Source organism: Bartonella sp. AC535YNZD (genome assembly GCF_042196625.1).
GTDB lineage: Bacteria > Pseudomonadota > Alphaproteobacteria > Rhizobiales > Rhizobiaceae > Bartonella.
On the sequence record NZ_JBHIQP010000012.1, the window covers coordinates 1 to 46046 of the forward strand.

29 protein-coding genes, 1 tRNA gene and 5 pseudogenes are annotated in these 46046 nt (G+C 38.6%); 18 read left to right on the forward strand and 17 right to left on the reverse strand.

Annotated elements, in window-relative coordinates; genetic code table 11:
• Window positions 1-29 precede the first annotated feature (29 nt).
• Window positions 30-215: pseudogene (locus ACFIM8_RS07235) on the forward strand (helix-turn-helix transcriptional regulator).
• Window positions 216-318: 103 nt separating this feature from the next.
• Here ACFIM8_RS07235 and ACFIM8_RS07240 read toward each other — a convergent pair.
• From ACFIM8_RS07240 to rpmH, 8 genes are all read right to left on the reverse strand, one after another.
• Window positions 319-403, reverse strand: a tRNA-Leu gene (locus ACFIM8_RS07240).
• Window positions 404-517: 114 nt separating this feature from the next.
• Entirely contained in the window at window positions 518-1138 is a 621-nt protein-coding gene (locus ACFIM8_RS07245) for a 2,3-bisphosphoglycerate-dependent phosphoglycerate mutase (protein WP_375607302.1), read from the reverse strand.
• Window positions 1139-1166: 28 nt separating this feature from the next.
• Complete coding sequence (gene dapB / locus ACFIM8_RS07250) at window positions 1167-1979, reverse strand: 4-hydroxy-tetrahydrodipicolinate reductase (protein ID WP_375607301.1); 813 nt, start codon at window positions 1977-1979, stop codon at window positions 1167-1169.
• A 1115-nt stretch (window positions 1980-3094) separates the two neighbouring features.
• A complete protein-coding gene (locus ACFIM8_RS07255; protein ID WP_375607300.1) occupies window positions 3095-3787 on the reverse strand; it encodes a glutathione S-transferase family protein in 693 nt (230 codons plus the stop codon).
• 139 nt (window positions 3788-3926) lie between these two features.
• Window positions 3927-4571, reverse strand: a complete 645-nt coding sequence (gene yihA / locus ACFIM8_RS07260) for a ribosome biogenesis GTP-binding protein YihA/YsxC (RefSeq protein WP_375607299.1) — start codon at window positions 4569-4571, stop codon at window positions 3927-3929.
• A complete protein-coding gene (yidC, locus tag ACFIM8_RS07265) occupies window positions 4571-6406 on the reverse strand; it encodes a membrane protein insertase YidC (protein ID WP_375614725.1) in 1836 nt (611 codons plus the stop codon). The genes yihA and yidC overlap by 1 nt, the downstream gene beginning before the upstream one ends.
• On the reverse strand, window positions 6396-6785 hold the full coding sequence (rnpA, locus tag ACFIM8_RS07270; protein WP_375607297.1) for a ribonuclease P protein component: 390 nt from the start codon (window positions 6783-6785) through the stop codon (window positions 6396-6398). Before rnpA ends, yidC begins: the two co-directional genes overlap by 11 nt.
• Before the next feature lie 117 nt (window positions 6786-6902).
• On the reverse strand, window positions 6903-7037 hold the full coding sequence (rpmH, locus tag ACFIM8_RS07275) for a 50S ribosomal protein L34 (RefSeq protein WP_005864709.1): 135 nt from the start codon (window positions 7035-7037) through the stop codon (window positions 6903-6905).
• A gap of 584 nt (window positions 7038-7621) precedes the next feature.
• On the opposite strand from rpmH, the gene ACFIM8_RS07280 reads away from it, so the two are divergent.
• The gene (locus ACFIM8_RS07280; protein WP_375608506.1) at window positions 7622-8683 is read left to right on the forward strand and encodes an Mrp/NBP35 family ATP-binding protein; all 1062 of its coding nucleotides are present in this window, start codon (window positions 7622-7624) and stop codon (window positions 8681-8683) included.
• 481 nt (window positions 8684-9164) lie between these two features.
• On the opposite strand, the gene ACFIM8_RS07285 is transcribed toward ACFIM8_RS07280, so the two are convergent.
• From ACFIM8_RS07285 to ACFIM8_RS07315, 7 genes are all read right to left on the reverse strand, one after another.
• A complete protein-coding gene (locus ACFIM8_RS07285) occupies window positions 9165-9956 on the reverse strand; it encodes a pyrroline-5-carboxylate reductase (RefSeq protein WP_375607295.1) in 792 nt (263 codons plus the stop codon).
• Between the two features lie 55 nt (window positions 9957-10011).
• Window positions 10012-10257 carry a hypothetical protein gene (locus tag ACFIM8_RS07290; RefSeq protein WP_375607294.1) on the reverse strand — a complete coding sequence of 82 codons (246 nt, stop codon included), beginning with the start codon at window positions 10255-10257 and terminating at the stop codon, window positions 10012-10014.
• Between the two features lie 103 nt (window positions 10258-10360).
• Window positions 10361-10729 carry a YraN family protein gene (locus tag ACFIM8_RS07295; protein ID WP_375607304.1) on the reverse strand — a complete coding sequence of 123 codons (369 nt, stop codon included), beginning with the start codon at window positions 10727-10729 and terminating at the stop codon, window positions 10361-10363.
• A gap of 10 nt (window positions 10730-10739) precedes the next feature.
• Window positions 10740-11627 (reverse strand): 16S rRNA (cytidine(1402)-2'-O)-methyltransferase, encoded by an 888-nt coding sequence (gene rsmI, locus ACFIM8_RS07300; protein WP_375607293.1) that lies wholly within the window; start codon window positions 11625-11627, stop codon window positions 10740-10742.
• 2093 nt (window positions 11628-13720) lie between these two features.
• Window positions 13721-15382 carry a 4Fe-4S dicluster domain-containing protein gene (locus tag ACFIM8_RS07305; protein ID WP_375614726.1) on the reverse strand — a complete coding sequence of 554 codons (1662 nt, stop codon included), beginning with the start codon at window positions 15380-15382 and terminating at the stop codon, window positions 13721-13723.
• Window positions 15383-15385: 3 nt separating this feature from the next.
• Window positions 15386-16306: an electron transfer flavoprotein subunit alpha/FixB family protein gene (locus ACFIM8_RS07310; RefSeq protein WP_375607291.1), complete on the reverse strand. Its 921-nt coding sequence runs from the start codon at window positions 16304-16306 to the stop codon at window positions 15386-15388.
• 51 nt (window positions 16307-16357) lie between these two features.
• Window positions 16358-17104: an electron transfer flavoprotein subunit beta/FixA family protein gene (locus ACFIM8_RS07315; protein ID WP_375607290.1), complete on the reverse strand. Its 747-nt coding sequence runs from the start codon at window positions 17102-17104 to the stop codon at window positions 16358-16360.
• Window positions 17105-17617: 513 nt separating this feature from the next.
• Between ACFIM8_RS07315 and ACFIM8_RS07320 the strand changes: the two genes are divergently transcribed.
• The 3 genes from ACFIM8_RS07320 to ACFIM8_RS07330 all read left to right on the forward strand — a co-directional run bounded on the left by ACFIM8_RS07320 (window position 17618) and on the right by ACFIM8_RS07330 (window position 20348).
• A complete protein-coding gene (locus ACFIM8_RS07320) occupies window positions 17618-18433 on the forward strand; it encodes a hypothetical protein (RefSeq protein ID WP_375614727.1) in 816 nt (271 codons plus the stop codon).
• Window positions 18434-18615: 182 nt separating this feature from the next.
• Window positions 18616-19536, forward strand: a complete 921-nt coding sequence (locus ACFIM8_RS07325; protein WP_375607288.1) for a sulfite exporter TauE/SafE family protein — start codon at window positions 18616-18618, stop codon at window positions 19534-19536.
• A gap of 2 nt (window positions 19537-19538) precedes the next feature.
• Entirely contained in the window at window positions 19539-20348 is an 810-nt protein-coding gene (locus tag ACFIM8_RS07330) for a TIGR02186 family protein (protein WP_375607287.1), read from the forward strand.
• Window positions 20349-20370: 22 nt separating this feature from the next.
• Here the strand turns inward: ACFIM8_RS07330 and ACFIM8_RS07335 are convergent, their stop codons facing one another.
• Window positions 20371-20655: a DUF6460 domain-containing protein gene (locus ACFIM8_RS07335; RefSeq protein WP_375607286.1), complete on the reverse strand. Its 285-nt coding sequence runs from the start codon at window positions 20653-20655 to the stop codon at window positions 20371-20373.
• A 1094-nt stretch (window positions 20656-21749) separates the two neighbouring features.
• On the opposite strand from ACFIM8_RS07335, the gene ACFIM8_RS07340 reads away from it, so the two are divergent.
• The 11 genes and pseudogenes from ACFIM8_RS07340 (at window position 21750) to ACFIM8_RS07390 (ending at window position 37795) form a co-directional block, all read left to right on the forward strand.
• Complete coding sequence (locus tag ACFIM8_RS07340) at window positions 21750-23375, forward strand: ABC transporter substrate-binding protein (RefSeq protein ID WP_375614728.1); 1626 nt, start codon at window positions 21750-21752, stop codon at window positions 23373-23375.
• 891 nt (window positions 23376-24266) lie between these two features.
• Window positions 24267-25898, forward strand: a complete 1632-nt coding sequence (locus ACFIM8_RS07345; protein WP_375607284.1) for an ABC transporter substrate-binding protein — start codon at window positions 24267-24269, stop codon at window positions 25896-25898.
• Between the two features lie 462 nt (window positions 25899-26360).
• Window positions 26361-27791 (forward strand): exodeoxyribonuclease VII large subunit, encoded by a 1431-nt coding sequence (xseA, locus tag ACFIM8_RS07350; RefSeq protein WP_375614729.1) that lies wholly within the window; start codon window positions 26361-26363, stop codon window positions 27789-27791.
• Window positions 27792-27969: 178 nt separating this feature from the next.
• Window positions 27970-28199 (forward strand): annotated as a pseudogene (locus ACFIM8_RS07355) (integrase arm-type DNA-binding domain-containing protein); the annotation flags it as partial.
• An 8-nt stretch (window positions 28200-28207) separates the two neighbouring features.
• Window positions 28208-28798 (forward strand): DNA-3-methyladenine glycosylase I, encoded by a 591-nt coding sequence (locus ACFIM8_RS07360; protein ID WP_375609564.1) that lies wholly within the window; start codon window positions 28208-28210, stop codon window positions 28796-28798.
• 1621 nt (window positions 28799-30419) lie between these two features.
• A complete protein-coding gene (locus ACFIM8_RS07365) occupies window positions 30420-32045 on the forward strand; it encodes an ABC transporter substrate-binding protein (RefSeq protein WP_375614730.1) in 1626 nt (541 codons plus the stop codon).
• A gap of 371 nt (window positions 32046-32416) precedes the next feature.
• Complete coding sequence (locus tag ACFIM8_RS07370) at window positions 32417-34033, forward strand: ABC transporter substrate-binding protein (protein ID WP_375614731.1); 1617 nt, start codon at window positions 32417-32419, stop codon at window positions 34031-34033.
• 110 nt (window positions 34034-34143) lie between these two features.
• On the forward strand, window positions 34144-35217 hold the full coding sequence (locus tag ACFIM8_RS07375) for an ABC transporter permease (protein WP_375607280.1): 1074 nt from the start codon (window positions 34144-34146) through the stop codon (window positions 35215-35217).
• A gap of 2 nt (window positions 35218-35219) precedes the next feature.
• Entirely contained in the window at window positions 35220-36149 is a 930-nt protein-coding gene (locus tag ACFIM8_RS07380; RefSeq protein ID WP_273790732.1) for an ABC transporter permease, read from the forward strand.
• Window positions 36142-37026 carry an ABC transporter ATP-binding protein gene (locus ACFIM8_RS07385; protein WP_273790733.1) on the forward strand — a complete coding sequence of 295 codons (885 nt, stop codon included), beginning with the start codon at window positions 36142-36144 and terminating at the stop codon, window positions 37024-37026. Before ACFIM8_RS07380 ends, ACFIM8_RS07385 begins: the two co-directional genes overlap by 8 nt.
• The gene (locus ACFIM8_RS07390) at window positions 37013-37795 is read left to right on the forward strand and encodes an ABC transporter ATP-binding protein (protein WP_273790734.1); all 783 of its coding nucleotides are present in this window, start codon (window positions 37013-37015) and stop codon (window positions 37793-37795) included. The genes ACFIM8_RS07385 and ACFIM8_RS07390 overlap by 14 nt, the downstream gene beginning before the upstream one ends.
• Window positions 37796-38333: 538 nt before the next feature.
• Here the strand turns inward: ACFIM8_RS07390 and ACFIM8_RS07395 are convergent.
• A pseudogene (locus tag ACFIM8_RS07395) lies at window positions 38334-40276 on the reverse strand (autotransporter outer membrane beta-barrel domain-containing protein); the annotation flags it as partial.
• Here ACFIM8_RS07395 and ACFIM8_RS07400 point away from each other — a divergent pair.
• Together ACFIM8_RS07400 and ACFIM8_RS07405 are read left to right on the forward strand one after the other, a co-directional pair.
• Window positions 40273-40455 (forward strand): annotated as a pseudogene (locus ACFIM8_RS07400) (hypothetical protein); the annotation flags it as partial. The pseudogenes ACFIM8_RS07395 and ACFIM8_RS07400 overlap by 4 nt on opposite strands.
• Window positions 40446-46046: pseudogene (locus ACFIM8_RS07405) on the forward strand (filamentous hemagglutinin N-terminal domain-containing protein); the annotation flags it as partial. The pseudogenes ACFIM8_RS07400 and ACFIM8_RS07405, both read left to right, overlap by 10 nt.

Sequence of the window (46046 nt, forward strand, 5' to 3'; positions counted from 1 at the left end):
ATTAATATAAAAAAGAGAAAGGTAATGAGATGATATTTGATGATGGAGATAGATATGTAACGACACGTGAGTGTGCAAAGTTTTTTAGTGTATCCACAACCACGATTCGTAATTAGGTGCTTCAAGGGGGGCCAGAGCTATATAAGCTAGAGAGAACAGTGAGATGGAGAAAGAAAGAGATCTTATCCTTCACTCCAAAGAAAAATAAGGAATAAATTAGCTAAAGTTATATAAACCGTAGAAGGTGGTCTAAAAGTTGGTCTTAAAATAGCTCTTTAAAGAAAAAATTTATATATTTAATATGTTAAAGATACAAAATGGTGCCCAAAAGAGGACTCGAACCTCCACGCCTTACGGCACAGGTACCTGAAACCTGCGCATCTACCAATTCCGCCATCTGGGCTTATAAAATTCATCTAAGTGCATGAAGTAACTCTGTCAATAAAATTATAGAATTTATTTTTTCAGCTTAAAACGATAGCATTGAACTTTTGAGGGAGATCATGATTTTAGAAGTTTAAGGTGTGAGGACTGTCTTTGATAAAATTGTTGAATCCGGATTAAATGTGTAAATAATAGGAATGCCGGTCGCTAATTCTTGAGATATAATTTCCTCACTGGAGAGACCTTCAAGCGCCATAATAAGAGCACGAAGAGAATTTCCATGTGCTGCGATCAAAACAGTTTGGGAGCGCAAAATATAAGGCTGGATATGGTAAAGATAATAAGGCCAGATGCGCGCACCGGTATCGCGTAGGCTTTCTCCATTCGGTGGCGCAATCGTATAGGAGCGGCGCCACATTTGCACTTGCTCCTGCCCCCATTGTTGGCGTACTTCATCTTTATTTAAACCAGAAAGATCACCATAATTACGTTCATTTAATGCTGGATTTTTTATCACTTCTAAATCTGATTGTCCCATTTGCTCTAAAATGTGCTGAGCGGTTTTTTGAGCTCGCTGTAAGGCAGATGTATAAGCGATATCAAACCTCAAACCATATTCTTTCAGTTTTTTTCCTGCTGCTATCGCTTCTGCATGACCTTTTTCTGTTAAATCGGGATCTTTCCAACCGGTAAAAAGGTTTTTGAGATTCCATTCACTTTGTCCATGACGAATTAGTGTAAGTATGCGTCCCATTATAAATTGCCTCTATTCTATTGATTGTTTAAAATTCATCGTTCAATCCCAAAACATCGAACATTGAATAAAGACCGCTTTCATGATTTTGTGCCCATAAAGCTGCTTTTAATGCGCCATTGGCAAAGATAGAGCGTTCTTGCGCTGTGTGTGAAAGAACAATGCGCTCATTGGAACCAGCAAAAATGACACTGTGTTCTCCAACAACTGTCCCACCACGTGAACAGGAAAAGCCAATGGTGCCTTTTTTGCGTTTACCTATATGACCATTACGTTCGTTGACACACACATTTTTAAGCATAACATTGCGTCCTTCAGCTGCTGCTTGGCCAAGAAGAAGGGCTGTTCCAGAAGGAGCATCAACTTTGTTAGCGTGATGCATTTCATAAACTTCGATATCAAAATCATCGGCTTCTAATGCTTTAGCGGCTTTCTTTACAAGGTTGGCTAAAAGATTTATTCCAAGGCTCATATTCCCGGATTTGACAATAGTTGTATATTTCGCAAAATCTGCAATTTTTTCTTCTTCTTTTTTGCTAAATCCTGTGGTGCCAATAATATGGACAAGGCTTTTTTGAGCAGCGTAGTTAGCATAAAGAATGCTGGCTTCTGGTTGTGAAAAATCTAAAATACCTTCTGTATTAGAAAAGGCATTTTCGGGATCATCAGTGATACTAATCCCAAGAGAATCTGAACCAATTAATGCACTGGCATCTTTTCCTACAAACGGTGAACCTTTACGTACAAGAACAGCACAAAGCTCTACATCTTTCCTCTGCTGGATTGCTGTAATGAGTTCACGTCCCATTCTTCCATTTGCACCAACAACTGTAAGGCGCATTTTTATCTCCTTATGATACTTTACTGTGCAGTATAGGCAAATTCTTGTCTTCTTTCCAATGGTTCTTTTTCTTTATAGAAAATTTTTTTCCTGCTTTAATTTATCTTGTTGTGCTGTAAAACACTGTTGTTTAGAGCAAGTGATATAAGATCTACAAATTTAAATAGAGATGTTTTTCGTTAGAGTGTGTGATGAATATTCTTAAGTAAGGTTTGCTTATGAAATCTAATGAAGATTGTGTATTACTTTACGCTTTTGTTTCTTTCGTTCTTTAAAGGGGAGCGTTCTTCATGCAAAATAAGATCTTCCAAACAAAATAGACCTATGTTGTCAATTCATACGCTTTTCTTAAAGAATATATTTATCAATTCTTCTAAACTTATTTTATGATAGTGCTCGTGAGTGGTATCACGAGAGAGTATCCATGAATAATATAAAATCTATTCTGCGCCATTATCTTTATGCTACATAAATAGAGCAAATCAGCATTATCATCCGTTTTGTTAGCCTTTAATGTTTTAACTTAGTCATTTTCACTCATCAATTCCATTTGTGACGCATAAGAAAACGATTATTTATCATTGTATATAAATACGTTATCCATAAATAAAATTACGTAAAAAGGGGTAAAAACAAGGGGCTAACAAGAAGTTGGATTGTTTACATACAAGAGTTGGGCGGATTCTTCATCTTTTAGGAAAGTCAGTTGAAAAAATTGTTATGTTGTAAAAACGCATGATGAGGCTTTGTTTATTATAGAGAAAATAGGACATATATTATGCAATGCGTTTTTTCATATATTGGGAAGAATGGAGTATAGCATGCGTTAAGTATTGTTATTTTATTTGCCTAGCTTCCAATGATGCTACAGTTCTTGTATTTAAAGAGAGTCTTTAAAATCCTTTCTTAAGTGTTTTTTATCCCTGTGCTGATCTTTTTTGTGACACGATAAGAAAGTGATTTTTGTGATTCAATTATAATGGGTTTTATTCTCTGTTTAATACGATCATAAATCAATGTATTATTATATTGTTTATACGCATGCATAAAAATTCATAAACCTATAAATATCCTTTAGATAGAATATCACTTTTATTTTTGTTTGTGAGAGAAGGCTAGAAATCAAGATCTGCATAGTGAGCACTTGCAACAATTCCGCGGACGCGATCTGTTAAAAGAGAACGAAAAGAAGGGCGTGATTTAATTCTCATATACCAGTCTTTGGCAGCAGGAGATTGTTCCCAGTCAATTTCCCCTAGAAAGTCAAGTACAGAAATAGAGGCTGCGGCTGCTAGGTCTGCATAGGACAAGGTAGAACCCACTAAGCTATCGCGAGAGGCACAAAGCCAATTGAGATAGTTCATATGGGGTAAAATATTGGCACGCGCATTGCGTAAAATTTGTGAATTAGGAGCACCACCGCCAATGGCAAGTGGCATTTCACGTTTGTGGATTCGTTCTCGTACGATATGGCGCGTTGCTTCATTTTCGAATTTATTTAAGAACCAATCATTGAGACGGCGTACTTCCGCACGCTCTAAAGGATTTTCCGGAAAGAGCTTATTTTCTTGTCGTAAACTTCCATGTGTTTCGTCTAAATATTCGCAGATAACAAGAGGACCTGATAATGGAACCTCGTGTTCATCGAGAAAAACAGGAACATGACCAGCGGGATTGAGGGCTAGAAATTCGTGTCTTCTTGCCCATTCATGTTCTTCAATCAGCTGAGTGGTTACACCATATTCTCCAAGAATGAGGCGTATGAAGCGCGAGGCAGCGGATAGGGGAGAGTGAAAAAGTGTCAGCATAATTTACACTATCAAATAGAGTTGAAGAGAATTCTTTCAAGTAATCATTTTTATAAAGATGCTTGACTAGAAGTACAAGATCATTAGTAGCTGCTAGTAATTATAATTAATAAATTGTTAATGACTAGGAACTGTTCTCTTATGCGATGGTTTGCAAAATGGCAGCACGTAATTCTTCTAAACCGAGAGCTTTTTCTGAAGAGGTTACAAGAAGCTCAGGGTAAGCTGCTGGGCGCTTGAGAAGCTTTGTTTGTGTGATCATAATTAATTTTTCTAAGGCTTTTGATTTGATTTTATCGCTTTTTGTCAAAACAATTTGATAAGAAACAGCGGCTTTATCAAGAAGAGTAAGAACCTCTTCATCATTATTTTTAATTCCGTGGCGTGAATCAATCAGGATATACACACGTTTTAGCGTTGTGCGTCCCCGTAAATAGTTAAAAATCAAATTTGTCCACGCATCAACCAGATTTTTAGGAGCAGCAGCGAAGCCATAGCCAGGCATATCTACTAATGCTAGAGGGGGAAGATCTCCTAGCTGCCCACTGAAGCCATCGGGTACAAAATAATTAAGCTCTTGAGTCCGTCCTGGTGTGTTTGAGGTACGTGCTAAGCTTTTTTGTTGGACGAGCGCGTTGATTAAAGATGATTTTCCAACATTGGAACGTCCTGCAAATGCAATTTCTGGTGGTCCTTCAGGGGGAAGAAAGTGTATTGCTGGTACACCACGAATAAAAATCCAATTGCGAGAAAAAATTCCAGAAAGGGAAGAATCTCTTGTCATTAATGCACTTCTTTTTTGGGTGATTTTCTCCACATGGATTTCAGATTATCAAAAAGTTCAATTTTGACACCTTGGCGTGTCATCATGATACTTTGCTGGATTATTGATAGTATATTGTTCCATGCCCAATAGATGACAAGACCAACAGGAAAAGAGGCGAGCATAAAAGTAAAGATGACAGGCATCCATGTGAAGATTATCGCTTGAGTTTGGTCTTGAGGAGCGGGATTCATACGCATTTGTAAAAACATCGTTATTCCCATAATCAAAGGCCATGCACCAATCATAAGAAATGTTGGCGTTGTGTATGGCAAGAGACCAAACAAGTTAAAAAGAGATGTTGGATCAGGTGCCGCTAAATCTTGAATCCAGCCAAAGAAAGGTGCATGGCGCATTTCAATGGTGATATAGAGAACTTTATAAAGAGCAAAGAATATTGGAAATTGAACCAACATTGGCCAACAACCGGCAAGAGGATTAATTTTTTCAGTTTTATACAGATCTATTATTGCCTGTTGCTGCTTGGTTCGGTCATCGGGATATTTTTCTTTTATTTCTAACAACCGCGGTTGTATAAGTTTCATACGCGCCATAGATTTATAAGATTTATTGGCTAGAGGGAAAAGAAGTGTTTTTAAGAGCACTGTGACAAGAAGGATGGCGATACCAAAATTTCCTGTTTGCTTATAAAGAATATCAATGAGGGCAAACATTGGTTTGGTGATGAAATCAAACCAGCCCCAATCAATTAAAAGAGCAAACTTTTTAATTTTTAGGTCATTTTGATAATTATTAATAATTTCAACTTGTTTTGCACCAGCAAAAAGACGATTTGTAACAGTTTTTGTTTCATTTGGGGCAATCGTTAAAAGCGACCCTAGCAAGTCAGACTGATAATGCGTTTGCAAACGATCAAAATAAATAAAACGGCTTGTATATTCTTTATTTTGCGGGGGAATAACTGCTACAGCCCAATATTTATCGGTAATACCAATCCAACCTCCTGTTACTTTGGAAAAAGTCATGCTTTTTTGCCCATTATCAGGATTTGGGTCAAGCTCTGCTAAGGTTTTATATTTTTCAGTTTTGAGCGAATCTCCTGCAATACCTATCATACCTTCATGAAGTAAATAGGTTGCATTTGTATGTTCTGGTGGTGCTGCACGTGCAACGCGGGCATAGGACGAGAGATGTATTGGTTGATCACTTTCATTGCTGATAGAATCCTCAATGGTAAACATGAAATGATTATCAACAGAAAGGGTCCGCCGGAAGATTTGTCCCTGCCCATTATTATAAATTAAAGTGATGGGTGTTGAAGGGGTCAGGGTTGTGTTGTTTCCCTCTATTTTCCATTGTGTATCAGATTGTGGCAAAGCCTTTGCTGGCAAAGATGCGCTGGTAAAACCAAACTCAGCAAGATAGGTTGTTTTGAAGCCTTTAGGATTTAGCAAATCGATTTCCGGTGATTTTTTGTCGACTGTTAAACGATATTTTTTGAGGTGAAGATCATCAAATTGTGCACCAACAAGATTAATAGAGCCTTCCAATTCATTGGTTTTGATCGTAATACGCTCTGTTTTGTCCAATACAGCTTTCCGGATTTCAGGAGTCATTGGTTGATCAATGATCGATGTTGCTTCGTGTGTTGAGGTATCGTTAGAAAAATTTGTCGTATCAGTAGAGAGTGCTGATTGTTGTTTTGACAATTGCTGTGCGATGATTTGTTGTTTTTGTAACTTTGCTTGTTTGGGAGCAACATGAAGAAATTGCCATGCGATGAGCACTACGAAAGATAAGCCAATAGCGATAAAGAAATTGCGGTTATATTCCATCCGTACACCCTTGTTGTTGCTGATGTTTTATTTTTGGTTTTATTCGCCGATTTAATTCATTAATCAAGGATGTAAAAGGTGCATGTAACACATCACGGTACGCTACAATGACATAGTCTGTTCCTGCTTCCATGTGGTTTGTTACACCAACTCTCACGGCCTCACGCAAGCGCCTTTTAATACGATTACGTTTCACAGCATTACCGTTTTTACGAGTAACAGTGAAGCCTACACGTGCAAAAAGAGAATCTTTTCTTTCTGTTGTTTGTTCACGAGATTTAACTTCGAGCAAAAATAAAGGACCACGTCGTTTTTCTCCTGTACGGACAGCCAAAAAGTCTGCTCTTTTGCGAATACGGCAGGGATGTTTTTTCTTCATAAAAGAATATTTCGCAATTTCATTAAATGCCTGCAAGCAGACATTGTAGGTTCATAATAAAAGTTTCACAACGAAGAAACGATGAGCAATCCTCAACGGTTGTGAAAATTTAAATGGTTAAGCAGAAAGCCGTTTACGTCCACGAGCACGTCTTGCAGCAATAACTTTACGTCCTCCAGCTGTGGCCATGCGTGCACGAAACCCATGGCGGCGTTTACGGACAAGTTTAGAGGGTTGGTAAGTACGTTTCATTTATTTAAATACCGCGGAGTGCGGCCCTTCTTAATCTTCGTTTTATGAGTAGTTATGCGCGAGATAAACAATTTTATCCTATCATACGGCTGTTAACCCATAAGGAAAAATATAAAAAAAGTCAATCTTAGATTGTTTTTCTCTCTCTTGAAAGAATACAAAACACCTTATAACTATTTGTAACGCTTTTTTACAATACTGTAGGAGTGTTAGAAAATAACGATTGAATCTACAGAACATAAATGGCTAGGGCCTTAAAGAATTAAAGAAGGTGTGACTGATTACTGTATGCTCAATTTAAAATATCCTTTAAGATTAAGAGTTTTTTTCAGTTTTTGTTTTTACAAAATTTTTATCAGAATATTCATTAAAGTGGTTGTAGCACAAATGTGATTGATAGGATTTTATAGCAGATTTTATGTTTGAGCTTCTTTATTTTAAGGATGGTTTCATATTTTTAAAGAGATAAGAGATGTATACTTTATAATGCTGAGTAAAGTAGAAAATTATCAGGTGATGAACCTTGTAAGTATTTTTCGTTCTTATGCTTATATTTGCTGGTATTTTTATAGAGAGGAAAGAACATGGATCTTATCACAAGTGAGGCTGTCCGCAACGTATTACGTACAGTCAAAGGACCAGATCTTGAAAGCGATATTGTGTCGTTGGGTCTTCTTTCAGAAATATTGATTGCTGATGGTAAGGTTTTCTTTTCCATTACAGTTCCTGATGGAGGTGTGCAAAAATGGGAATCATTGCGTCGTTCTGCTGAAAAGGTGGTATGTGCTTTGGAGGGAGTGAAATCTGCTGTTGTTACACTTACAGCAGAAAAAATAACAAAGACAGCACCTAGTCGGAGAGCAAATCTCTTACCGATCAAAATGCCCATAGAAGGTGTGAGGCATGTGATTGCTGTTGCTTCTGGAAAAGGAGGGGTCGGGAAATCTACGATGGCAATAAATATCGCCTTAGCTTTACAAGATTCTGGTTTCAAGACGGGGGTGATGGATGCTGATATTTATGGTCCTTCGTTGCCACGTTTGACAGGACTTGTTAATCAAAAACCACAGCTTATTGGAGAAAAAAAGATTCAACCTCTTGAAAAATTTGGACTTAAATTGATGTCGATGGGATTTTTGGTGGAGGAAGAAAAGCCGGTGGTATGGCGTGGTCCTATGGTTATGGCAGCTGTAACGCAATTGTTACGAGATGTTGTATGGGGGCCTTTGGACGTTTTAGTCGTTGATATGCCGCCAGGTACAGGGGATGCACAATTAACGCTTGCGCAACAGGTACAATTAACGGGTGCGTTGGTTGTTTCTACACCTCAGGATCTTGCTTTAGTTGATGCGCGTAAAGCGATAGAAATGTTCATGAAAGTCAATGTTCCTATTTTAGGACTCATTGAGAATATGAGTTGTTTTATCGCTCCTGATACAGGAAAACGCTACGATATTTTTGGCTATGGTGGTGCACGGGCAGAAGCAGAACGTCGAGAGGTCCCTTTCTTAGCAGAAATACCGCTTGATCCAGCTTTACGATTGTCTTCAGATGAGGGCGTCCCTATTTTTGTTGCTAAGTCTAGTGAAGAGCTTGCTAAACTGTATCGTACAATTGTTGATCAAATAAAAAATCAACTCTTTTGAATATATGTTTATTTAAAAGAATTTGTAAAATGCAATCACGAAAGACAGAAAAATGTTGCTTTTTTGTAAGGAAAAGAGGGAACCTTAATGCTTGAGTGGAGTACGAGAGGTGAAACAAACAAAAAATGAGCCATGCACTTGGGTAATCTGAAGGGGAACTCAATCGGAGCGGCTGGAGCAGTGAGGTGGAAAAATATTGGCATTGGTGCGAAAAGAAGAAGATAGAAAATAAAAATAATTTAGGGAAATGGTAAAAGGTTGTAAAAAATATTTAACAATCACTTTTTTGCGATAAAAGCATCTTGAAGATTAATCGGAAAATTTATCCCTATCTACTTAAATTAAAGGGATGGGTGTTTAAAAAGCCCATTTATCTTGCTCTTGAAATATGTATAGCAGGTAATGTTATCAAACCATATTCAAGAAAAACTCAATGAAAATATCAATAACTTTCTCTTATTGAGAGGATAAAAAATGCTGGTCAAGCCTTTTTAGAAGCATTTATTTTTTGAAAAGTAGCTTCAATAGCTGTTGTTAAAGCACGTCTTCCCCCTTGATGAGAAAAACAATTTGACAAAAATTCATTTGTTCCCCCCTTTGTTGAAAACTCTTTTTCAAGGAGTACAAAATCGAGAGATGTAGCACAATCCGTTGCTATAATTTTACGCATTTCATCTGTAAGATTACCAAACATCATGGTAAGAAATTCTGCTGATTGCTGTTGTTTTAACCCCTGTGTTATAAACCATTGATGGGCTGTTTCTATAAAATTAAAATATATGCCCATAAGTGAACCAGCAGTCATAAAAAGATTAAACTGCTCTTCCTTATCCAGCACCAATGTACCCCCCAATGCATCAAATAGAGCGCGTAAAAAGGGATGATCGGGATAAATTGGTGTCAAATTTTTACACTCTGCAACAAAAGGTAGAGGAACAGCACGATAAACTTTATGGTTGATCCATTCTTCTACTTCTGCTGCTTTTGCCATAGCAAGTACGGAAATAACCAGCTGTTCTGGACGAAAGCGAAGAGAACGCAAAACGTTTTCTGCAATTTGGTTAGGCAAGCAAAGAAAAACGTAATCACTCACATCGAGCAACATTTGGTTATTTTCAGCAATCATAACCTTATCATATGTGCGTGAAAGATGCTCTGCTGTTTGTGCATTGCGAGGTGAAACAATAATGGAAGAAACGTCAAAGGTGCTTGTCATGAGGCCATTGACCATTGAAGCACTGATTGTGCCCGTTCCCAAAAAGCCAAGTTTCATTTCTCTTCCTCATTTTTATATTTTAAAAGGAATCTCAATTAACAGTTTATGTGTTTTAACTAACATAGATGCTAATTGAGGAAGCAACACATAAAATAGCAAGAATAATCAAGCCCAAATAGACTTTTGGTTTGTCAAATAGAACAGCAAAAGCAGAAAACCAACCAACAATAGCTGCGGCTAATGCAAATAAAAAACCTGGTTTATTCATAAGAACAATATGCATTGCCATTAAACCACCAATAATTAGCGCTCCAAAAACAATGAGCAAACCTGTTGCAAACTTTTCATAATCATCCATATTTCGCTCCTTATAGTGCTCAAATTGTTACACACTTTTTAACGCATATGCATATAAAAACGAAACGTTTTTTATTGGGTATGGTTAAAATTGGCGCCTCCTCTTATTTATTAGATGTAAAAAATGCGGGGATATGCTGTGGCCAACGCCAAGGTAAAACTGCAATCAAATCAAAACGTACAGACAAAAAGGCATAATCCTTTTGCCGTGCTAGCCAAATATCGGCTGCTGCCTCAATTCGCTTTTCATTTATTCGAGAAACTGCTTCCATTGCTTCGGCTAATGTTGAACGCGCTTTGACTTCAACGATTAAAACCAAATTTCCACGTCGTGCAATTAAATCAATTTCACCACATTTTGTTTTAAAACGCATTTCGGCAATGTGAAACCCTTTGCAACGCAACCACCATGCTGCCAATTTTTCTGCACGAACTCCTCGATAAAAAGACTTTTGTCTCTGTTTTTTTTGTATAGTCTTAATTTTATGCATTTTTTAAAAAATTTAACCGCTGAAAAAGTTCCTGCTTTTTAAAACCGGTCTTTTTTGCAACCAAAGCTGCTGCCTGAGCAGCAGAATGTGTCCGCGAGAGTTCTAATAACATTTCATCAACTTCTTGATCACTCATTACGTTTAAAGAAGATGATGATTCTCCAACAAGTACAACAATTTCTCCACGAATATGTGATTGTTTTTTGTAAGATTCCAACAAATTCCCCAAATTGGAAGCATCCACTGTTTCAAATTTTTTTGTTAATTCACGACAAATTGCGGCAGGTCGATCAGCCGAAAAAAGCGTGACCATATCCTGTAAAGTTTCAACAAGACGATGCGGTGATTCATAAAAAATCAAAGTCGCTGGAATCTCTTTTAATTGTTCCAATCGTTTTTGACGCTGTCGCTTGCGTGCACTCAAAAAACCTGCAAAGAAAAAGCTATCCGTAGGAAGCCCTGTCGGTATAAGAGCGGCTAAAAGAGCTGATGCTCCAGGGATCGGAATAATTTTATGACCAGCTTTACGTGCCTTTTCTACCAATCGAAATCCGGGATCAGAAATAAGTGGCGTTCCCGCATCGGAAACAAGCGCTACCGTTTTGTTTTCTGCCAAAGCGGCTAAGAGCTTCGGACCCGCTTTTTGCGCATTGTGTTCATGATAGAGAAAAGTTTTTTTCTGAATACCATAACGTTGCAACAAAACACGTGTTACTCGCGTATCTTCACACGCTAAAATATCAATTCCTGCAAGCACTTGCAAAGCACGAAGCGTAATATCTGCAAGATTTCCGATAGGCGTTGCTACAAGATAAAGCCCTGGTTCTATAACGGGGGCAGAATAAGCATGCGCACCTATAAAATATGCTCTTTCACACATGCTCTTTTCTTTTCATCAAATTCCCCTCACACAAGATTTTTATTCATACTCATAAGCTTTATAAGCCATTTTTGTTCATTTTTTACCAGTACATTTTTTATCATTACAAAGGCTTACTTTGCTCGAATAGTTGATACTCCCACAATACAATAGTTTTACCTTCATATTCACTAACATTATCATCTGTTTTTCAGCATGATCTTTTTCAAAAAAACAGATTCCAGATGTAGCCAATATCTTATCAGCTCTATAATTTTCTATAAAGTTTTTCCTTCGAGAACAAAAAACAATTTTACCTGTGCCTATATTTCACGCTTGGTTGTGCTCTTTTACAAGCTAAACTTTCTCGATTATTTCCATAACGCCCATCTTTCAAATACTCCATTGATATTCAAACTGTTCTTCTGAGTAAACGTAAGCAGATCCTTTTAAAACACAAACAACTCGCTATATCGTTATTGATCAAATATAAGCCTTTCTTAGAAAAATATTTCATTTTGTCCTATTCTCTTCCCCCTTAACAGATATAAAGAATATCTTAAAAACTTTTAAGATTTATTTTTATCTTAATTATTTGATTTATAATGGATAATTTATTATTTTTTGCCTATAGAGTAGGCGCCTTAAATATCGTAAAATTATCTCATTTTAACGCCTTTTATCATCAATGAATCAAAATCATTTATGTGCATCACAAGGAGGATTTGTGTGTCGTTAAAGACGAGTAAAAAAGGAGTAAAATGCCTTTTTGAGCTCTCTTAAAGCAAAGGCTATCGCAACATTGGAGTTAGCAAAGAAAGTGATGCTGCCAGTTTATACTTTTTATTGCGTTATGGAACTATTCATTGACGAGAATACGTGATATTTTTCTCAAGATTTGTCACGAAAGAATTGTTCGATATGTCTTGAGAGCTATCTTTTAAAAATAAATCCATAAATAAACAACACAAGTCTGTTTTAATTTTAGGCGTTTTATTTTTTTGAAGGATATACCCCCATAAAAAATGCAGGTCATAAAAGCAGGGACAATATGTGATCTCTCTTTTTTAAAAGATAGTGTAATGTTTTTGAAAGTCGTAAAACCGCATGACAAAGATGGAAACGGATTTCTTCCTTTCAGACTTCATATTCTTACTCAATGAAGCAGTCTTTTCGTTTCAGGAATTACTCAAATAGAATATGCAAGATTTTTGCTCAGGATACAAAAGCTGGAATGACTCGCTTTCATTCACCTTTATCTTTCTTAACATATATGCCGCTTGTGTTCGATTTGGATGTTGATTTACAAGTTACAGCGAAAGTACAAGCTTTATAAAGAAAATACGCTATAAAACGCGTAATAGAATGGTCATGAATTGGAAAGACATTTGGGCTTTGTCAGATATTATTTCCAATAATGATAGCGCTTATGGCTTTTTATTCTTATGGTGTTTTTACACATTCTTTGCATTACATCTGTAAAGGTTAGATGCAAGACAATGTATAGCCCCCCCTTGATTTGAGCGTAAAAAGTTGATGTGATACTCAGATTTTGGGTTGTCTTTATCAGTAGAAACATATTGAGATTGATTAAATAAGCATGCTCTGTGTATGCAATATTTTATTTTTTCTACATTCATCCGTGGTCTTCTTTAGTGAAAATTGTTTGGCAAAGGATAGGAGATAAAACAAACTCGAAGCATATCTCCATGGGTTTTATTCTTGGCTTTTTGAAACGATTGAGTTTTCTTATGAGGAGGCTAAAAACATTTTGAATCATGGGGGAGGGAGCAAAGTGGAGCTACAGCTTTGTCTTTGTACAGACTGTTGAGAGTAGAGTCTGTATTTTTATAGCAGAATGGTTAAGATATCTTCATTCTTGTTTTGTTATTAAGATAAAAAATTTTTTATAAAAATATGTTATGTTTTTCTATTGAAAAAAGTTATACGGTGGAGAGAGTCTTTTATATTGAGAATAGAGTTCTTTTTACATTGTGAAAGAACGTATGCAGGAAGGTAATTGATAGATTTCTGATCTGAGGGAAATATTTTTATCCATTGCGTTTTGTATATTTCAATTTTAGGAGAATGAACAATGATTATACATTGGGAAATTACATATTGGGATAGAAGGGGCCTTCATTGCCTTGCGGACAGATCCAAGTGATATTTTGGTTCGGATCTTTGATGTCGCATGTTTTACAATGTATGCAATTTGAAGCGTTTATCATATAAGTCAGATGATCATTATGTTCTAGCCATTCGTAGACAGCGGCGGGGCAATAGTTTGTGGAAGGTCCTCCGTAGATTGCATATTCAGAGTCCTTTTGTTTTTTTAATGAGGCTATTTTTAAATGGCAAGGTTGATTTTCTTCATGGTGTGTATTGGAAAGGGCAACACTTGAAAGGCGATCAAAGGTTACAACACCATCTGGTTTTGGGTAAGCAATGGGTTGAAATTTTTCTGCTGGTTCAAGGCATGCATAATCTTCTTTTCCATGGGAGAGTGTTTTAAATAAGGAAAATCCGAACAGTTGTTGCCACCACATATCAAAACCGGCAAGTTTAATTCCATATTTTGTCCCATATTTTGCCCAGAGTGGTTTGGCATTTCGCACTTTATAAAGATCTTTGCCAATGAGCCCTTTTCGCCACTGTTCTTCGATTTCTTTAACCTCATCATGGGCACGCCCTTGTGCAAGAGCGGTAGCGATTTTATCGGCAGCTAATATGCCAGATAAGATGGCATTATGTGATCCTTTGATACGCGGAACATTGACAAATCCAGCAGAGCAGCCAATAAGTGCTCCACCAGGAAAGGTGAGTTTTGGTACAGATTGCCAACCTCCCTCGCTGATAACACGTGCACCATAGGAAAGACGTTTTGCACCTTTGAAGATTTCAGAGAGTTTTGGATGTGTTTTAAAACGTTGAAATTCTTCAAAGGGAGAAAGATAAGGATTTTTGTAATCTAAGTGTACAACAAAACCGACAGAAATGATATTGTTTTCTTGGTGATAAATAAAGCCACCACCCCCAGTATTATTGTCTAAGGGCCAACCCGTGAAATGTTGTACTAAACCGCGTTGGTGTTTGTTGGGATCAATTTCCCAGAGCTCTTTGAGACCAAGACCAAATTTTTGTGGTTCACGATTTTTGCTAAGGTTGAAATGTTGTATCAGTTGTTTTGCAATTGAGCCGCGTGCTCCTTCCGCAATTAAAGTATATTTTGCCAATAAAGCCATACCAGGCATATAATTTTTTCCAGGAGTTCCATCTTTGTTAAGCCCCATATCACCGGTGAGAACACCAATAATCGCTTTGTTATCGTTTTGGATAATCTGTGTTACGGCAAAACCGGGATAGATTTCAACACCCAATGCTTCAGCTTTTTTGCTTAACCAGCGGCAAACGTTTCCAAGCGAAACGATATAACATCCGTCATTTGATAAGATTTTGGGATGCAGAATATTGGGAAATATTGTAGCTTTTTGAGGCTTTAGAAAAAAAAACTGGTCATGGGTAACAGGGGTCGTGAAGGGATGATCATTGTCATTTCGCCATTCTGGTAAGAGTGTATCGATACCAATGGGGTCAATAACTGCGCCAGAGAGAATATGGGCACCAACTTCGGTCCCTTTTTCAACAATTGTGACAGAAAGCTCAGGATTAATTTGTTTCAAACGAATTGCGGCAGAAAGCCCTGCAGGTCCTGCTCCGACAATGACTATGTCAAACTCCATACTTTCACGTTGGTCATGTAGAGGTGTTTTCATGGCTTATAAAGCTTTCTCCAATTCTGGAATAATTTGGTGGAGATCACCTACAAGGGTGTAATCGGCAATTTGCATGATGGGAGCTTCTTCATCGTTATTAATGGCAACAATAATTTGTGCATCCATTATACCGGCTAAATGCTGGATTGCACCGGAAATGCCAACGGCGATATAGAGTTCAGGGGCAACGACCTTTCCTGTTTGTCCAATTTGCCAATCATTGGGAGCATAGCCTGCATCCACTGCTGCGCGGCTGGCACCTAAAGCAGCATTTAATTTGTTTGCAAGAGGAAGAAGCAGGTCCATAAATTTCTCTTGAGAACCAAGACCACGCCCGCCTGATATAATAACACGGGCTGAGGTGAGATCAGGACGATCACTTTTGTTTGTCTCTGCTTTTACGAAAGAAGAAAGATTTGGATTGGGAGCTGGTGTTATTGTTTTAATGGGAGCAGAATTATTTTGGGAAGGCGTTGGGGTGAAAGAAGCGGTGCGAACTGTTATAATTTTTTTATAATCATTGGTTCGTACAGTTTCAAATGCATTGCCTGCATAAATTGGTCGTTTGAAGGTATCAGGTGAAAGAATGGCGGTAATATCTGAAATTTGCATAAGATCAAGGAGAGCTGCTACGCGCGGCATCACATTTTTCCCAGTACTGCTGGATGCTGCCATGATCACATCATAATCATTTGCTAACGTGAGAATTGTATCTGCCATAGGCTCGGCAAGTTGATGGGCTAAATAGTCTGCTTTTGCAATAAGAACTTGCCGCACACCATCAAGTTTAGCACTGTTTTCCGCTATCGTTTGAATTTTTTCTCCGCAAACCAGAATATCGATATCATTACTGAGTACGCGTGCAGCGGTGAGTACTTTTGCTGTTTCTTCTGTATTATGATCGGCCAGTAAAAGAATTGCCATAAGTTTTTACCCTTTTATGTAAGTGTTGCTTTTACTCTAGTGGAGAGAATATTAAATGCAGTTCTTTTGTTTTAGCGCACTGACAAGCTCTCCTACATTAGCTACTTTAATACCGGATTGACGGGGTTTGGGTTCTTCAACGCTTAAAATTGTTAAGCGTGCTTTCGTATCGATGCCAAGATCAGTCAGCGCTTTTTGTTCAATGGTTTTCTTTTTTGCTTTCATAATATTAGGGAGAGAGGTGTAGCGCGGTTCATTGAGCCGTAGATCGGCGGTCATAACCATGGGAAGGGGAAGAGAAAGGGTTTGTGTTCCATTATCAACTTCACGAATAACTGTAGCATGCCCATTTTCTATGTTAAAATGTGAGGCAAAAGTTGCCTGTCCCCACCCAAGAAGAGCGGCGAGCATTTGTCCTGTTTGGTTGCTATCGTCATCAATCGCTTGTTTTCCTAAAAAGACCATATCAGGTTTTTCTTCATCAACTATGGCTTTGAGAATCTTAGCAATTGCTAAGGGTTCAAGTGTTTGATCCGTGGTGACAAGAAGTGCGCGATCAGCCCCCATTGCAAGTCCTGTTCGTAGAGTTTCTTGGGCTGCTTCTGGTCCGATTGAAACAAGAATAACTTCTGAAACTTTACCGGATTCTTTCTGGCGAATTGCTTCCTCTACGGCTATCTCATCAAAAGGATTCATAGACATTTTTACGTGAGACAGATCAACGCCTGTGCTATCGGGTTTGACACGTATTTTGATGTTATAATCAACAACACGTTTGATAGCGACAATTATTTTCATGATGATCCTCTTTGTTGTATGATTACAAGTTTATAGCAATACTCATAAGAAACAAAATTGTTTAGAATGAAGTCTTATTTATAACTTGTGTTTTCTTTCATATAAGCTTTTTTTACGTTTACTTGTACTTTCTTGTTGTCATTTTCAATCTTCATATCTTCTGCATTGCCATAATTGCCTTATTTGCTTGAATAAAAAGTAAAAAAATCACTCTGTCTTATGAGAATATTTTTTTCATTTTATATGCTCTGTTTATGATGGCGCATCAGGGGCTTTAGGCAATGAAAAAATTAAGTGAAAAAAATAAAAATGGGGGAATGATTTTGCTCTTCAAATCTTGAGGACAAAAAAATAGAGATTTTTCTTTCAAATATTTTAAATAAAGATTGGGGCGAAATATTTCTAACAAAAAAGTTTTTGGGCGTTCTTAAAGCTCTATTTACTAAAATAGAGCACACTTTATTCATCATTTGTGCGATTCTTTTCAAAAAGGTTAATGAGGGGTAAGCGTTTGTGAATACGAAGGGTCATACGATCAACCAGCCGATCAATCAGGTTAGGAATGATAAATTCTCTTCTTTTATTGAACAGAAGGAGAGAACGGATGCGCCTATGGATGTAACAATGTCGGATATTGCTCAAAAATTACGCACTGTTCATGCACAAATGCAAATGAAGCATTCTTCCCGTTCTTTGATAGAGCAGGGGGCTTTAGAAGAGCATTTTAAATCTTACTTAGATGATATTAGTCGGGCCATTTTGGCTGAATATTATATCCGTCGTCAAAGAGAAAAAAAGCTTTTTGAATCTTTAGAGCAGATTAAAACAATTGTTCAAAGTTTACAGAGTGAAAAAAAGAGCTTAGAAGAAGCAGCACTAACACAACGTGGACCTCGTTCAAAATCACCTGATTCTGTTGTACAAAAACTTGCTCGTATGGAATATGAGGGAAATAAAGAACGCTTATCACTTCAAAAGGTTCAAAATTTTTCGAGACAAAACGGTATAATTCCACTCCAAACAAATGTTAAAAATGTGGCGCAGAAAGAAAATAAAAGCTCTTTGCCAAGTGATACTATGAAGCCTTCTTTTAAAAAGGTTGAGGGAGCCGTAGAGTGTGCTTCGATAGAAAAAAAGGATATGGGTATTCAGGCACCTAATCGTGGCATTGAGAACGATTTTTCTTCTTTAAAGGCGCAGTCTCAAGAGAGTGTTTCGTTTTTATCTCATTTGGTAAAAAAAAGTGTTCTTTGTTTTTTAACCGTTGCATTTATGGTAGCGATAACGTTATGTCTTTACAGCGTTTTAAAAGGAGCGCGTTTTTTTTAGTTTTTATGATGTTGATGTTAATAGATATGAAATGTATTGCGCATTCGTGGATTATGCGAAAGTTGTATAGCAATTAAAATTATCCTTTTAAACACGCAACAGAGATTATTGGAAAAGAGGATAATTGGAGAAAGATTCTCTCAATTGTTAAAAAGCCTCAGATTATCTTGAAGGTTCTGTAAGTGAGTATTTATTTACCAATTGCTGAAATGTCTCTCAATATGCTGATTTTGATTGGTATGGGAGTCGTTGCTGGTTTTTTTTCTGGTCTTTTTGGAATTGGGGGCGGTTTTCTTATCACTCCTTTATTGATTTTTTATAATATCCCTCCTGCTATTGCTGTTGGAACAGGTGCAAATCAGATGATTGCGTCATCTGTAACAGGAGCGATTACCCATTTTAGAAGACGTACGCTCGATATCAAACTTGGTATTCTTTTGGCGATTGGAGGAGGGGGGGGATCTTTAATCGGGATTCAGATTTTCTCTGTTTTGAAAAAATTAGGTCAATTAGACTTAATGATTTCTCTTCTTTATGTGATTCTTCTTGGAAGTGTAGGAAGCTTGATGATTGTTGAAAGTTGGTATGATATGATGCGCAAGCGTAAGGCAGGAAAAGCCAATATTCGTCTTGCTGGTCGACATAACTGGATTCATCGCTTACCGTTAAAAATGCGTTTTCGGACATCTATGATCTATGTCAGCATTATTCCAGTTTTAGGGATTGGTCTCATTGTAGGGTTGTTGTCTTCTATTATGGGAATTGGTGGGGGGTTCTTTATGGTACCAGCATTGATTTACCTTCTGCGTGTTCCAACCAATGTGGTGATTGGAACTTCACTTTTTCAGATCACATTTGTGTCTTCTTTCACGACAGTTTTACAAAGTATGACTCATCAGTCCGTTGATATTGTCCTGGCTTTTTTATTAATGCTGGGAGGAAGTATTGGTGCGCAATATGGAACACGGGCTGGACGGAAGTTAAAGGCGGAACAATTGCGTATGGCACTTGCGTTTTTGGTGTTGATTGTGTGTATGCGTCTTGCTTTTCAATTATTTATACGCCCCGATAATCTTTTCTCTCTGGATATTCTTATGAGATAAAAATGGGTAGATTATTTTCTTTATGCATCATTACAAGTTGCTTTTGTTTTGTTTCTTTTTCTACATGGTCACATGTTGGGACGACAGCGACATTCGTTGATCAAGTTGATCACGAAACTGTTCAAATTATCGTAACAACAAATACGATTACTGTGGATGCAAATTTTGCTGGTCGTGATCTTTATATTGCTGGTGTTTTGGAAAATATTGATCCGTTATATGCTCGACAAAACCGTTATGATGTTGTTGTGAGCTTGGAGGGACAAGAGCGGACAATGGTGATGCGAGAAAAAAAACGTAATGCCGGTGTTTGGGTTAATACAGATTCTCTTATTTTTAAAAAGGTTCCTCTTTTTTACTCTATGGTCACAACACGTGAAATTGACGATATTACGAGTGTTGAAGATTATAAACGCTTGGGGTTAGGATTACTTTATTTGCCATTGCAGACGGATGAAAAAGATCAGAAAAAAATACAGATCTTTCGCGATGAACTTATAAAACTGCAAAAAGCCAAAAGCCTTTATTATGAGGAAGTAGGGGGTGTTCGTTTTGGTTCTGACACGCTTTTTACTGCACATTTTCGTTTACCAACCAATATTCCTGTTGGACATTATAAGGTTCGTGCTTATCTTTTTCGTGATGGTCAGTTTATTGATAGTACAACAACGACTCTTGAAATTGTTAAAGCACATATCGCTTATACAATTTTTTACGCAGCACATAAGTATCGTTTCTTATATGCTATTGTTGCGGTGATCATTGCTGTTACCACAGGATTTTTATGTCGTTTGATTTTTCGAAAAGACTAGCGCAAGGAAAATGTTGAGGCTTTTATTTTTTATGAAAAATGCGTAAGATAAGAAAGATAGGCACAACAACAATCGCTCCCGTCATGGTGATATGAAAGAAGTTTGTGAGCGTTATAAATCCTGTTGCCCATAGAGACTGAAAAAAATCTATAATTTTCTGTATGAGACTTTTGGGTGTCCATCCCAAAAAATTCATTATGATGCCAATAAAAAATGAAAGGATGAGCAATTTTAAACTAACATGGTGGCTTAATGTGCCTCCAAGAAAAGCACGAAAAGAATCTGACAATTTTTTCTTTCGGTTCATTTTAATATACTTTCGAATATCTTGTTTTTTATTGTATCATCATAGTACAGTGATGTCATTGTCATAAAGGAGAAAGATTTTTTATTTTTTCTTACTTTTTTGGAGTGCATCACTTTAGTACTGGTGTAATATCAGTGCTTTAAAATATACGCGCGTTCTCTTGCTTTTTTGCGATATTTTCATGGCGCTTTTTTCATTAAATGAAGAGATATCCTTTCGTTTCTGAGAATTTGTAGGGGAGTTCTTGTAGCGTTTCGATATTTCGTATTAGGATAAGAGTTCTAGTCTATTGAAGATTTTATAACGGATTTATTATTGTTGTGTATTGAAATAATATTTCAAGGCATTTTACTTAAAAAAAGACTATCTATTCTGATAAGGGTATGCTTATATAGGTATTATATTTAGGTATTTCAACCTTAGTGCATTGAAAAGATATTTTTTGCTGAAAAAATGTAAGCAATGAAGTAAGTGTTGTTAGAGGAGCAAAGGTATTTAAAATACGATGTGGAAAAAAGTTTTGTTATGTGCGGGTGCTGTAAAAGAATATCAGGGGGTGGTGCCCATGCTCCTTTTATTGAGAAATAAAATATAATTTAAAAGCTGTTATTTGGCAGAGGATTATGGAAAAATTCAAAATTCCTTTTATAGGGGGAGGCGTTTCATGTCGGTTGATGGGTGAATTTTCCTGTTTTGTTAAAATATCAAATTGTTATTAAAGCTCTTTGTTATTAAGGCGCTTAAGCTAACGAGGAAGAGTCTTTTGATGGCATAAAAAGACGAGAGGAAAGAAGAGACACGCTTGCCCGACAAAAGAGAGAAAATAGTGGTTTTATAATCTTCAATCGTAGGCGTTATGACATCATGAATGGCTCTGTTATGGGGGAGCATTCATTGTATGTCAGAGTGTTTGTTGTTGCATGTTTTGGTTTGTCTTGGCTTATAGGTATGGGCAGAAGGCGTGGTTGGTAAGTGGTGTTGTTTGAAGGTTTTAATACTTTAGTTTGAGGCGCTTATGGATCATCTAACCTTATTATTAAGCATGTGCTTGTTGTGTGGGAAATTTATATAATAAACTTTAAAAGGAAAAGTCTATGAACTTGAAGAAAAAAATATTAAAGAATAGCAGCTCTCTTGTTTCTGCTTTTATAGCACTGGGGATGGTTGCACAACAGGTTTCAGCAAAAACTCCCGCTGACACCCTTGTGATGGCTTGGAATATTGATTCAATTAGTACATTTGATCCCGCTCAACTTAGTGATGTTTATGGAAGTGAAATTGTCCGCAATGTTTGTGATAGTTTGGTCAGTACCGCAACGGATGATCCTGCTAAAATGGTTCCGGCATTAGCTACACATTGGGATGTTTCAGGGGATGATCACAGTACGGTGATTACTTTTCATTTGCGTGATAGTTTGAAGTTTAATGATGGCAGATCAGCCAATGCCAATGATCTTGTTTGGAGTATGAAGCGGATTGTCAAATTGAAGATGACCAATGCGGCAATTTTTAATGAATATGGAATTACAGAGCAAAATGTTGATGATGCTTTGCAAGCCCCAGATAAGAAAACAGTGGTGATGAAATTTGATAAGCCTTATCCAGCAGAGCTTATTCTTAATAATATTGTTGCAAGTCCAGCAACAGCTTTGCTTGATCGTAAGACAATTATGAAGCACGAAAAAGATGGCGATCTGGGAAATCAGTATTTGAAAAGTCATGCTGCTTGTGTTGGTCCTTATCAGTTAAGCAGTTGGCGCCCTGGAGAAGCTCTTTTGTTACGTGCGAGTTCCCATTATTGGGGCGAGGCGCCTAAATTGAAGCAGATTCTCATTCGCCATGTTATGGAGCCTGGAACACAACGTTTATTGTTGCAAAAGCATGATATTGATGTTGCTCGTGATTTGTCCCCTGAAGATCTTGCAGATCTGCAAAAAACAACAGATGTTAAAATCGAAGAAGTGTTAGAGCCATCCATGATGTATTGGGGATTTAACATGACAAATCCCATTTTTGCTAAGGAAAAAGTACGCTTGGCGATGCGTTATCTTATTGACTATGAAGGTCTTGGCAAGAAGCTTCTCAAAGGGATTGGTGTTCCACGGGCAAGTTTTATTCCTCTTGGTAACTTTGGGGCTCTGGAGGAAAAAGAAGGACAACCCTTTACATTTGATGTTGCAAAAGCCAAGCAGCTTTTAGCAGAGGCCGGTTATCCGAACGGATTTGAGGCAAATTTTCTTGTCTCAAATGCTCCTTATAGGCTGTTGGTTGCTCAGTCACTTCAAGATAGTGCCGCACAGGCGGGGGTGCGTCTTAAAATTGAGCGTTTGGCAGGTACACAGTTGTTTTCCAAACTTTATGCTCGGGCTTTTGATACGATTTTTGTCGGATGGAATAACGATTCTGCGGATCCCCATACAATGGCTTCACGTCTTGTTTATAACCCTGATAATCGGTTTGAGGCAAAAAATACCGCCTATCCTAGTTGGCAGCATGGGTATTTTGATGCCAAGATGAATCAAAAAGTTGAAGAGGCGTTATTTCAAAAAGATCCACAAAAACGAGCGCAACTTTATGCTGATTTACAACGTGAACTGATGCAAAAAGGACCTTATGCGTTTATCTTTCAAAAATATAGCGTTATCGCGATGACACCTGATATCAAAAAGTGGGTTTGGAATAGTGCGCCACAAATTTTTTATAGTAAAATTGAAAAATAAGTGTGTCTTTAAATATTGTAAAATACAACAAAAATGAAATCATAATAACTTCAGCGTTTTGCATAGTGTTCAAGAACTTTGTAATACGCTGGAGATCATGGGGAATGATTGGATATGTTGTTGAATATTTCTATTTTAAAAGGGATCTGTCATTTTCATTAAAGATGTGTTGGTATGGATGTTAAAACTGAATATTTCAACTTCTGTGAAGTGAAAAGTGGTAAATTTATTTGCTCAAAAATCAGTGCAACAAATGTCGCGGAATTTTAGCATTGCTGAAGAAGCAAAGACTTTGCAATGGTGAATAAAAGTTTTATTATGGAGAAGGTACGAGGAATATCAGTTTTTATGGTGTCTATGTTTCTTACTTTGAAAGATGGTAAGATGCCAATTGGAGGGTGTTATTTTACGGGGTGTGATGAGAAATTGCAAGTTTCCTTTTGAAGAAGGAATAAAAGTCGTTGTACTTGGCAAATTGATGAATTTTTCTGTTTGATCGAAACGTTAAATTATGATGAAGGCTTTTTGTTATTAAAGCACTTGAACCAACAGGGGGTGCTTTGATGACATTAAAAAAACGTCAGAAAAAACAAGGGGAAACTTGTTTAACAAGAGAGAAAAACAATAGAGGTTTGTTAGTCTTTAATCGTAGCATTATGCTCTCATGAATAGGCTCTGTTACTGGTAAGCGTTTATTGTATAGCAAAAGTGTTTGCCATTGCACGTTTTGGTTTAGCTTATAAGGGTGGGCAGGAGGAGTGATTGGTAAGTAGTGATATTTGAAAGTTTGAATACTTTGTTTGAGGCGTTTATGTATCGTCTCATTTTATTATTTAAATATGTTTGTGTTGCGTGGAAAATTTATACAATAAACTTTAAAAGGAAAAGTCTATGAGCTTGAAAAGAAAAATATTGAAAAGGAGCAGCTCTCTGGTTTCTGCTTTTATAGCACTGGGGATGGTTGTACAACAGGTTCCAGCAAAAACACCCGCTGATACTCTTGTGATGGGGTGGAATCTCGATTCAATTAGTACATTTGATCCAGCGCAAATCAATGATCGTTATGGGAATGAAGTTCTTGTCAATGTTTGTGATAATTTAGTTGACCCCGCTAAAGATAATGCAGCTAAAGTTATTCCTTCTTTGGCCAAAAGCTGGGATGTTTTAAGTGATGATCAGAAAACGGTGATCACTTTTCATTTGCGTGATGGTTTGAAGTTCAACGATGGTCGTTCTGCTAATGCTTATGATCTTGTTTGGAGCATGAAGCGGGTTGTTAAATTGAAGATGGCTACTGCGGCGACATTTAATGAATATGGTATTACAGAACAAAATGTTGATGAGGCTTTTCAAGCACCGGATGAGAAAACGGTGGTGATGAAATTTGATAAACCTTATCCAGCAGAGCTCATTCTTAGCCATTTTGCCACTAGTCGTACTCTTGCCTTGTTGGATCGAGAGACAATTATGAAACATGAACAAGATGGTGATCTGGGAAATCGGTATTTGGCAAGCCATTCTGCCTGTGTTGGTCCTTATCAGATAAGTAGCTGGCGTCCTGGAGAAGGGATTTTGTTGCGTGCAAGCTCCAATTATTGGGGTGAGGCACCTAAATTAAATAAGATTTTAATTCGCCATGTTGCGGAGCCTGGAACACAACGTTTATTGTTGCAAAAACACGATATCGATGTTGCACGTAATTTGTTGCCAGAGGATTTAGCAGATCTCCAAGCTACAACGGATATTAAAGTTGCAAGAGTATTAGAGCCATCTGTAATCATATGGGGATTTAATGTGACGAATCCAATTTTTGCCAATGAAAAAGTGCGTTTGGCGATGCATTATCTTATTGACTATGAAGGACTCGGTAAGACGCTTCTTAAAGATGTTGGTGTTCCACGGGCAAGCTTTATTCCTCTTGGTAATCTTGGAGCTTTGGACGAAAAAGAAGGACAACCCTTTAAACTTGATCTGCAAAAAGCAAAGCAGCTGTTAACTGAGGCTGGTTACCCAGATGGTTTTGAGGCCAATATTTTTGCAGGGGCATCTCCTTATCCTTTTGCTTTGCCTATTGCTCAGTCTCTCCAAGATAATGCAAAAAAAGTGGGAGTGCGCTTTAAAATTGAACGTTTTGTGGGGACGCAATTATTTTCAAAACTCTCTGCACGTGCTTTTGATACGATTTTTTTCGGATGGAATAATGATTCTGCTGATCCTCATACAATGGCTTCACGTCTTATTTACAATCCGGATAATCGGTTTGAGGCAAAAAATACCGCCTATCCTAGTTGGTGCCATGGGTATTTGGATGAAACGATGAATCAAAAGGTTCAGGATGCTTTATTTGAAAAAGATCCACAAAAACGGGCGCAAATGTATGCTGATTTGCAACGTGAATTTATGCAGAAAGGACCCTATGCTTTTATTTATCAGACGTATCATACGATAGCGATGACACCTGATGTCAAAAAATGGGTTTGGAATAGTGCTCCACGTATTTTTTATAGTGCAATTGAAAAATAAGTGGATTTTAATGCTGTAAAATACAACAAGAATGAAATCATGATAACTTCAGCGTTTTGTATGGGGGGTAAGAATTTTGCAAAACGTTGAAGCTTATCGGTAACGCATTGATATGTTGTGTATAGAATGTAATTTCAAGATACGCTATTTAAAGAGCTCTTTTATCCTATCACGCCATAAAACACTGTTGTTTAGAGCGGTGATATAAGGCATGAAAAGCTTTACATATTAAGTGTTTTTAGATACCGTGATCAGTACAGGGCATGGTTTGGGCTGTCCGCGCCTATGCAGGAAACCGCATGAGTGGTCAGCAAGTGGAACTTGCCCCGTGAGAAGCTAGTCCGGTGGATTGGTAGAAATCTCCATCCTTTGAGATGTTGGGAGGAGGTTAATTTCATTAAAATTAAAAATGTGTTTGTGTGAATGTTAAGACTTAATATTTCAATTTCTGTGAATTGAAAAATGGCAAATTTATTTGATGAAAAAATAAGTGCAACGAATGTTGCGGAATTTACTGTTTCCGAAATAGCAGGGGCTTTAAAGCGTGTTGTTGAGGAGAAGTTTGGTTATGTACGGGTGCGTGGGGAGATATCAGGTTACCGTGGTGCTCATGCTTCAGGACATGCTTATTTTGCTTTAAAAGATGATAAGGCGCGGTTGGAAGCTGTTATTTGGCGTGGAGTGATGGAAAAGCTCAAATTTCCTCCTGAAGAAGGGATGGAAGTGGTCGCTGTTGGTAAACTTACGACGTATCCAGGATCATCAAAATATCAAATTGTCATTGAAGCTCTTGAACCAACAGGGGTTGGTGCTTTAATGACACTTCTTGAAAATCGTAAGAAAAAGTTTTTAGAAGAAGGCTTATTTGATGAAGCAAAGAAAAAAACTTTGCCTTATATGCCCCGAATTATAGGCGTTGTAACATCACCAACAGGTGCTGTTATTCGTGATATTATTCACCGTATATCCGATCGTTTTCCGTTGCATATTTTGGTTTGGCCTGTACGTGTTCAGGGGGAAACAAGTGGTAGGGAAGTCGCTGCTGCTGTTGAAGGTTTTAATGCGTTGCCTTTAGGAGGCGTTGTTCCTAAGCCTGATCTTCTTATTGTTGCGCGGGGAGGGGGAAGTTTAGAAGATTTGTGGGGATTTAATGACGAAGCCGTTGTTCGTGCTGTTTATAACTCTTCTCTTCCTGTTATTTCTGCTGTTGGGCATGAAACGGATTGGACCTTGATTGATTATGTGGCTGATTGGCGCGCTCCAACTCCCACAGCCGCAGCAGAGCGGGCTGTTCCTGTTAAGCTTGATCTCGAGGTGCTAGTGGCATCGCTTGGTGCACGTTTGCGTACGGGACTTGCGCGTTATTTTGATTTTTATCGACAAAAACTGCGTGCTACTCTAAGAGCTCTTCCGACTGCTGATCAACTTTTTGCTCTACCACGGCGAGGTTTTGATGAAATTTCAAGTCGTTTGCAGCGTGCTCTTTGTGTAAGCTATGATAAAAAACGTTTTTCTTTTTATGCACTTGATGTGCGTTTTTCACTGCGTTTACTTAATACTGAAAAAGCAGAACACAATATGAAGGAATATACTGCACGTCTTCAGCGTGCTTTTGTGCGCAATGTTGAAAAACAACGGGCTGGGTTAGAGGTAGCCTCTAGGCTTTTAAGAAGCACTTCGTATCAGAATATTTTGGAGCGCGGCTTTGTTTTGGCTTTGGGGAAAGAGAATAAGCCCATCAAACGGTTGGTACAGATTCCTGAAACGGGGCAAATAAATTTACGTTTTTTTGATGGTGATATCAGTGTTGCAACACAAGAGCCTGTTTCTGCTAAACGTTCAAAACACAAGCAAATAAAATCGTCTAGCGATGATCAAGGAACCCTCTTTTGAATACAACAACATATTGATTTATATTAGATAATTTAGCACTATTCATATTGAATTAGAGCTCCGAATAACGTATGATTCTCTCATTGCAAATATGTGTATCTTGAATCAATCAAAACCACTTGCTTGCACATTACAAGTGGGGCCCCATGAGGGAAAACTGTACAAGAAAGGACTAAAAATGGCTCTTATGAACCGTTTTAATGCAAGGTCTGTTGCAACATTGGGGGCTGGCAAATATAATGATGGTGCTGGCTTGCTTCTTCACAAACGTAAAGATGGGGGTGCTCAATGGTTTTATCGTTATACCATTCATGATCGACGCCGTGAAATGGAAGTGGGTGCTCTTTGAGAGATGTTTTTTTTAAACGAGCCCGTGAATGTGCAACTGGGTGGCGTTCTGTTTTACGGTGAGTGCCATGCTTGCGGAAGGTCTTCTTAAGGGAGTGGATGGAAAAATTCGTTGCGCATGGGCTGGAACTGATCCACTTTATTGTGCTTATCATGATAATGAATGGGGAAAGCCTGTTGTAGAGGATATTTGTTTGTTTGAAAAAATTTGTCTTGAAGGTTTTCAAGCTGGACTTTCTTGGTTGACAATTTTAAAAAAACGCTCTTCTTTTCGCATTGCATTTGATCATTTTGATTTTGAAAAAATTGCTCATTATGATGAGTTAAAGGTGCAAATGTTGATGCAGAACAAAGATATTGTTCGCCATCAAGGAAAAATTCGATCAGTACTTAATAATGCACTTAGAGCACAAGAAATTATAATAGAGTGGGGGAGTTTGTCCCACTATTTTTGGTCTTTTCAGCCACCACAATCAGAACATTATGAAAAGATAGACTTTCAAACACTGTTGGCTCATCCCATAACACCTGCTTCTCTTCGTCTTTCTCAAGATTTAAAGAAACGTGGCTGGACATTTATTGGTCCAACGATTTGTTATGCTTTTATGCAGTCCGTAGGAATTGTTAATGATCATCTTGAAGGATGTTTTTGTCGATAAATTGGCAAACTTTCTTTTATAAGAATAATGATTAATAGGATAATAATTGAATTATTTAATAAATGTATAGATTATACAATTCCGCTGTATAAGATAATTGAAATATACAAACTATACAATATTAATGATTTTTTACGGTTGTTGGCAATCAAAACGACAAAGCGATAATTTTGAAGATGAAAAAACAGATGCAAAAAGAAGTGATATCTAATTGTCATGTATTTCGAGTTAGATAATGGTAATGTCTTGTATATTTTAAAGAAACATCTAGTTACACCAAAGCCCATTTTGCAACGCTGTTCGTGAATAGTATGATAGTAAACCCATTGTGCATTCCATCTTTAAGCTTATGAAGGAACAAATTGGCATCATCACACATTTACTAGCTCTCAATGTTGTGCAACAGTCTTTAGCATTGGTAATGGTCTCAGAAGAGGTGTTTTTATTTCTGTTAATGACATGACCGTTATAATTAATGAATATTTTATTCATGTTTATTGACGAATGCAAAGTGTTTTTTAGATGGGGTGCTGTTGTTGCATTCTTTTACTTTGCTTGTATGGCTGTTGGTTATTTGTATATAGATCGATTGCTCAATGCTTACCTAAGCAATAAAAATGAAATGCAGCGATGAAAAATTGAAGTTAAATGACTCAAGCTGCTTGTGTTAGGTTTTATTATCTGATAGTTTTTCTCTATTAGAGTGTGATCTTGCCGCGTGTGCGCTCCAATTTTTTGGAAGATGATGAAGCTTATGCAAGTTTGTATCCACTACATTGCTTCGTTGAATCTCTGTATGTTTCCGCTGGAAACGAGAGTTCTATTGCGGTATGTTGTTTTCTGTTCTATCTTTATAGTGGTAAAGCAATGATGCACACTAAAGTTTAGAAGGGTTTATATTCGTTATGTCTTTGGGGGAGCGTCTAATGAGTTTTGTTTTTATCAATGGGGAGATACATTTTAGTGTATATTTTTTTGATTGTAAGCTTTATTATCTCAAAAGATAAAGCGTGGAGGGAATGATTCTTCTCATTTTTCCTTTATCTTTGTTAACGCGTTTGGTTTTGTTGGTAAAAACGTAAAACTTTTGGCACTTAGTTTTCAAAAGATTAAGCAGATTTTTGTGGGGGTGGCGTTTTAGAAAAGATATTTTCTTATGTCTTTCTGCTGTTTCAGTGCCGTTTTGGTCATGTAATAAAGATGCGTCGTATCTTGAAATTGAGTGTTTGAGGGGGATGACTATTTTTAAAGTTTGCATATTTTATTTTAAATATCGCCTAAAGGAATAGAATAATGAATTCATAAATTGTTGCGTAATGATTTTTTAAAAGCTCACTATTTTTTTTGGGCGACAAGGCTTATTGATGATTAATAGGGAACTGATATAGTGCATTATCATATGCAAAGATGTTATGAAAAGAATGTAATACTGGTTAGCAAAACATATATTGCATGTTTGCTATGGTTTATTGAGACGTAAGTCAATGAATTTATGATGACTCTGTATAGGTGATTAGAAATATAGGCGATTAAAACGTATTTATTCTAATGTTATAATTATAAATTTGCTATATTATTTCAGCATCATTAATTGATAAAAAATAAATAAAGGGGAAAGTTTATGAACTTGAAGAAAAAGATATTAAAGAATAGCAGCTCTCTTGTTTCTGCTTTTATAGCTTTGGGGATAGTTGCACAACAAGTTTCAGCAAAAACACCGGCTGATACTCTTTTGATGGCTTGGAACCTTGATGCAATTAGTACATTTGATCCCGCCCAACTTAATGATGTTTATGGAAGTGAAATTGTCCGCAATGTTTGTGATAGTTTGGTCAGTACCGCAACGGATGATCCTGCTAAAATGGTTCCGGCATTAGCTACACATTGGGATGTTTCAGGGGATGATCACAGTACGGTGATTACTTTTCATTTGCGTGATAGTTTGAAGTTTAATGATGGCAGATCAGCCAATGCCAATGATCTTGTTTGGAGTATGAAGCGGATTGTCAAATTGAAGATGACCAATGCGGCAATTTTTAATGAATATGGAATTACAGAGCAAAATGTTGATGATGCTTTGCAAGCCCCAGATAAGAAAACAGTGGTGATGAAATTTGATAAGCCTTATCCAGCAGAGCTTATTCTTAATAATATTGTTGCAAGTCCAGCAACAGCTTTGCTTGATCGTAAGACGATTATGAAGCACGAAAAAGATGGCGATCTGGGAAATCAGTATTTGAAGAGTCATGCTGCTTGTGTTGGTCCTTATCAGTTAAAAAGTTGGCGTCCTGGAGAAGCGCTTTTGTTACGTGCAAGTTCCCATTATTGGGGACAAGCGCCTAAACTGAAGCAGATTCTCATTCGTCATGTTGTGGAGTCAGGAACACAACGTTTGTTGTTGCAAAAACATGATATTGATGTTGCTCGTAATTTGACCCCTGAAGATCTTGCAGATCTGCAAAAAACAACAGATATTAAAGTTGATAGAGTGTTAGAACCAACTATGATGTACTGGGGATTTAATACGACAAATCCCATTTTTGCTAAGGAAAAAGTACGCTTGGCGATGCGTTATCTTATTGACTATGAAGGTCTTGGCAAGAAACTTCTCAAAGGGATTGGTGTTCCACGGGCAAGTTTTATTCCTCTTGGTAACTTTGGGGCTCTGGATGAAAAAGAGGGGCAACCCTTTACATTTGATGTTGCAAAAGCCAAGCAGCTTTTAGCAGAGGCTGGTTATCCGAATGGATTTGAGGCAAATTTTCTCGTATCAAATGCTCCTTATACTTTGTTACTTGCTCAGTCACTCCAGGATAGTGCTGCACAGGCCGGGGTGCGTCTTAAAATTGAACGTGTGGCAGGTACACAGTTGTTTTCAAAAGTGAATGCAAGGGCTTTTGATACGGCTTTTCTCGGATGGAATAACGATTCTGCGGATCCCCATACAATGGCTTCACGTCTTGTTTATAACCCTGATAATCGGTTTGAGGCAAAAAATACCGCCTATCCTAGTTGGAAGCATGGGTATTTTGATGCCGAGATGAATCAAAAAGTTGAAGAAGCATTGTTTCAAAAAGATCCGCAAAAACGGGCGCATCTTTATGCTGATTTACAACGTGAACTGATGCAAAAAGGACCTTATGCGTTTATTTATCAGCAATATAGCGCTATAGCGATGACACCTGATGTCAAAAAATGGGTTTGGAATAGTGCGCCGCGTATTTTTTATAGTAAAATTGAAAAATAAGTGTGTCTTTTTAGTGTTATCAAAGCTAAAAAGAGCTTAATCATAATTGCATGATGAAAATATTCTCCCATATAAAGCTCTTCAGTTTTTTAAGGATGAAACGTGAGGGATGTTTGTGTAGTAGCAGTATATAATTAAGATCGTTTATAGGGAGCGATGAATATAGAAAGTTATATTGGGGAGGATCTTTGTTTATGGTTATAGATTCTCTGCATCCCGAATATAGACTGATGTATAAGAAAATTATTTTATAGATGCTTAGTTTGATTAAATGAAATTGATGTCTAATGCTATGCTATTTAAAAGGTGAAAGAGCAAAATCACAATCACTTTGTGTGAAAAGGTAGAAGAATACAAAAGGAAGAGATAAAATGGGAAAACAAAGAATATTAAAAAAATTTTCTATTTTATTAAGCTCAATCGTTTTTTTTAATGGGGCTGTAACATCGGCATTCAGTGCCTCATCTAAAGATATATTGGTAATGGCATGGAATATTGATTCAATTAGTAGTTTTGATCCAGCGCAAACTGTTGAGGTTGTGACGAGTGAGTTATTGACGAATATTTGCAGCGCGTTAGTACAATATGATGAGCATGATCCTACAAAAATTCGTCCTGCTATGGCAAAATCTTGGGACGTTTTAGATAATGGCAAAAGAATAGTCTTTCATCTTCGTGATGATTTAAAGTTTAATGACGGAAGGACGGCTACAGCGCAAGATCTGGTATGGTCGATGCGACGGATTATAAAATTAGGATTAAGCTATGCTCAATCTTTAATGGATTATGGATTTACCAAAAACAATATTGAAACAAATATTCAGGCTCTTGATGATAAGACTTTACAATTAAAATTAGATAAACCCTATCCTATTCAGCTCATATTGACTGTTATAGGACAATCTTATGCTTCTGCTTTGCTTGATCGGAAAACAATTGAAGCACAGAGTATTAAAGGTGATATGGGGAATAAATATTTAGCAACACATTCAGCTTGTGTTGGACCTTATAAATTGGTGAGCTGGTCTCCAGGAGATAAAGTTGTGTTAGAGGCGACACAACATTATTGGGGCGATGTGCCTAAAATTAAGCAGATTGTTGTGCAGCATGTAGCGGATTCATCAAGTCAAAGACTTCTTTTGGAAAAAGGTGATGTGGATATAGTGCGTGATCTTTCTTCAGAGGATACTTTAGATCTTGAAAAAAAGGGAGGGCCAGTCAAAATTAGTCGTGTTTTGCGTCCGCAGATTATTTACCTATCGTTAAATAATAAGAATGCAGTTTTTGCGAATGAAAAGGTCAGATTGGCACTCCGTTATTTAGTTGATTATGAAGGTCTTGGGAAAACTGTTTTGAAAGGGATTGCTATTCCTCGGGCAACTTATATGTCCTTGGGTGTTCCAGGTGCGTTGGATGAAAAAGAAGGGTTGCCTTTTCAGTTGGATTTGAAAAAAGCAAAACAACTGATTACTGAAGCTGGTTATCCTAATGGGTTTAAAGCTAATCTTTTAGTTGGAAGCCTTAGTTATATGTCGTCTGTTGCACAGTCTATTCAAGCCAATGCACGCAAAATTGGTGTTGAGCTTACAATTGAAAAAATGGCACAAAATCAATTGTTGAGCCGTGTACGTGGTGGAAATTATGATACTGCACTTATGGGGTGGGGGAGTGCCGATCCTGATGGACATCCTGCTTCATTAAATCACGTGTTTAACCCTGATCCAACATTTACAAAAAAGCACAATATGTATTTAGCTTGGCGCGCTGGGTATTATGATGAAAATGTTAATAACATGGTGATGGATGCTTTGTTTGAGAAAGACCCCAATAAGCGTATCATGCAATATCGTACTTTACAGCATTATGTGCTAGAGCATGGTCCTATGGTTTATTTATTTCAGACATATTATACCGTTGGTATGGGGCCTGATGTCAAAAAATGGATTTGGAACAGTTATAGACTTTATTACAATGAAGCAGAAAAATAAAAAGAAGCATGTTATAGAAAAGGATTGTAGAACATGCTTAATAAGAGATTGTTTTGTTATATAAAAAGGTATTTGCTTTATGTTTTGTCGCTACAGAGGGGATTTTTATAATGGTTTTGCCACTTTCAGAGACTGAAAGAGCTGTATCAGAAAAGCAGAAAAAATTATTTTTATGGGATTTTTTATGCAAAGGATTGAAACTTCTTATTTCAGTTTTTATCACATTGCTTGGGTTGGTGACGATCACTTTTTTTCTTGGTCATCTTCTTCCTCTAGATCCAGTTCTGTCTATTCTTGGTGATAATATCAGTCAGGAAGCTTATGATGCAATGTATTATAAGCTGGGTCTTGATAAGCCGTTGATTGTCCAATATTGGAAGTATCTTCATAATGTATTTTTGTTTGACTTTGGAGATGCTTTAACTTCTGGGCGACCTGTTCTAGCCGATATTATGCGTGTATTTCCTGCAACATTAGAGCTTGCAACCGTTGCTATTGTTATTGGCACAAGTCTTGGAATTCCATTTGGTGTTTTTGCAGCAATGTATCGCGATTCATTTATTGATTATGTTGTCCGTGTTTTTACACTTGTAAGTTATTCTACTCCAACATTTTGGCTCGGATTAATGGCGTTGTTAATATTTTACGCCAAGCTTGGCTGGATTGGTGGCCCAGGACGACTTGATTTTCTTTATGAATATTCTTTTGAACCAAAAACAGGATTTTTCCTTTGGGATACTGCAAGCCAAGGACAATGGGAGGCTTTTGGTAATGTTTTTAGTCACGTTATTATGCCTGCTTTGATCTTGGCTTTCGGTGCTATGGCTTATATTAGCCGTATGACTCGTGGGTTTATGATTGAGCAGCTTAATCAGGAATATATCATTACTGCACGTGTAAAGGGATTATCGTGGGCGCGAACCGTTTGGGGGCATGCCTTTCGAAATGCTGCTGTTCAAATTATTACCGTTGTTGCACTTTCTTATGCTTTTTTATTAGAAGGGGCTGTTTTAACTGAGACAGTTTTTGCTTGGCCTGGTTTTGGACATTACTTGACAAATGCTCTTTTAGCCGGAGATATGAATGCAGTTGTAGGATGTACTTTGCTTGTAGGATTTATCTTTGTCGCCATTAATTTATTTTCTGATTTGCTTTATCGCATTTTTGATCCAAGGACACGTTGAATATGACAGTAAGTAATCATCATAAATCGCAATCATCATCTTCTTTGGGTAGTTGGTTAAACGATCCTGTTCCAAACTCCATAATTCAAGCGAACATACAAAGAATTTATCACGCACTGGCTAAGTTTTTTCATAACTTTTCGGCTGTATTCGGTCTGCTTATTATTTGTATTATTATCATATGTGCATTTTTTGCTCCTTGGATTGCTACGCATGATTTTCTTAGCAATGATCTAGGGCATCGGTTGCAGCCACCCTCTATGGCGCATTATTTTGGAACAGATGAATTGGGACGTGACATTTTTAGTCGCCTTGTTTTTGGTTCCCGTATTACTCTTTATGTTGTTTTTCTTACAACAGTTATTGTAGGTCCAATAGGGCTTATTGTTGGAACTGTATCTGGTTATATGGGCGGATGGGTTGATACTGTGCTCATGCGCATTGTCGATATTTTTCTTGCTTTTCCAGGTTTGATTTTAGCTCTTGCATTTTCAGCCGCATTGGGACCAGGGATCGAAAATGCTTCTATTGCAATTTCAATTGCAGCATGGCCACCAATTGCACGTTTAGCACGTGCTGAGACTTTGACAATACGTTCTTCTGATTATGTTTCTGTAGTTCGCCTGCAAGGGGCCTCTGCTTGGCGAATTATTTTGTTTCATGTTGCACCCATGTGTATTCCTTCAGTGATTGTACGATTAACTTTGGATATGTCTGGAATTATTTTAACGGCTGCTGGTCTTGGTTTTTTAGGGTTGGGAGCTCAACTTCCAAGTCCTGAATGGGGTGCGATGCTTTCTTCAGGGCGGGAATTTATGATGACAAATTGGTGGTTGGCGGCAATACCAGGCTGTGCAATATTATTTGCAAGTCTTGCTTTCAACCTTTTAGGTGATGGTCTTCGTGATGTATTGGATCCACGCAATGGGTAATAAATTATTAGAAGTAGAAGATTTACGTATTTCTTTTCCTACAACGCGCGGCATTTCAGAAGTTGTGCGTGGCGTTAGTTTTTCTGTTGGAAAAGAAAAAATTGGAATTGTTGGTGAATCCGGATCTGGAAAATCGATGACTGGGCGCGCAATACTAAGGTTGAGTCCAAAAGCAGCCATTGTTAAAGCTAAAAAAATGCGCTTTGAGGATGTTGATTTATTGGCTGCAAGTGAACCTCAGATGCGAAAAATCCGTGGGAAACGTATTTCAATGATTTTACAGGATCCAAAATATTCACTTAATCCATTAATACGGATCGGGGAACAGATTATGGAGGCTTACCGTATTCATTACCGTGTTTCAAAAGCTGAAGCGAGGGAGCGCACCATATCTATGTTAGAATCTGTTCATATTCGTGATCCTGAACATGTGATGCGTCTCTTTCCTCATGAAATATCTGGGGGGATGGGGCAGCGCGTGATGATTGCAATGATGCTCATTCCAAAACCTGATTTAATTATTGCCGATGAGCCAACATCTGCACTTGATATTACGGTCAGACGACAAGTTTTATCTGTATTAGATGAACTTGTGACAAAATCTGGAACGGGACTTATTTTCATTAGTCATGATTTAAATATGATTGCTGATTTTTGTGATCGTATTTTGGTGATGTATGCGGGCCGTGTGTTAGAAGAGTTGCCTGCTTCTGATTTGTCTCACGCTTGTCATCCTTATACAAAGGCGTTGCTCGCGAGTTTGCCACGGCTTGATAATCCAGTTGATATTTTGGCTGTTCCTGAGCGTGATCCTGATTGGTTGTATAATCCTACGATTGTTAATGGTGTTGAGGAGGTTCCTCATGACAAATTGTGAGAATATTATTGATGTTTCTAATTTATCTGTAACTTTTGGGCACAGGCATAAGGCAGTAACAGTTGTTAAAAATGTTAATTTTCATATTAAGCGTGGTGAAGCTTATGGTTTGATTGGTGAATCTGGATGTGGAAAGTCAACTATTTTGAATACATTGGTGGGGCTCATTCCAGATTATAGTGGAAAGTTCCTTTTTGCTGGACAAGAAGTTGAAAAGAAAAGAAGTAAGGATTTTTTACGCTGTATTCAAATGGTTTTTCAAGATCCTTATGCTTCGCTGCATCCAAGAAAAATGGTCCATACGGTTCTTTCTGAATCGCTCAAAATCCATGGGATGGATAATCAAAGAGAGCGTGTGGAGGATGCTTTAGATTCTGTTGGTTTAGATTCTTCATTTCTTTATCGTTATCCTCATGAGTTGTCTGGAGGGCAGCGTCAGCGTATTGCTCTTGCACGTGCTTTAATTATTGAGCCAGAGGTGTTATTGCTTGATGAGCCAACATCTGCATTGGATGTGTCGGTACAGGCTGAAATTTTAAATTTGTTGAAATCACTGCGCGTGAGAAAAAAGCTTACTTACTTAATGGTATCCCATGATCTTGCTGTTGTTGCACATATTTGTGAACGTGTTGGAATTATGCATAAAGGGATTATTCTTGAAGAGCTTAGCAATGATGAATTGCGTAATCTACATGCGCAACACGATTATACAAAGGAGTTTTTTGAAGCAAGTATAGAGCCTATTGTTCATAGAGAGCAAAGAGCATGATCAATTTTACAGAAGAGAAAGTGCAATTTTATTTGTTTTAAAGTTTTTAGAGATGTTTGGCGGCATTATTAAGAGGGAAGGGGATAATAGGATTTTTTCAGTATGAATTTGCTGGGCAGTGTTTGAGCTATAATATTTTAAATCCTATTAGAACTCGCATTTTGAAATATACGAGTGACTTATAACATACATCCCTTTGTTTGATATTGTTGCATTATTTTTACTTATCATTTTATGTTCAAAAGTTTTATTTTGAGATTTTAAGCATTAAATTTGTGAGAAATAACAAAAGATAGTAATGCTGTATTTTCTAAAATAGCTTCTCATTATTTTACAATATCATTTTGTTTTTGGTTATTCTCTTTTTTACAGTTTTATTCTTTATAAAAAGAATTTTTTGTAAAAAATATCCAATGTTAAATAACTGTCTTCAAATATTTCACTGTTTTCTATTAAAAAAACGCTTATAATAAGCTAGAAAGGCAGAGGTATGCTGCCTTTTTGTTAAATTGAATAGGCTGTTTTTTACAATCTTGGTTTAAAACTGATAGCGTATTCCTCCTGAAAAGCTTGCACCACTTATACCAGTTTTTTGAAACTTTTGTTGATAGCTGACATCACCATGAAGGGAGAGGTTAGCGGACAATTGTGCACTTAATACCAAACCCACCTTCAAGGGAAGTTCCTGAGGGGTCACGTTTATAGTCCTTATCGATATGGAGTGCCTGATCATCACCAAAGGTTTTGATCAAGTTTACTTTTCCATAGAAAGACATAGGACGGCTGTTTTTAGTGGCAATGGTTTTTGTCAAACGTGTACCAACACGGATTATCCATTGAGAAGGATTTTGCATCTCAATGGTCAGATTATCAGCATCTTTAATGGTATCAAACATCAAATACTAATAGGCAAGCTGTGCCTGCGGTTCGAATGTTACGCCTTGAATACCCGTTGCAAATTGTTTGCCAACAGTTGTGGAGATCGCCAACATTTTTGCATTTTTCAATTTTGCGGTTGTACTAATGAGGGCATTGGTGATCTTTCCCTTTAGGAAGCCATAGGATAACAGCGTATCAAGATAGAAACCACTGTCATGTTGTATGGTTCCATAGGTTGTGAGTGACCATTTATCCACAGTGCTCTTACTCGCTGTCTTGTATATTCTTTGGAGTGAAAGAGAGTTGTCCATAGGTTTCTACAAGATCCAAATGTGTTGTAGATATTTTTCCCTTCTGCGCGACAAAGTTAGTGGCTCCTTGTAGAGCAGCATAGTGAAGATTAGCACTGCTATAACCATATTTACTAGGAGCACTACTTATCAGAAAACAAGATTCCTGTTTCTCCATAGAAGTATAAGAAGAAGCCGTTCCGTTTGTCTTATTCTTTCCCTAAAACAGATGTTCGCATATTGGCTAACAGTTGCCATATCGGTCAATCCAGCATACAAGAGAGCATTTGGCATGACCAAATAGCAAATAGCTTGCCGTTTGTGGTACAGGCGAATGCACATTTGCTTCAGGATGAGAATTAGAACCTGGGTTAGAATTAAGAAATTCAGGTTGTAGACGAAAGTCACAGAAACCTTTACTTTTCTCATCGAACAGATTTTATTTTATATCAGCTTTGTCCTGGCTTGAGTTTGGCCCATAGGCACGGAGCATATATTTATCAGGTGAACCACCTATTGTGGTATAGCCATGGGTTAGTTTGAAGGAGTCTTCTTCGGCTATTCCAGAAACTTGGATAAGAGAAAGTCCCCGTACATTTTTCTCAATATCAGAAGTTTTTTTGAGTGGTTTTTCCTTTTAAATTAACAAGAGTATTTGTATTTCCTGAAACATTCCATTTATTCAGAAGTCGATCGGTTATTTGCTCTGCTATTGACTTACCATCACTCTATCAAGTATTGAAAGAAATTTGCGCATCGCCTGTTGCATTATAGATGGCTTTGGTATCTGGGTTTCCAGAGTTTATATGCAATGTGTGGTAATAATTTTCTGTTGGCTCTTTAAAAACAAGAGAACTGTTTTCGAGACCCAGAACAGAAATATCAGAACGTGATCTTTGAGCGATATCAAGCAGATTGCCCTCAGCATCTTTTTCTTGTGTGCTGTTTTTTAAGATCCATAGTGTACCGTTTTTCAGGTTAAAGCGTACGTTTCTCTTTTTTGCAATGTTTGTTCTTCCTTCTAAAGTGGAATAATCTGCATTTAAGGTGAAGCTACCGTTGGCTATCTCCTTAATTTTTTATTATTCCAGACATTTTTATCTTTTTCATCTTGCCAAGAAATTTTGTTCCCCAAAATACCATCATTTAATAATACATCAGCATGGATTTCTGGATCTTTAAGATTGAGTGTACCGATTGATAGAGCAGGACTATTTTCAATGTTTTTTTCAACAACAGCTTCAACAAAAATTCCAGTGCCATTTTCAATGTGAAAAATTGCACGGTTTAAATTGATTTCATTGCCATTATAAAAAAAATAAAACTAACGTTTTATCAAAAAAAGAAATTGATTTTGAAGATTTAGAAACAATCGATTTTATTGACGAGCTAATCGAATGTGATGTTGAAAGCCAATCAGAGCAAATCGAAATGGTAGAAACTAACCAACCAATCATTCACGAGCAAGAAAGCGTTTCTAAGAGAGCCAAGGGATAAAAGCAGCTGATGGGGTTGGCTCTGTTTTCCGCCCCACGGTGGGGAAAGCCGGAAATGATGTGCCGCTGATTGATATTGTTCGCCCCAATGGACAGGGTCTTTCTCATAACAAATATGACAGTTTCAATGTTGATACCCATGGCGTGATTTTGAACAATTCGACTGAGGAGGTTTCGCGTTCACAGCTTGGGGGATTGGTGCCAGGCAACGGCAATTTGCGTTATAGCGGTGCAGCAAAGGTTATTCTTAATGAAGTGGTAAGTGCCAATCGCTCGCGTCTTGAAGGCGTGAGCGAAGTACACGGGCATATGGCGGATGTTATTATCGCCAATCCCAATGGCATTACCTGTAACGGTTGTGGCTTTATTAATACACCACGAGTGACTTTATCGACCGGACAACCGATCATTGGAGCCGATGGCGCTTTGACTGGGTTGCGTGTTGAGGGTGGTGATATCACCATAGGCGCTCGTGGGGCTGATGGGAGTGCATTAGATATTTTTGATCTTGTTTCGCGCAAGATCAGTATCGGGGGTCCCATACAGGTCAAAGGGGATTTGGCTGTTATCGCTGGTCACAATCATTTTGATTATGACAAACGCGAAGCAACTTCTCTTGGTTCTGATGGCAAAGAGCCGGAATTGGCGATTGATTCCAGTGAGTTTGGTGGAATGTATGCGGGGCAGATCCGCGTGATTGCCAATGATAAAGGCGCCGGCGTTAAGATGCGCGGAGACATGGTTGCCAATGCAGGCGCCATGAGATTGACAAGTGATGGCAAGCTGGTGATTGCCAAAGCACGCGCCAAAGGAGCGGTGAAGGCTCATTCTCACCACGACAGTGTACATGTGAAAGATCTGCTTTTTTCAGAAGAAGCGGTTGAACTGAAGGCTTTGAAACATGTTGAACTGGAAAAAAATGCGCGCGTTGCAGCGAGCGGTGCTGTTGATGTGGGCGCCGATGTGATCAAGCTCCAGTCTCATGCTCTTCTAGCAAGCGGTATTGGGAGTGATGGTCAACAGTCAGCGACGGGTTCTTTGCATTTACAGGCAGCAAAGCTTGAGGCGGGGAATGGGCGGATAGCCGCCGGTGATCTTTTAGAGATCCAAGCAGCAACAATTGATCTGAGCCGCATGCAAGACAATGATCAAACAGGGGTTTCTTCCCTTGGCGATCTGACCATTAAAACCAATCAAATCACCGCTTTAAACAACCATATTGGTGCCAAGGGGAATATTGTCTTGAGCGCCGATGATGGGCTCACTGTAGGCGCTGGACATTATAGCGCCGGCGGCTCTCTTTTGGTGGAAGCAGCAGAGCTTACATCACGTGCGCGCTTAGTGGCAGAGCAAAAAGTTGACCTTTATGCGCATAACGGTGCCCTGATCCAAGAAGGTACTGTATTGTCCAATGGGGAGATAACGCTGGATGCCCATGGTGCCCTCAATCACACGGGTGATATTGTCAGTATGCAGCAGGTTGCCTTGACAGCGGGGGGCATGCTCACAACCTCTCAAGAGAGCACGATTTTAAGTTATGATGTGGTTTTGAGTGCTGATGCTTTAACCCAAGCAGGGACTGTGGAAGCCCAAGAAGGAGCATTAACCCTTCAAGTGCGTGATGGGGTCGCAAATAACGGCACAATGCGCGGTGAGAGTGTCGATGCTCATATTGGTGCATTTACCAATCAAGGGATGTTTATTGCAACCGATGATTTGCATTTGATGGTAAGCACACAAGAAGGCGCCGATCCGCAACAAGCCTTTCTGAAGAATACATCCGAAGGTGTCCTTCAAAGTGGTGGTGTTTTTGTTGTGACCGCAGGGCAATTAGACAATGCCGGTGCGCTTGGCTCTAGTGGTGAGAATGTTGCCCTCAATGTGGCAGAGAATGTCAGCAATAGTGGGCTGATTTACGCCAAAAAATCTATGGACCTATTCAGTGATGGTGATTTAACCAACACACAGGGCAGAATGATTGCTGAAGAGGCTCTCAGCATTGGTGGGCTGAAAGAGACACGTGCTGGTCATATAAATAATGAGGCTGGTCTTCTCAGTGCTTTAGCCGGTGAGATGAAGATTGTTGCAACGTCTTTTGTCAATAAAAGCGCTGAAACGACAAATTTAGAGCAACAAAACGCTACACATGATGAAGGTGCGCATGTTTTAGCGCGGGATGGTTTGCGCATTGATGTGGGCAGTTTTGAGAATGTTGATGGTCTCATTTCTACGCAAGGGGCAGTCAATATTGTTGCAGATAGTGTGATCCAAGCAGGGCACATAGAGATTGAGCGTGGTGACCTTCAACTGACCAGCCACGGTGATTTAAGCAATAGTGGCACAATAGAAAGCAATGATACCATTGCTTTGCGTGCGCAAACAAATCTCAGCCAAACGGGGCGCATTGTCTCTAAAAAGCGGATAGAGCTTTCCAGTGATGGCATATTGACAATGGGCGAGACAAGTGAGGTTGGCGCATATGATGTAACGCTGAAGGCAGGCACACTCACCCAAGCTGGGCTTGTGGAAGCGCAAGGCGGGGTACTTACTCTCAACAGCCATGATGTTTTAAGCAATTCCGGTATTATGGTGGGCGGTGTTGTTGATGCGAAGCTTGGGTCTTTAGCCAATTCAGGTCAGCTTTTAGCCAGTGACAGTTTTACACTTATAGCAGAAAGTCATGATCCGTCATTGGGGCAAGTTGCTCTGGTTTTAAATGGTGAAGACGGTGTTCTCAAAAGTGGTGGCGCTTTTGTTTTAACCGCAGATGTTTTGGACAATGCCGGCAGTATTAGCTCAAGTGGTGATGGGGTTGCGCTCAGTGTGAGCGCTGATCTGAGTAATAGTGGGCTGATTTATGCCAAGAAATCTGCCATTTTCTCCTTGGATGGGGATTTTATTAATAAATTTGCCGATGTCATTGCTGAAGACAATCTCATCATCCGTGGTTTAAGTGGAGAGCGGGCTGGTCATGTGATCAACAGCTCGGGTCTTTTAGAAGCCGTGTCAGGCGATATGACCTTCGATGTCTCAGCGCTTACCAACATGCGTGAAGGCGGGGTTGAAGTTAACGATAAAGTGGTTGGTCACAGTTACGTGCGAGGAGAATGGGAAAATATCCCAAATGTTGATAAACACACAAAGATCAAGAAAAATATCGACACCACGATCATTCGTCAGCAGCCTCATTTTACCAATAATGCTGCACAGATTTTAGTAGGACATCATCTGACAATTAATGCCGGTGATATCCGCAATAGCTATAGCTTGATTGCTGCTAATGGCAATATTGAGATGCATGGCGATACGCTGCTCAATGAGGGGCTCGATTTAATCGAAACAACCAAGATTGTGACTAAAACACGCTACAGATATAAGCAATGTAGTATCACAAATCCAGGATGTATAGCGCACGATGCAAAAGAATGGGACGGTCCTACTTTTACCCAAACACTCAAACGCACTTATGATGCTGTTTATGGCACGATTGAAGCTGGTGGCACGCTTGATGCCAAGTTGACAGGCACTATTGACAATCATGCGGTGCGTGAAGGGGTTGAGCAAGTTGGCTTAAGCTCTGGCGAGAAAGGTTTGGCTGGTGTTAAAAACACCGATTTTGACGGTTCCAAACCACTGATTAGTGATGATCGATTGGACGGTATTATCAATGGTTTGAAAGGGCACAAAGGGCTTTTTGCACCAAGTATCCAAACACCCGCACCAGAATCCATACAGGTGCCAACGCAAGATGGGCTTAACTCTGTTAAGACAGAATTGGACCAGACCCAAACACCGGATGTGCCATTTTTAGTCGAGACGCGTCCAGATTTTATCAACCCAAGTAAATTTTTAGGATCGGACTATTACTTAAAAAAGATTGGCAATTATAAGCCTGAGCACGTGTTCAAAAAGTTGGGCGATGCTTATTTTGAATATCGTCTGGTGGGTGAGCAAATCTTCGAGCTGACAGGCAATCGCACTCTTCTTGATGTTGAAGATCCCAATGCTCAAATGCAAAGGCTCTATGACAATGCTGTGGAGCAGCAAGATCCCTTGGGGTTAGTGCTAGGCAAGCCCTTAACGCCTCAGCAGATTGCTGGGATCAAAAAGGATATGATCTGGCTTGAGACACACCTTGTCGATGGACAAGAGGTCTTGGTACCCCACGTTTATTTGGCACCAAACACTTCTTTAGCACAAGATGTTTATGGGGCAAAAACGCAGCAAGGAAACCTTGCCAGTGCACGTTTGAAAGGCAATGGCGTCACTATAGAGACGGACCGTCTTACCAATAGTGGCACCATATCAAGTAATGGTGCATTGCATGTTTCGACTACGCAAACTTTGTTCAATAATGGTGGTTTTTTGCTTGGCAGCGGTGCTGTAGATCTCAGCAGTGGCGATCTTTTAGCCAATTCTTCCGGTGTTATTCTGGGGGATATCATCACCCTCAATGCGAAGACAATCATTGATGGGACTGCAAAAATCCGTGACACGAATGAATATGGTTTTGTTGATCGGATCGGACAGCAGGCTCAAATCATTTCTATACAGGATTTAAACATTCACTCCCTTGGCGATTTAAGCATGACTGGTGGCCAATGGAGCAGTGGTGGATCGACGACGGTGATTGTCGATGGTTCTGCTACGTTTGGTTCATTAGTGCTAGAGAGTGACCATAAGGAAACATTGGAAAAAGGGCATTATAACGCCCAAAGCAGTGAGCACCGTTTGACAGAAGTCAACAGTGATGGAGATTTGACCATTGTCACAGGTGGTGAACTGAACCTTGGGGGAAAGTTTAAAACCAAGGGCAATGGAGATTTCACCAGTGGTGTCGCTCTCAACGTGGTTTCAGAGCAAGATTTTAACAGTTTTGATTTGGATCTGAGGGGCAAAGAAGGCGACAAATCGAAGCAAAAGAATAAGTTTCGTCAACAATCAACAGAAGTTACTACAAACAAAACCACGATAGAAACAGAGGGCAACCTCTCCATGCATGCGCAAAATGGGGATCTTACGCTTGATGCGGCAGGGCTATCAAGTGGTGGTCAGACGCATTTGGCATCAGATACGGGAAAAATCAAGTTTCTGACCAACAAGGATCAAGATTTTAAGGACGTTTATCAGCGTAATGAAAACCTTGTGTGGTGGAGTGAGAGCGATAAAGGTTACCTTAAGGAGACCATCGAGCATGTCACCATAGAAGCCGGTGGTGGCATAAAGCTTGATGCAGGCGATGGCTTTGTTGTTGAGTATCAGGCAACTGGTGATTTAGACAAATCTCTTGAGCAATTATCTCGCTCCCCAGGCTTAGCATGGATCAAGCAACTGCGTGATGATCCAGAATTATCCAAGCAAGTGGATTGGCAAGCAGTTCGAGCTGAATTTAAAGACTGGGATTATAAAGCCCAAGGGCTGACAGAAGCCGGTGCGGCTCTCGTGGCATTGGCTGTCACGGCGGTTACGGGTGGAGCAGCCTCGGGCGCTGCCAGTGCCATTACCGGTGCTTTGGGGCTTGGCTCGAGTACGGCCATGAATGCGGCGATACAGGCAGGTGTCCAAGCGCTGATTAACAAAAGCGCT

What these genes read in the sequence shown, in the direction of transcription:
- ACFIM8_RS07375 (WP_375607280.1), top strand. Translation starts at nt 34,144, where the DNA reads ATGGTTTTGCCACTTTCAGAGACTGAAAGAGCTGTATCAGAAAAGCAG.
- ACFIM8_RS07255 (WP_375607300.1), bottom strand. Translation starts at nt 3,787, where the DNA reads ATGCTGACACTTTTTCACTCTCCCCTATCCGCTGCCTCGCGCTTCATA.
- ACFIM8_RS07315 (WP_375607290.1), bottom strand. Translation starts at nt 17,104, where the DNA reads ATGAAAATAATTGTCGCTATCAAACGTGTTGTTGATTATAACATCAAA.
- ACFIM8_RS07310 (WP_375607291.1), bottom strand. Translation starts at nt 16,306, where the DNA reads ATGGCAATTCTTTTACTGGCCGATCATAATACAGAAGAAACAGCAAAA.
- ACFIM8_RS07370 (WP_375614731.1), top strand. Translation starts at nt 32,417, where the DNA reads ATGGGAAAACAAAGAATATTAAAAAAATTTTCTATTTTATTAAGCTCA.
- ACFIM8_RS07335 (WP_375607286.1), bottom strand. Translation starts at nt 20,655, where the DNA reads ATGAACCGAAAGAAAAAATTGTCAGATTCTTTTCGTGCTTTTCTTGGA.
- ACFIM8_RS07285 (WP_375607295.1), bottom strand. Translation starts at nt 9,956, where the DNA reads ATGAAACTTGGCTTTTTGGGAACGGGCACAATCAGTGCTTCAATGGTC.
- ACFIM8_RS07245 (WP_375607302.1), bottom strand. Translation starts at nt 1,138, where the DNA reads ATGGGACGCATACTTACACTAATTCGTCATGGACAAAGTGAATGGAAT.
- ACFIM8_RS07380 (WP_273790732.1), top strand. Translation starts at nt 35,220, where the DNA reads ATGACAGTAAGTAATCATCATAAATCGCAATCATCATCTTCTTTGGGT.
- rpmH (WP_005864709.1), bottom strand. Translation starts at nt 7,037, where the DNA reads ATGAAACGTACTTACCAACCCTCTAAACTTGTCCGTAAACGCCGCCAT.
- xseA (WP_375614729.1), top strand. Translation starts at nt 26,361, where the DNA reads ATGGCAAATTTATTTGATGAAAAAATAAGTGCAACGAATGTTGCGGAA.
- ACFIM8_RS07330 (WP_375607287.1), top strand. Translation starts at nt 19,539, where the DNA reads ATGGGTAGATTATTTTCTTTATGCATCATTACAAGTTGCTTTTGTTTT.
- ACFIM8_RS07290 (WP_375607294.1), bottom strand. Translation starts at nt 10,257, where the DNA reads ATGGATGATTATGAAAAGTTTGCAACAGGTTTGCTCATTGTTTTTGGA.
- ACFIM8_RS07305 (WP_375614726.1), bottom strand. Translation starts at nt 15,382, where the DNA reads ATGAAAACACCTCTACATGACCAACGTGAAAGTATGGAGTTTGACATA.
- ACFIM8_RS07280 (WP_375608506.1), top strand. Translation starts at nt 7,622, where the DNA reads ATGGATCTTATCACAAGTGAGGCTGTCCGCAACGTATTACGTACAGTC.
- ACFIM8_RS07365 (WP_375614730.1), top strand. Translation starts at nt 30,420, where the DNA reads ATGAACTTGAAGAAAAAGATATTAAAGAATAGCAGCTCTCTTGTTTCT.
- yihA (WP_375607299.1), bottom strand. Translation starts at nt 4,571, where the DNA reads ATGACAAGAGATTCTTCCCTTTCTGGAATTTTTTCTCGCAATTGGATT.
- yidC (WP_375614725.1), bottom strand. Translation starts at nt 6,406, where the DNA reads ATGGAATATAACCGCAATTTCTTTATCGCTATTGGCTTATCTTTCGTA.
- ACFIM8_RS07345 (WP_375607284.1), top strand. Translation starts at nt 24,267, where the DNA reads ATGAGCTTGAAAAGAAAAATATTGAAAAGGAGCAGCTCTCTGGTTTCT.
- dapB (WP_375607301.1), bottom strand. Translation starts at nt 1,979, where the DNA reads ATGCGCCTTACAGTTGTTGGTGCAAATGGAAGAATGGGACGTGAACTC.
- ACFIM8_RS07360 (WP_375609564.1), top strand. Translation starts at nt 28,208, where the DNA reads ATGCTTGCGGAAGGTCTTCTTAAGGGAGTGGATGGAAAAATTCGTTGC.
- ACFIM8_RS07390 (WP_273790734.1), top strand. Translation starts at nt 37,013, where the DNA reads ATGACAAATTGTGAGAATATTATTGATGTTTCTAATTTATCTGTAACT.
- ACFIM8_RS07340 (WP_375614728.1), top strand. Translation starts at nt 21,750, where the DNA reads ATGAACTTGAAGAAAAAAATATTAAAGAATAGCAGCTCTCTTGTTTCT.
- rsmI (WP_375607293.1), bottom strand. Translation starts at nt 11,627, where the DNA reads ATGTGTGAAAGAGCATATTTTATAGGTGCGCATGCTTATTCTGCCCCC.
- rnpA (WP_375607297.1), bottom strand. Translation starts at nt 6,785, where the DNA reads ATGAAGAAAAAACATCCCTGCCGTATTCGCAAAAGAGCAGACTTTTTG.
- ACFIM8_RS07385 (WP_273790733.1), top strand. Translation starts at nt 36,142, where the DNA reads ATGGGTAATAAATTATTAGAAGTAGAAGATTTACGTATTTCTTTTCCT.